Here is a 57,671-nt window from a genome sequence, read left to right as displayed (position 1 = left end):
CCGGCCGCAAGCCGCACCGGCCGGCCTCGGGCGGCCAGGACCATCGCCTGGGCGAGTTCCTCGGCCACGAAACCGACGTTCCAGACCGTGAGTGGAAGTGCGCGCATCCGCGCTGTGGTGAGGGTGGGGCCCTCACCCACGACGCGCCGGCTCCGTGACGCCGAGCAAACCCCGGTCACGCAGCCAGGCGCCGGTCCGGCGCATCCCCTCATCGAGGTCGACCCGGGGCTCCCAGCCGACGAGCTCGGCGATGCGGCGCCCGGACACCGTTCCGGTCCTGGTCAGATCCTGGATGGTCAGCGGGCCCAGATCCACCCGCACCCGCGGATCCACGTTCACGACGAGCTTGGCGCCAAGCCCGCGAAGCAGCCCGGGGCGGCGGCCTGACGCCGACCGAGACCGGCCGGGCAGCCGATCAACCGCGTCAACGACCTCGCACAGCCGTGCGGGGACCGATCTCGGCGGCCTGACCTCCGCCAGCGCCGCATAGCGGCCGAAGAAGTCGGCGCCGGTCGTCGCCTCGGGACCGGTCACATGGAGCACCCGGCCGGCGACCACATCGACGGGAGCGGCGGCCACCGCCGTCACCGCCGCGACCACATCGTCGACATGGACGGGGCTGAGCCGGCCTCCGCCGCCGTCGACGAGCACGAACCGCCCGGCGCGCATCAGCAGCACCGGCCACAGCGTCCAACGCCCGGCACGGGGGCCGTAGGCGTCCGCGATCCGCAGCACGGTGACGGGCGCTCCGTGCGCCGCGGCGGCGTTCGCCGTCTGCTCGGCCGCGGCGATCGCGTCCGCACGTGGCTCGCCGGTGAGACCTACCGGCGCGGACTCGTCGGCGAGCATCGGCGTGTCGCCACCCAGCGCGCTCACGCAGGACAGGTGGATCACCCGGCCCACACCGGCTCGCTGGGCGGCGTCCAGCACCGTCGCGGTGCCGCCGAGCAGCACCTTGCGCATCTGCGCGGTGGTGACACGGCTCGGCGGTGTCACCCGGCCCGCCCGCACCGGCGTGAGCTCGCCGACCCCGCCCATGCCCACCGCGGCGGCGTGGACGAGCAGGTCCGCACCGTCGAGCGCCTTCTCCCAGTCGCCAGCGGTCGTCACATCGGCCTGCGTGATACCGGGCCCACGCCGAACGTCGAGCGCGACCACCTCGTCGCCCCGCTGGCGGAGCTCCTGCGCCACAGCGCCACCGAGGAATCCGGCCGCGCCGGTGACCACCGACCGAGCCAATCGCCCTCCCACCCGCTGCCCGATCCGCTCGGCTGGTCCGCGCTCCGCGCGTGCCGACGGACGGAATCCGACACACCGGTCCGTTTTGGACCAGAGAATACGTGATCTACTGGTGCCGACCTCGCCGGACGAGATCCGCCCGACCTTGGGTCGGTGGCGAGAGATCGTACCCGGTACGTCCGACAGCTCGCCGCCGGACAGATGGGACGTCCACAAAGGTGGCGGGTGCGAGCGGACTTGCCGCCCCGGCCGGGCTGCCGCTGCCGCCGCCGCCGCTGCCGCTGCTGCCGCCGCCGCCAGGATCTGAGGGGTTCGTGGTCGCCGGAGCCGGAGAGCCCGTGGCAGAGTCCTGGGGCGCGGCGGATGCCGGGCCACCAGCATGGGCTTTGCGGAGCCATGCCCATGGGATGCGAACCCCACCCGCACATCCACCCATCGATGATCCCGCACCGCCACGCAGCACCGATAGTTCCTCAAAAGGGGCAAAATGGGCGCGACGCCGCCTGGCCACCCGCAAGAAAGAAGGATTTTGGTCGTTGCACCGACCAAAATCGTTCACTCTTGCGACTCGCCAAACCGGGCCGCCAGGCTAGCGGACACTCGGAGGCGGAGGTCCGGCAGCGTTCGTGGAGTGCGAACCTCCCCGCCCACCGACCAGCGCTCTTGATCGGCGCCATCTGCGACAGACTCCCGAACGAGCAGAATCGCCAGATCTTCAGAGGGACTTGGCGGGTCGCCGGCGCCGGCCGGTCAGATTCGCGGTGCCTCACCGAGAAGCGAGGCAGCGTGTGCCGCATGTGTGATGCTGCCCAGCAGCTCTCATGCACCGGTGCCGAAGTTCTCGACCCAGTAGGTGCCGTAGTCACCACCGGTCGCGTACCCGACCCCGATCTGGGTGAGCTCACAGTCCACGATGTTCGCCCGGTGCTCCGGGCTGGCCATCCAGTCGGCGACCACGGCTGCCGGGGCCCGCTGACCGGCCGCGATGTTCTCTGCCGCGACCGAGAAGTCGTAGCCGGCGGCCGTGATCCGGTCGAACGGTGACTTCCCGTCCAACCCGGTGTGGCTGAAGTAGTTGTGGCTCGCCATGTCGTCGCTGTGGGCCTGCGCCGAGGCACTGAGGCGGGAGTCGATCGCCAGCGGCAGGCATCCGACCGCGGCGCGCTGATCGTTGGTGAGCGCGATGACCTGCGCGATGAGCGCGGCACTGTTGTCAGCGGCAGCGCCGGAGGCGGTAGCCACGGCGGCGGGCTCGACGCCCGCAGCGGTAGCCGTGCCGGCGGCAGGCGTGGTGCCGGTGGCCGCGCCGGTGCCTGAGCCGACGGCTGCGTCTGGGCCGACGGCTGCTGTGCCTGAGTCGGCCGCTGTGCCGGTGGCGGGCTCGGCGCCCGTCGCGGGCTCGGCGCCGGTGGCGGATGCGGAAGGCTGCTGAGCCGGCGCTGGTTCCGGCCGGGAAGCGACCGTAACGCTGTCCGGACCGGACTGCGCGGGGCCTGCGGGTCCCGCGCTGGCGGCCGGCTCCGGCCCAGCGACCGCTACCGGGCCGTTGACCGTTGCCGGGCCGTTGACCGTCGTTGGGACACCGGGCAGCTCCGGCCCACCTGCGGCGGCCTGACCGGCGGCAACCGGTCGCCTACCGACCTGCCCGGGCTGCCCGGACTGCCCGGACTGCCCGGACTCGACGTCGCCCGATCCGTCCGCGTCGGTGCCGGTCGCACCGGACGCAGTGCGACCGGGCTGGCCACCGTTCGGCCGGGTGCCACCGGGTTGTGGCGAACTGCCAGGTTGCGCTGAACTGCCACCGGGCCCGGAGATCCCCCTGGCGTCATCGTCCGTGCCCTCATGGATCTCGCCGTCACCACGGCTGACGACCACAGGGTGCGCGAGCGCCCGCGCCGACGGCGCAGTCGCCGCCCGCCTCGCAGTCGGTGGGTCCGCCGTGCGGCGTGCGTCCACCGGACGCGGAGCCGCCCTGGGGATCACCACGGCGGGCAGGCGGCTCCTCGACGCACCCGCGGGCGCGGTGTCCACACCGGCCGCGACACGCGCGTGATCGGCGGAAAGCTGACCGCCACGATCCGACATCGCGGCGCTGGCCGCCTCGGCGCTCGAAGCCGGCAACGCCACCGAAGCAACGCCGATGCTCGGCACACCCACACCGGAGACCGCCGCCAGACCCAGCAGGACCACGAACACGATCAAAGGCCGGCAGGAAGGCCTCCGTACCCGTCCGCCGCGGGATCGGGGTCCACCAACCGGGCGCGACCGGCCCGGCCGGCCGGAATCCGACCGGCCCGTACCCGCGCGTTCAGGAGGTTCCGCGCGCATTCCAGCCGCGGCGTGATCGGCACTTCGGTGTGATCGGCACTTCGGTGTGATCGCTCATACGACCACACGTTTGCCCGACGAAGCCCACGATCAGTAACCGTACGGACCTGATCACGACAGAACGAGCAACGGACACCCAATGCGGCAGCGCGCTTGGGACGACGCGGGGTACGGGAGCGGATCAGCCCGCACTCGTACCCGCGGGGTCCTCCACGCTCCGTGAGCGGGCCACCCGCCTGCGCATGAGCTCGCCCCCCGCCCCGGCGAGCACGGACACCACGATCACCACAACCCCGATCCAGACCGCGGCATCGCGCAGGCCGGGAACGGCTGAGGCCGCATAGCCGAGCAGGACCAGGCCGGTTCCCCAGATGACAGCCCCGGCGATCACTGCCGCGCCGAACCGGTGCCTGGGCATCGACACCGCGCCGGCCAGGACCGGGGCGAACGTCCGCGCCCAGGGCACGAACCGAGCCGCGATCAGTGTGGCCGCGCCGAAGCGCTGGTAGAAGTCCTCCGTTCGAACCAGCGCTCCCGCATGGCGGCGTTCGAGGTAGGGGCGGCCGAGATGACGGCCGGTCGCATACCCGACAACGGCGCCGAGGCTCGCCGCCACCGGCACACCGAGCGCGAGTACGAGGATCGAGACGTCGGCTGACGGGTCGGCTGCGACCAGACCCGCACCGAACAGCACGGTGTCGCCGGGGAGCCAGAAGCCGACCAGGACCCCACTCTCCACGAAAATCACCGCGAAGAGGATGGCGTAGAGGGTCATCCCAGAGAGGTCTTCGATGTCCACGAGGCCAGTCTGCCGCCGGAGCGCGATCAGGATGAGACATCCGACCAGCTTCCGGCGATGTCACGTGGAACCACACCCGTCCGAGCCGGGTGACGTCATACCCTTCGGCCAACACCTGCCGTCGGCACGCGTCGGGCGCAACCGCGCCCCGGGATCTCCGGGGGGTGGTGGCGGGTTCGGCGGCGCGTCCGGCGCCACGGCCCGCGGTGGCTTGGTGCCACCGGGCGGTCGGGCGCCCCTAGACCTTTCGAGGAGCTCCACCGATGCCCATCGCCAGCCCAGACGTCTACGCCGAGATGCTCAGCCAGGCGAAGTCGAACGCCTACGCCTACCCCGCCATCAACGTGACCTCGTCGCAGACCCTCAACGCGGCGCTGCGGGGCTTCGCGGAGGCCGGCAGTGACGGAATCGTCCAGGTCTCAACCGGCGGCGCCGAGTTCCTTTCAGGCACGACCATCAAGAACATGGTGCTCGGGGCCGAGGCACTCGCAGAGTACGCGCACCACGTCGCCAAAGCATATCCGGTAAACATCGCGCTGCACACGGATCACTGCCCGGCCGACAAGCTCGACACCTACATTCGCCCACTTATCGCGATCTCTCGTGAGCGAGTTTCGCAGGGGCGGGATCCGCTTTTCCAGTCCCATATGTGGGACGGCTCCGCGGTAGAGCTCGAGGAAAACCTCAAGATTGCGGACGAGCTGCTCGCCGACTGTCGGGCCGCACGTATCGTGCTGGAGGTCGAAATCGGCGTCGTGGGCGGCGAGGAGGACGGCGTCGTCGGCGCGATCGATGAGAAGCTCTACACCACTCCCGGCGATATGTTCCGCACCGCCGAGGTGCTCGGAACCGGGGAGAAGGGGGCTTACATGCTGGCCGCGACGTTCGGCAACGTTCACGGCGTGTACAAGCCCGGCAATGTCCAGCTACGGCCTGCGATCCTTCGCGAGGGCCAGCAGCATGTGGCCGAGAAGCTCGGCCTCGGTGCCGACGCCAAGCCGTTCAACCTCGTCTTCCACGGCGGCAGCGGCTCGGACCTCTCCGAGATCCGCGAAACGCTCGACTACGGTGTCATCAAGATGAACGTCGACACCGACACCCAGTACGCCTTCACCCGCCCCATCGTGGACCACGTGTTCCGGAACTACGACGGGGTCCTGAAGGTGGACGGCGAGGTCGGGGTCAAGAAGGCCTACGACCCGCGCACCTACGGGAAGGCCGCGGAGACCTCGATGGCGGCACGAGTCGCCCAGGCCTGTTCTGACCTGCGGTCCGCGGGCCGTTCGATCGGCGTCTGACCGACGTCATCCGGGCTCTGCCCGGTCCGTTGCCCGACATCTGAGCCGGGCCACGCTGGTCCGGCAGGGACCTCAGTAGTCCGTTCATGCTCCCGGGGGCGCCCACGTTCCCGGGAGCACTCCGCTCGCCTGATGCCGCTCGCCTGATGCCGCCCGGTGCATCGTCCGCGTGCGCGCCGACCGAGCCTTTTCCATCGTCGGCTCTGGCCTGTGGGCCACAGCGCCCGACAACGTGAGATCGAGAAGGCTCACCGATCGCGGCCGCGCCCATGCCTGGCTCCGGCTCCTGGCCTCTCCGCTCCCCGCGGCTCCTGGCGCACCGCTCCCCCGCGGCCCGTCGCCCGCTCCCTGTCTCCATCTCCTCCATCTCCTCCTTCTCCTCCTTGTCTCCCATCTCCCTCTCCTTATCTCCTTCTCCCGCTGCTCCCGGCATCTCCTTTCCCACTGCTCCGGCTCCCTGTCGCCGCGGGCAGTACGACGGCCCGCCCCGGCCGCCCAGCACCCCCGCCACGCCCGCACGTGATCTCAACCGCCAACGCCCGGCCGCTGACGTTCACCCGTCCGGACGACCGGCCGGCAGCAGTGTGTGATCTATTTCACTCACAGGTCTCCAGCGGGTGACCAGCCCGCGCCCGGCCGCGATCCGGGACGTCAAGCACCCGGAAGAACCCCACGAAGATCGTGCGGCCTGGCGACGGCACATCGCCCGCCATACCGAGCCAGGACACCCTCAGGGCCACAGTGGTCCGATCCCGCGCGGAAGTAGACGCGGCCCGACGACCTGCTCAGACCACACCTCGATGCCAAGGCCGCCCACGCCTGGGCAAAGCCTCGCGTGGGCTGCCATGTGGCCTCTTCGGCCGATTCGGCCACCCACGGGCTCGCACGGCAGTGAGGGATCAGCGCCAAGCAGCGAATCGGTGGACGGAACGCACCACCGCGGCAGCGGGCCCGCCATCCGGAATCTCCGGCCTCGTCCAGACAGACCGGGAAACGTCCGGCTCGCTGCAGGCTCTCCCGACCCGTCCCGCACCGAAGCGCGGGGACATAGTTCGCGCCGCCGTCCACAGCGGGCTGGCCGGACCGGTCGCCACGGGCCCGGCCATTCGCCACATTGCCACCGATGTGACCATCGGCTACCAGAGAGACACCGAGAGGCACCATGGGTGCCACAGCGACGATGACGCCCGAGTCTGCACGCACCCCCACAAGATCACTCCAGGCCTCGGCGGTGCGGCGCTCCGAGCCCTCGATCCGACCCCCCGACAGGCTCGTCGGCGACGAAAGATACACTTACGTTAACTCATAGTTACGATTGCGTATCTCACATGACGCGACGCCCGAACCCCCATCGGTACAAGAATATAAATTTTTACCCTCGTTAGTGACGAGATCCGCAGTGAGCGGTAGCCTTGGCTCCGATTCCGGCGAATAGCTCGCACCGCAGGCAATACCGGTGATCTTTCGCGAGCGTGATCAGTCGGCCCGAACCCTCCACCACGAAACGCCCACCAAGTTAATGAGCGCGCGTGCGCGCGCGATACCAGGGCCCACAGCCAATCTCAAGAAGGCGCGCGGGAGTGTGCTCTTCTTCACGTCGACCATTCAATCCTTGTCGCCTCGCCCGACGTTGTGGTTATGGTCTTCGCCGTGCCCGGAGACAGGCCGGGCACCCGACGGGTGCACGCCGAATCCCTGCCCCCATCCGCCGGAAACAAAAACCCGATGGCAGGAGCGGGGGAACCAATACCCGGCCACCGAACCTGGTGGCCTTGGGGTGAAGCCGCAGGGCCGTTGACAGCAATGAGGAACCGTCTTCCTTGCTGTCGAAGGCACAGGATTTGGGAGTTCCTGACATGCGGCCGGGCTTGTTCCCTGCCCGAACCCGACAGCTCACCTCGCAGGCGTGGGGAAGGAAAACTCACGCATGTCCGACGCACGTACCAGTGGCCGACAACGCCGCAGCAGTACCCGCAGCCGGGCCCGCACCCTCGTCCCCGTATCCGTCCTTGTCGCGACGGTCGGAGGCACAATCGCCATCAGCCAACCGGCGAATGCCGCAACGACCTGGGAAGGTCTGCGGCAATGCGAGTCCGGCGGCAACTACACGACGAACACCGGTAACGGCTACTATGGCGCTTACCAGTTCTCCGCCGGGACCTGGCAGAGTCTGGGGTACTCTGGCCTTCCACACACCGCTCCACCCGCCCTGCAGGACGAGGCGGCGCTGAAGCTCGCGCTCCGCTCCGGATTCGGCCAGTGGCCGGTGTGCGGGAGCGGAATGGGCGGCGACCAGCTCTCACCCGGCGCGTCGTCGTCGGGGTCAGGCAGCCAGGCCTCCCGTACGGCCGAGCGCACCAGTCTGGTCGCGCAGCCCGTCGCCACCACGGGTGTGCCCCCTCTGACGCGCAACTACTTCGCGTCGGTACACAACCAGGTCACTGACGAAATCAAGACCTGGCAGGAAAAGATGAACTCCCTCGGCTACTCCCTCGCCGTCGACGGCTGCTACGGGCCGAAGTCCGCAGCCGCGGCCAGGGACTTCCAGACGGCGCGCGGCCTCATCGTCGATGGCGTCCTCGGCCCGCAGACCTGGGCGGCCACCTTCGGCTGACGCCTGCCCGCCCCGGCGGAGCACTCGGTCGCCTGCCTGCCCGCCCGCTCATTCGCGGGCCCCAGCGCGCGGCACCGACAGCCAGCACCCCGTGAGGGCAACCTGCCTTCCACAGCCGAACCCTCCCGGCTGCACGGGGAAAGCCCCCGCCCGGACCGGATCGACGAGCCTTCCCATCTCATGGTGCACGACCGGAGATACCGCAGGTCGGAGCCGACGATGGAAAAGGCTCAACGCTGACAGGGACCCCGCCGCGAACCGGGAGTCGGTCGAGGGCGTGCATGCCGTCCTCGCCTGACAACGGTCGGCCCACCGACTGCGTTCCCGCTCCGGCGAGAGCGGGCCTTCACGGCCGTCCGACCGGATCCTCGTCCCTCCCTCCTCCCAGCCCCGAAAGCGCGGACGCGCGCCGGGGAGGCTCACCGCACCCGCCCGCTCCGTCCCGGTCGGGCGCGGTGATGCCAGGAGCCCCAGGAACCACCCGACCGTGGCTGCACCGTCCCAGCGCGGTTGTCCACACCTGATCCACATCTGAGTTGTCCACATCCGAGTTGTCGAGCACCTCGCCCGACGGGACGTTCCTCCCGGTCCGTCAAGCCCGGAAGGCGTCTCATCCAGTCGCCGTGACGTGCGACGGCCCGCCCGCCCGGCGCTGACCCAGCCGTGGCGCGCGGGACGCAACGCGGAGCGCCCCAACGGTCCGCGTGTCGCAGGACCCGGACAGCCCCACCGCCGGAGCGGTACCGGCCTCGGGGCAGGTGTCCGGGCGTCGCGGCCTTCCCGCCGATCATCTCGATCACCCGCGGGATGCGTTCGGCGCGCATTCCCTCCACGGCCGCGCCGAACGACCTCCCTCGACGACGCCACCTCACCGCACCGGTCATGGCCAGATCGGTACCCGCCCCACACCGGCGATCCCGGTAGGCGGGCGTGGCGTCGGCGCTCTCCAGCTGCCGGTGGCCGGCGCCGTCGCCGGCCCCCCACCGCCCGCCGCCGACCCTCCCTGGCGCCGCCCCGTGTCCCCGGGCGCCCAGGCCTGGGCCGCCGAGCGGGCATCGCCGGTCATGGACCTTCCTCGGGTCATGGACCGTCCCGGCCTGAAGCCGGCAGGGGCGCCAGCCGCATGACGGACCCCCGGTGCGTCCGAGATGTCGAGGGGACGGTAATGTGGCGCGGTTCGGGTGTGATGACCATCTCCTCCACCCATCCGTCAATTGGCCCGTTCGGGTGACTCCGATATGGTCCTTTCCGATCCCGCCCTGGCCAGCGGGATTTGCGTCATGTAGGTAGATCTCGCTACAGTTCCGCCCACTCGCCTCCCCCCGGGGCGAGGTCGTGTGGACGGACGCCGAATCCTGCCCCCGTCCACTCGGCCGGTACTGGAGCGGACGACACAGGGCAGGAGTGGGGGACCCACCATCCGGGCGCATTCGTTGCGTCCTAGGGGTTAAGCCGGCGTACCGATACAGCCGGGACACACCGGTCCGCGAGGACGGGCCGGGTCCTGGTACGCCGACCGGGCAGCTTCCAGCCCGAACCCGACAGCTCACCCCGCAGGCGACGGGAAGGACACCTGATGCGGTCGCATGATCGTGATCCCGTCCGTTCGACCGGTCGTGGTGGCAGGCACCGCGCGGCGCAGCCGCCGTCCACCGCCACCCGTGTCCTGCGGACCACCGGGGCCGTCACGGCCCTGGTCGGAACGGGGCTCGCCGTCACCGCGGCCCCTGCCGGCGCCGCGACGGCGGATGATTTCGCCCGGCTACGCCAGTGCGAGTCCGGCGGCAACTACGCCATCAACACGGGCAACGGCTTCTACGGCGCCTACCAGTTCGACCAGCGCACCTGGACAGGCCTCGGCTACCCCGGTCGACCCGACCAGGCTCCGCCGGCGATGCAGGACGATGCCGCCTACAAGCTGTATGACTCGCGTGGCTGGTCACCGTGGCCGGCCTGCAGCAACAAGCTCGGCCTGACGCGCAACGGCCCGGCCCCGGAATCCTCGGGCACCATCGGCGATGCCGTCGAGCAGGCCCTCACCCCGGCCGAGCCCCCCATGACCCTCGAACGCGCACGCAGCCAGGTCGGCACCAACTTCGGCGGTGAAGCGCTGAACGTCGGCATGGGCGACGAGGTACGCGCCGACGCGTTCGTGTGGCAGGCCGAGATGCGCGAGCGCAAGTTCGTGCTGACGGTCGACGGCAAGTTCGGCCAGGAGTCCCAGGGCGTCGCCGCGCTCTACTCATACCTGACGCGGATCAGCGACGGGCAGCCCGGCGTGGTCGGGCAGAACCTGTGGAGCGCCACCGTCACCAGCTGACCTGGCTCCGGGTGCCTCATGCCAGTTTGGCAGGTCGTCGTATGCCTGGTTGGCATGTGGGCCGCGGCGGGACCAGCAGTCAGCCGGTGGGCCCGCCCGGCGCCGGGCGTGACGCCGGTCAGGCAGGATGTGCCCATGACGACACCGCCCGCGAACCAGAACCTGCTGTCGGGTCCGCCGCCGACGCTGCTTCCATCCGACGCCGCTGTGGTGGAGGCGATGACCTCGGGTGCGGGCGCGGAGTCCGTCGCGGCCCGTTTCCCCGCTGCCTGCCTCGGCTGGGCGATCCTCGCGGAGGAGGCGCTCGGCGCGGGTCAGCCGGTGGCGGCCTACGCCTACGCGCGTACCGGCTATCACCGGGGCCTCGATCAGCTCCGGCGGTCCGGATGGAAGGGCCACGGGCCCATTCCGTGGTCTCATGAGCCGAACCGCGGCTTCCTGCGCGCGCTGGCCGCACTGTCGCGGGCTGCGGCGGAGATCGGCGAGGACGCGGAGGCGACCAGGTGCCGCGAGTTTCTCGCCGACAGCGATCCGGTCGCACTCCGTGAACTCGACCTCGCATAGTAGTCATGAGATGGCATAACGCAGCGAGCTTTTCCCTGTCGAGGCCGATCGGGTCCCGACAGGGCGATATCCCTAGTAACCTCGCCCGGTGCCTGCTCTAGTCCTCATCGGCGCCCAGTGGGGCGACGAAGGAAAAGGAAAGGCGACCGACCTCCTGGGCGGCGCCGTCGACTACGTCGTTCGGTACCAGGGAGGTAACAACGCCGGCCACACGGTGGTGATCGGTGCGGAGAGCTACGCTCTGCACCTGATCCCCTCCGGAGTTCTGCGAGCCGACTGCGTCCCGGTCATCGGGAACGGTGTCGTCATCGACCCGGGCGTGCTGCTGTCCGAGATGGACGGGCTGCAGGCTCGGGGGGTCGACGTCTCCCGGCTGCTGATCAGCGCGGACGCACATCTGATCATGCCGCACCACCGGGCGCTCGACCGCGTCACCGAGCGATACCTCGGCAAGGCGCGGATCGGTACGACCGGCCGCGGCATCGGCCCCGCCTACGGGGACAAGGTCGCCCGCACCGGCATCCGTGTCCAGGACCTGCTCGACCCGGGCATCTTCCGGCAGAAGCTGGAGCTGGCGCTGCGGGAGAAGAACCAGGTCCTGACGAAGGTCTACAACCGGCGCCGGATCGATGTCGACGAGGTGGTCGAGGAGTACGCGGCCTACGCGCGGCGGCTGACGCCGCACATCGCCGACACCGGTCTCCTGCTGGACACGGCGCTGCGCGACGGCAAGGTCGTGCTTCTCGAGGGATCGCAGGGCACGCTGCTCGACGTCGACCACGGCACGTATCCGTTTGTGACCTCCTCCAACCCGACGGCCGGCTACGCGGCGACCGGGGCGGGGATCGGTCCGACCAGGATCAGCCGGGTCGTCGGGATCATCAAGGCGTACACCACCCGGGTGGGTTCGGGGCCCTTCCCCACCGAGCTCGACGACAAGGTCGGTGAGGAGCTCCGCCGGATCGGTGGCGAGTTCGGCGTGACGACCGGCCGGGCGCGGCGCACCGGCTGGTTCGACGCGGTGATCGCCCGCTACGCCGTACGGGTCAACGGGCTCACCGATCTGTTCCTGACAAAGCTCGACGTGCTTTCGGGCTTCGACACCGTGCCGGTCTGCGTCGGCTACGAGATCAACGGCAGGCGGACCGACGAGATGCCGATGACGCAGACGGACTTCCACCACGCGAAGCCGATCTACGAAGAGCTCCCCGGCTGGCATGAGGACATCTCCGGTGTGACGGACTTCGCCGACCTCCCGGACGCCGCCCGGGCGTACGTGGCGACGATCGAGGAGATGTCCGGAGCCCCGGTGTCGGCTGTGGGTGTCGGTCCCGGCCGGGCACAGACCCTGGTGATCAACGAACTGCTCTGATCACGCTGTCGCGCCACACTGGCGCACGACGCCCCGATTCGGCGCGGTGATCCCCCACGCGCCGACAACGGCCTCGGGTTGCGCTACACAGAGTTACGGCCCAGGCTGACGTCGTCACAGTTGGCGACGACCGGGGGTGATGACGATGGCGGGGCTACCGCCGCACCCCTCCTGGGACGACGACCGCGCCGACGCGCGCGACAGCGGGCCGACCCAGCCGGTGCCGACGCCCGCGTCGACATCGGCGTCGGCGTCGGCGTCGGCGTCGGCGTCGACCGAGCTCGACACGACGAGGGCGACCGCGCCGCGTCAGCCCAGCCCGGCCCGCTGGTCGCCGACGGTCCGGCCGGATCATCCGCTTGGACGCGGAATCGACCCGGCGACCTGGCCGGTCGGCTTCTCCCCGACCGGGGAGGCGCTCCCGGAGACCCTGACCGATGTCCTGCTGCGCGGAAGCCACGCGATCCGCAGCTCGAAACGCGCCGAGGCGCTGCGTCTGGAACGGGCGGCGGCCATCGCCGAACACGTCCAGGCGCAGATCACGGAGTTCCTCTCCTTCTGCGCGGCGGAGAATCTGACGCCCCCGGTGACGGTGCGCGCGAACGGGCGGCGGGCGGACCGCGGCTGGGACGCCGGCGTCAGCGGCGCCGGCTCGGGCCGGCCGGGATCGATCCGGACCCCCGGGGCCGGGGCCGGCTTCGACGAGGGCCACGGCGATCGCCGCGTTCGCGGCGGGCGTCGCGGTCGTCACGATGAGGACGATCACGGTGAGGACGCCGTGGAGGCCGAGGATGGTCCGTCCGCGGACCGGCGGGGCGTGCGGGGCGCGGGTGGCCCGCACGATCACCGGCGGCCGCTGCTGCGTCGCGAGCGGCTGCACGCCTGGCCGCTGCTCTACTGGCGGTGTGAGAGCTTCCCTGCCCCCGGCCGGTCGCTACACCTGTTCGTCGAGCCCGGCGGACGCACCTTCGAGGGCCGGGACGACCCGGCACCGCTGACCGTGCTCGGCCGCGAGCCCCACGTGTGGCCCGTCGACGCTCCGGCCATCGTCCAGACCATGGCCGAGGTCGATGCCCGGCGCTGCGCGCTGCACCTCGTGCACGGCATGGCCCACCTGCTCTGGCAGGCCGGGGTCGGCCTCTGAGACCACGGTAAAAAGGCTCAACGATCAAGGCGCGCGCTAACCTGGACCCCGTGACTTCCGCGGCTGCGTCCTTCGCCCCCTCCAAGCGATGAAGGTTCTTGTTGTCGGGTCCGGTGGGCGTGAGCATGCTCTTTGCCGCGCGCTCTCCCGGGATCCGGCGGTCGGCGGGCTCGTGTGCGCCCCTGGAAACGCTGGTACAGCGGAGCTTGCCGAGCCACGCCCGCTTCGGGTCGAGGATCCGGACGCGGTCGCCAGCCTGGCCGAGACCGTCCACGCCGACCTGACCATCGTCGGCCCGGAGGTCCCGCTGGTGGCGGGTGCGGGCGACGAGCTTCGGGCCCGCGGGCTCCCGGTGTTCGGGCCGTCCGCCGCCGCGGCACGGCTGGAGGGCAGCAAGGCCTTCGCGAAGGAGATCATGCGCGCGGCCGGCGTGCCGACGGCCGACTCACGAGATCACACCGAGATCTCCTCGGCGCTGGCCGACCTCGACACGTTCGGCCCGCCCTACGTGGTGAAGTACGACGGCTTGGCGGCCGGCAAGGGCGTCACGGTCACCACTGACCGGGACGTGGCGGTCGAGGCCGTGCGTGCCAGCCTGCGTGACACCGACGACCGGGTGGTTCTGGAGGAGTACCTCGACGGGCCCGAGGTCTCGCTGTTCGCGATCGTGACCGAGTCCGGCGCGATCGTGCCGCTTTCGCCCGCTCAGGACCACAAGCGGGTCGGCGACGGTGACACCGGCCCCAACACCGGCGGCATGGGCGCGTACACCCCGCTGCCCTGGGCGCCCGCGGGTCTGGTCGACGAGGTGGTCCGTACCGTGATCCGACCCACGGTGGACGAGATGGCACGGCGCGGCACCCCGTTCACAGGCCTGCTCTACGCCGGGCTGGCGCTGACGTCCCGTGGCCTTCGTGTGGTCGAATTCAACGTTCGCTTCGGTGACCCCGAGGTTCAGGCGATCCTGGCCCTGCTGAACTCGCCGCTGACCGCGGTGCTGTCCGGCCGCGTGCGCCCGACGTGGCGTTCCGGGGCAGCGATCACCGTCGTCGTCGCGGCGCCCGGCTACCCCACGGCGCCTCGGCTCGGTGGCCCGATCCGTGGTCTCACCGCCGCGGGGGCGCTGACCGGTGTCGATGTGCTACATGCCGGGACTCGCCGCGACGAGAGCGGGCAGGTCGTCGCATCGGGTGGCAGGGTGCTCTCGGTCACGGCCATCGGCTCCAACCTCGAGTCCGCGCGAGGATCGGCGTACGAAGCGGTCAGCCGCATCTCGCTCGACGGGGCGCACTACCGCACTGACATCGGGGACCCGTCCCGGATGCCCCACGCGGGAACCAGCAGAAACCGGTAGGAAGCAGAGGAGTGAGCGTGTCTCAGGGCAAGTCGTCGCAGAGCAACGGATCGGGTGGCAGCTCGGCTGGGCCGCGGGTGGCGATCGTCTACGGCTCTCCGTCGGACACCCAGACCATGAGTAAGGCCGGTGCAACGCTGGAGCGTTTCGGCGTCACCTACGAGGAGGTCTCGCTCTCCGCGCACCGTGCGCCGCGCACCCTGGCCGAGTGGGTCGGGCAGCTGCGCGAGCGGGGGATCTCCATCGTGATCGCGGGCGCCGGGCTCGCCGCGGCGCTGCCCGGAGCGGTCGCCTCGATGACGACACTGCCCGTGATCGGCGTCCCGATCTCCGGCGGCGCGCTGGACGGGATGGACTCGATGCTGGCCATCGCGCAGATGCCGCCCGGCGTGCCGGTGGCGACGGTGGGGCTCAACAACTCGACGAACGCGGCGATCCTGGCGATCCAGATCCTCGCGCTCGGCGACCCTGACCTGGGGCTGAAGCTGGCGACGTTCAAGGACGAGTTCGAGCAGGCGGCGGCCGACTCCCTCGCCGACGTCGCGGCGGCGCGCGCATGATCGGTCGTTACACACTGCCCGACATGGGCCGGGTGTGGTCCGAGGCCAACAAGTACGAGTTGTGGTGCAAGGTCGAGGTCCTCGTCATGGAGGCCCACGCGGCCGCCGGGCGCATCCCCGCCGACTCGGTGGACCCGGTGCGCGCCGCGCCCGCGCCGACACCCGAGGCCGTCGCGGAGGTCGAGGCGGTCACCCAGCACGACGTGATCGCCTTCCTCACCGCCTGGGCGGACAACACCGAGCCACGTTCCGCCGCGGCCTACGTGCACTTCGGGATGACCTCGTCGGACCTGCTCGACACCGCGCTCGCCTGCCAGCTCGTCGAGGCCACCGACCTGCTGCTGGCGCGGGCCGACCGGCTCGTCGCCGCCCTGCGCGACCTTGGTCTGGCGCACCGGGAGACGCTGCGGGTCGGGCGTACCCACGGCATCCACGGCGAGCCCACCGTGTTCGGGCACCGGGTCGCCGACCTGGCGTTCGGTATGGCGCGGTGCCGTGACCGGCTGCGCGCGGCGCGGGCGGACGTCGGCGTCGCGAAGATCTCCGGCGCGGTCGGCACCTACTCCAACATCGACACCGATGTGGAGAGCTACGTCGCGGACAAGCTGGGGCTGACCCCGGCGCCGGTCGCGACGCAGGTCGTCCTGCGGGACGGGATCGCGTCCTGGGTGGCCGCGCTCGCCGGCCTCGCGACGGTGTGCGAGGCGGTCGCGCTGGAGGTGCGGCACGGCCAGCGCACGGAGGTCCGTGAGCTGTCGGAGCCGTTCGGGTCGGGCCAGAAGGGCTCGTCCGCGATGCCGCACAAGAAGAACCCGATCATGTCCGAGCGCATCGCCGGGCTCGCCCGGATCGTGCGGGCCCAGTACGTGCCCGTGCTGGAGGGTGTCCCGCTGTGGCATGAGCGGGACATCTCACACTCGTCGACCGAGCGCATCGCCCTGCCAGACGCCGCCTGCGGCGTGGACTACCTGCTGCACCTGACCACCCGGCTCGTCGACGGCCTCGTCGTCGACCGGGCCCGGATGCGGGCGAACCTCGACGCCACCGGCGGCCTCGTCTACACCTCGGCGGTGCTGCTGGAACTCGTCGAGACAGGGCTGTCACGCGAGGACTCCTACGCCATCACCCAGGCCGCCGCCATGGAGACCTGGCAGACGGGCGTGCCGTTCCGCGAGACGCTGCGCAAGCACGCGGCCGACCGCGGGCTGCCCCTCGACGAGGCCCGCCTCGACCAGGTCAGCCGGCCGGAACGCTACGTCGAACGGCTCGGCCCCGTCTTCGACCGGCTCGCCGCGCTGGTCTGAGCCACCAGCACGGCCGCCCGGCCCGCGGCCGGACGGTACGGTCAGACCATGCCGCTGACACATGAGGAGTTCGCCGGGCTCACGCACCTGGGCTCAGGAAAGGTACGCGAGCTGTTCGCCGTCGGGGACGACGCGGTACTGCTCGTCGCGAGCGATCGCATCTCGGCTTTCGACGTCGTGCTGCCCACCGAGATCCCCGACAAGGGGGCGGTTCTCACCGGGCTTTCGCTGTGGTGGTTCGACCAGCTGCGTGACCTGGTGCCCAGTCATGTGATCAGCTCCAGCGTGGACGAGTACCCCGCGGAGCTCGCTCCATACTCCGAGCAGCTCCGCGGCCGTTCGATGCTGTGCCGGCGGCTGGACATGGTCCAGATCGAATGCGTCGCCCGCGGCTACCTGACCGGCAGCGGGCTGAAGGACTATCGCCGCACCGGCGCGGTCAGCGGTCACCCGCTCCCGCCCGGGCTGGAGGACGGCAGCAAGCTGCCCACGACGATCTACACCCCGTCGACGAAGGCGCCCATCGGCGAGCACGACGAGAACATCAGCCGAGACGACGCCGCCGGCCGGGTCGGCAAGGAGCTGGCCGCCGAGCTGGAGCATCTCACCCTCCAGATCTTCGGCCGGGCCAGTGACCTCGCCGCCGAGCGCGGGATCCTGCTCGCCGACACCAAGTTCGAGTTCGGCCACGACACCGACGGCGTGCTGCGGCTCGCCGACGAGGTGCTCACCCCCGACTCGTCCCGGTTCTGGCCCGCCGACGCCTGGACGCCTGGCGGGGCGCAGCCGTCCTACGACAAGCAGTTCATCCGCAACTACCTGGTCGACACCGGGTGGGACCGTAACCCGCCGGCGCCGGAGCTCCCGGCCGACATCGTCGAGTCGACCCGGGCGCGCTACGTCGAGGCGTACGAGCGACTGACGGGAATCTCCTTCCAGGACTACCTGTCCACCGCCTGAGCCGGCGAAGCGCCGACCGCGAGGGCTGAGCGGGAGCGCCGACCGGCAGCGGGAGCGCTGACCGGGAGCGCTGACCGGGAGCGCTGACCGGGAGCGCTGACCGGGAGCGGGAGCGCTGCCGAGGCACCGACCGGGGGACAGCCCTACCCTGTCCCCGCCAGCGCTCCGCACCCCGGATTCGGCGGTCCGCCGCAGTGACCGAAGGCTCGCGCAGCGAGATCGTTCTCGCATGCGCACGAGACCTCCGATCACATCGACGTCGCACCATTCGACCCGTTCCACGCCTGCCACCCACCTGGCCGCCCGGGCGGCCAGGTGGAGCGTGCGGCACCGGCGGCTGGCCATCGGGGGATGGTTCCTCGGCGTTGTCCTTCTGACGGTGCTGGGCTCCCTGGTCGGCACTCACACGCTGACCGACAGCGACTACGGCGTCGGCGAGGACGCGCGCGCCCGGCGCACCCTCGCCGACCACGGCTTCACGACTCCCGCCAGCGAGAACGTGCTGATCCAACGGCCGGACGCGGCGAGCAGCCCCCAGACGCTCCTCGCCGACCAGCAGCTCCGCGGGGCGATCGGGGACGTCGCCGAGCGGGTCCTCGCCACCGGCGCGGTGACGAACCTGCGGGCGCCGGTCACGCTGCCGCAGGCCGACACCGAGGCCGACCTCGGCCTCGTCTCCCCCGATCGGCGCTCGGTTCTGGTGACGTTCGAGATCCTCGGCGACGCCGACACCGCCACCGACCGGATCGAGCCGGTGCTCGCCGCGGTTGACGCCGCTGCCCGGGAGCATCCAGGCCTGCGTGTCGAGGAGGTCGGCGAGGCCAGTGCCGAAAAGGCACTCGGAGACACCGTCGGCAAGGACTTCAAGCGGGCCGAGCTGCTCGCGATTCCGTTGACTCTGGGCATTCTGCTCGCGGTCTTCGGTGCCGTGGTCGCCGCGCTGATCCCGGTCGTGCTCGCGCTGACCGCCTTTGCCGCGGCGCTGGGCGTGGTCGCGTTCAGCAGCAGGCTGCTGCCGACAGACGAGACCGCGACGTCGGTCATGCTGCTCATCGGCCTGGCCGTGGGGGTCGACTACGCGCTGTTCTACATCCGGCGCGAGCGGGCCGAGCGGGCCGCCGGGCACAGCCCGCGGCAGGCGCTGGAGATCGCCGCGGACACATCGGGGCACGCGGTCCTGGTCTCCGGGCTGACCGTCGCCGTGTCCATGGCGGGCCTGCTGATCACAGGCCTGGACGTCTTCAGCGGGGTCGCCGGCGGCACGGTGATCGTGGTCCTGATCGCGGTCCTCGGCTCGCTGACCGTCCTGCCCGCGGTGCTGTCCTGGCTGGGTGACCGAGTCGAGCTGCTGCGGCTGCCGGGGCGCCGCCGGGTCACCGACCGCACCCCGGCTCACTCCGCCGCCAACAACAACACCGGGACCGGCCCCGCGCGACTCGGGATCATGGGGCGCCTGCTGCGCCATCCCGGCCCGGTCGCCGTCGTCACCGGTGGGCTGCTGGTCCTGCTCGCCCTGCCGGCGTTCGGGCTGCGGACCAGCGAGCCCGGCATCGACGACCTCCCCGACGACCTGCCGATCATCCAGTCCTACGACCGGGTCGAGGCGGCCTTCCCCGGCGAGCAGAGTGCCGCGGTGGTGGTCGTCTCCGCCGACGACGTGCGCTCGGCCGAGGTGGCCGCGGCCATCACCGGGCTCAGGCGCGAGGCCGTCGCCACCGGGGTGATGTACGAGCCGATCACGACCGAGATCAGTGGCGACGGCCGGGTGGCGAAGATCGCCATCCCGATCGCCGGAAGCGGTACCGACGACGTGTCCCAGCGGGCGCTGGCCAGGCTGCGTGACACGGTGATCCCGGCGACCGTCGGCGCCGTCCACGGGACATCCGCCGACGTCACCGGCCGGACCGCGGGTTCGGTCGACTTCAACCGGCAGCTCAACGGGCGGACCCCGCTGGTGATCGGCTTCGTCCTCGTCCTGGCGTTTCTGCTGCTGCTGGCGGCCTTCCGCAGCGCGCTCGTGGCCGCGGCGGCCGTGGCGCTGAACCTGCTCTCGGTCGCCTCGGCATATGGCCTGCTCGTGGTCGTGTTCCAGCACCACTGGGCGGATGACCTGCTCGGCTACACCTCCACCGGCACCATCACGAACTGGCTGCCCCTGATGCTGTTCGTGATCCTGTTCGGGCTGTCGATGGACTACCAGGTCTTCGTGCTCAGCCGGGTCCGGGAGGCATACAGCGCCGGGCTTCCGATGCGCGAGGCGGTGCTGGCCGGCGTCCGGAGCAGTGCCGGTGTGGTCACCAGCGCCGCCGTGATCATGGTCGCCGTGTTCAGCGTGTTCGCGACGCTTTCACAGGTGAGCATGAAGCAGCTCGGGGTCGGTCTGGGCGCCGCGATCCTGCTCGACGCGACGGTGATCCGGGTGATCCTGATGCCCGCTGTCCTCACCCTGATCGGCGAACGTGCCTGGCGCCGCCCGGCGGTCACCGCGGCCGGGGTGTCCGTGCCGAGGCCGTCGACGAGCCCGGACGCCACCCTCGTCTCTCCGGCGCGAGGCGCCGTGACCGGCGAGTAGGCCCTTCAGGCCAGGCAGGCCCATCCAGCCGGGCAGCGCAGCAGGGCAGCAGGGCCGGCCGGCGGGCAGGACGGACACAGCGGACGAGCTTCAGGGACTTTTCGAGTCCGCAAGATCTGAGGGTTTTCGTCGTTCCCACGACCAGGATCCTCGGATTTTGCCTGGAGGCAGTCGGACGGCCCGGGGGTCGCCTGCCCGCCGCGATCTCGGCCACACCCGCCCACTCGCCGATCATGGACACCGAGCCGCCGCCCGAGATCTCCCCGGGCGGCAGCTGTCCGTTACTGCCCCCTAATCGGGCGATACGGAAAGACAGCCAGGTCACAGAGGGGTTCAGGGGACGTTGCGGGCGAGCTACAGTGTCCGCGACGTCCGGTACCCCACCCGAGGACTGGAACGAATCCGAATGCCTGTACTCATGCCTGCTCAGATGCCCATCACCCCGCGCCCGGCACCAGCCGGCACCGCGAGCCCGGCACCGGCCGCATCACGTGGCACCGCCCGGCCCATCGTCGTCCGCACCCGCGCCGAGCTCGCCGCGGCACTGGCCCGGCCGGTCGTCCGCAGGGAGCAGACCGCCGTGGCATCCGCGGACCAGACACCCCCCGACCACACCCCCACGGACCCGGCCCCGGCGGGCCAGGCCCCCGCAGCCTCCACTCCCCAGTCGGGGGAGGCGCGGGAGGCGGCACCCGCCCAAGGTGTCCGCGGTGTCGTCATGACCATGGGTGCGCTGCACCGCGGTCACGCCGCCCTGATCAGGGAGGCCCGGCGGCGCACCGACCAGGTCGTGGTCACGATCTTCGTCAATCCGTTGCAGTTCGGGTCCGGCGAGGACCTCGACCGCTACCCCCGCACCTTCGCCGCCGACCTGGACGTCTGCGCCAGCGAGGGGGCCGACATCGTCTACGCGCCGAGCGTGGTGCACGACCCGGCTCCGCTGGTCACCCTGAGTGCCGGGCCACTGGGCGACGTCCTGGAGGGAGCGTCCCGGCCGGGCCACTTCGACGGGATGCTTACCCTGGTGGGGACCATGTTCCACCTTGTCCGGCCGGATGTGGCGTTCTTCGGCCGCAAGGACGCCCAGCAGCTGGTCTGCATCCGCCGCATGGTCGACGACCTGGCGTTTCCGCTGGAGATCGTCGGCGTGCCGACGGTGCGTGACACCGACGGGCTCGCTCTTTCGAGCCGCAACGCCTACCTCGACGCCGACCAGCGGCGCAGCGCGCTGGCTCTCTCCCGAGCACTGGCGGCCGGCGCCGCCCGGGCCACCGAAGGCGCCGATGCCGTGCTCACCGCGGCCTGGGCGGAGCTCGCCTGCGAGCCCGGTGTGGACGTCGACTACCTGACCCTTGCCAGCCGGTCCGACCTCGGGCCGGTCTCCACCGGACCTGCACTGCTGCTGGTCGCGGCCCGGGTCGGGACCACCCGGCTCATCGACAACATCGACCTCGTGCTGGCCGACCCGGCGGCACAATCCGCACAATTCGCACAATCCGCGCGACAGTCCGCCGGCCGGCAGCCGGCCGCGGCCCACGCACCCGACGGCAACGGTTACCAGGGGGTCTGACCGGTGTTTCGAACCATGCTCACCTCCAAGATCCACCGGGCGACGGTGACGCAGGCCGACCTGCACTACGTCGGCTCCGTCACGATCGACGCCGACCTGATGGAAGCCGCCGACCTGCTTCCCGGCGAGCAGGTGACGATCGTCGACATCAACAACGGCGCACGCCTGGAGACCTACGCGATCACCGGCCCGGCGGGCAGCGGTGTGATCGGGATCAACGGGGCGGCGGCCCGCCTGGTGCATCCCGGCGATCTCGTCATCATCATCTCGTACGGGATCATGGACGACGCCGAGGCGCGGCGACACACCCCCAAGGTCCTCTTCCTCGACGCGCAGAACCGCATCATCGGCCGCGGCGGCGACCCGGCGGAGGCCCTCCCCGGCGACCCGTCCAGCCTGCGCGGCGATGTCCTGGCCGCCGGCGACGTTCTGGCCGCCGGTGGCGTCCTGGGCTCCGGCGCCGTCCTGGGCTCCGGTGACATCGTGGGCGCCGGGCAGGGGAGGGCGTAGCCCGGTGCCAGTTCTCCCACACCGACTCGGCGCACCGCGTCCGGGCTGGAGCCGGGACGCGGACGTCGTGGTCATCGGATCCGGGATCGCGGGTCTCACCACGGTCCTGCGCACCCGGGCAGCCAGCCCGGACCGCCGGGTCCTCCTCGTCACCAAGGCCCTGCTGGACGCCGGTTCGACCCGCTGGGCACAGGGCGGGATCGCCGCGGCCCTGAGCGCCGAGGACTCCCCTGCCGAGCACCTGCGCGACACCCTCGTCGCCGGCGTCGGCCTGTGCGACCCGGCGGCGGTCGAGGTCCTGGTCTCCGAAGGCCCGGCCCGGGTACGCGAGCTCGCGGCCCTCGGTGCCCGGTTCGACCGGGACGCCGGCGGCGACTTCTCGCTCACCCGCGAAGGCGGGCACCTGCGCGACCGGATCGCACATGCCGGCGGCGACGCCACCGGGCTGGAGGTCGAGCGGGCACTGATCGCCGCGGTGCGCGCCGACCCGGCCGTCGAGGTGCTGGAGAACGCCCTCGTCCTGGACCTGCTGATGGATCAGGCGGGCCGGGCGGTCGGTGCGACTCTGCACGTCCTCGGGGCGGGCAGCCAGGATGGCGTCGGCGCCGTGACAGCCCGGGCGATCGTGCTGGCCACCGGCGGAATGGGGCAGATCTTCGCGTCGACGACCAACCCGGCGGTCTCGACCGGTGACGGCGTCGCGCTCGCCCTGCGGGCCGGCGCGGTCGTGACGGACCTGGAGTTCGTCCAGTTCCATCCGACCGCGCTGTGGCTGCCCTCCCCCGAGGCCGGTCAGCAGCCGCTGGTCAGCGAGGCGCTGCGCGGCGAGGGCGCGCTGCTGGTGGACGCCGCCGGCCGGCGGGTGATGCGCGACGTCCATCCGCTGGCCGACCTCGCGCCCCGGGACGTCGTCGCGAAGCAGATGTCGCGGGTGATGGCGGAGCAGGGGGTGGACCACCTCTACCTGGACGCCCGCCACCTGGGCGCCCAGACCCTGCTGCGCCGGTTCCCGACGATCACCGCGCGCTGCCGGGAGGCCGGGGTCGACCCGGTGACCGCACCGATTCCGGTCGCTCCGACGGCGCATTTCGCCAGCGGCGGGGTCCGCACCGACCTGTGGGGGCGGACCAGCGTTCCCGGGCTGTACGCCTGCGGGGAGGTCGCCTGCACCGGGGTGCACGGCGCCAACCGGCTGGCGTCGAACAGCCTGCTGGAGGGCCTGGTCTTCGCGGCGCGCATCGCCCAGCACATCTCCGAACAGGACACATCGAGCTGGGACGGATCCCAGGATCCGGCCGCTTCACCGCTCGACGGTGCCGCCGCGGTGATCGGTGTCCCGGCGGGCGCTCGTGGCCGCGGTCTGACGGACCCGACCGAACGCGGCGACCTGACCCGGGCCATGTCGGATGGCGCGGGCGTGTTGCGCAGCGCCGAGAGCCTGCGGGCGACCGGAAAGATGCTGGCCGGCCTCGGCGATCTTCGGGTCAGCGGGGCCACGGTCACCGCCGGCCCGGCGGCCTGGGAGATGACCAACCTGCGGATGGTGGCGACCGCGCTGGTCGCCGCGGCCCAGATGCGCACCGAGACCCGGGGCTGCCACTGGCGGGAGGATTTCGCCGACCGCGATGACGAGCACTGGAGCGGACACGTGCTGACCAGGCTGGACCCGGAAGGGGAGCTGATCTTGACGTACGAGGCACCGCCGCGGCCGGCCGAAGCCGGCTCGGCCACGTCTGTCTCACCGTGGGCCCGGCAGGACCGACCGACATCGGACTCCGCCGCTGCTTCCGCTTCGTCCCGGCTCCGGTCGGCATGAGCCCCACCCGCGTCGGGCCGGCGGAGCCGTCGACGACGGCCAGGAACACAGCCGAGACGACGGCCGAGGCGACAGCGGAGACGATGCCCGCCCAGATCTCGGTGCCGGTCCTGGCTGCTCTGAGATCCACCGGGCTGGCCGAGTCGGTGGTCTTCGACGTGATCCGTCGAGCGCTGAACGAGGACCTTCCGGGGCCCGACGGCGAGGACGCCACCTCGGCCGCGACCGTGGACGCGGCGCTGACGAGCCATGGCTCGGTAGTGTCCCGCGCCCACGGTGTGGTCGCGGGGGTGCCGGTCGCCGCCGCGGTGTTCGAGTTCCTTCTCGGTCCCGCCGTCACCGTGACACCGGTGATCGCCGACGGTGACCGGGTGGCCCCGGGCACGGCGGTGCTGCGGGTCAGTGGGCCGGTGCGTGGTCTGCTCACCGCCGAGCGAACGGCGCTGAACCTGCTCTGCCATCTCTCCGGCGTGGCCACGGCGACCCGGCGATGGGTGGACGCGGTCGCCGGCACGGGCGCGGTCGTGCGGGACACCCGCAAGACGCTCCCGGGCCTGCGGGCGTTGGAGAAGTACGCGGTGCGCTGCGGCGGCGGCAGCAACCACCGGATGTCGCTGACCGACGCCGCGCTGGTCAAGGACAACCATGTGATCGCGGCGGGCGGGGTGGCGGCGGCCTTCGCGGCCGTGCGCGCCCGCTTCCCGCACCTGGCCGTCGAGGTGGAGTGCGACACCGTGGAGCAGGTGGCCGAGGCGGTGGGCGCCGGGGCCGACCTGATCCTCTGCGACAACATGTCACTGGACGATCTTCGTGCGTCGGTGGCCATCGCCCGGCCCGCGGGCGTCCTGCTGGAGGCGAGTGGCGGGCTGACCCTGGACGTCGCCGCCGCGGTCGCCTCGACCGGCGTCAACTACCTGGCCGTCGGTGGTCTCACCCACTCGGCGCCCGCTCTCGACCTTGGCTTCGACCTTGCGGTGGCCGGCTGATGCTGCTGACGATCGACGTTGGTAACACCAACACCGTCCTGGGCGTGTTCGACGGCGCCCAGCTCGCCAACTCGTGGCGGATCCGCACCGATCCCCACGCCACCGCGGACGAGATGGGGCTCCTCTATACCGGTCTGCTCGGCAGCCACCAGATCGACGGTGTCTCCGTGTGCTCGACCGTCCCGGCGGCGCTACGCGAGATCCGCCGGATGGTGAGCCGCACCTACCGGGGCATCCCGACCGTCGTGGTCGAGCCGGGCACCCGCACCGGGGTGCCGATCCTCATCGACAACCCGAAGGAGGCGGGGGCCGACCGGATCATGAACACACTGGCCGCGCACCACCTCTACGGCGGACCGGCGATCGTGGTCGACTTCGGGACGTCCACCAACCTCGACGTCGTCTCGGAACGCGGCGAGTTCCTGGGTGGCGCGCTCGCGCCCGGCATCGAGATCGCCCTGGACTCACTCGCCTCGCGGGCCGCCCAGCTCCGCAAGGTCGAGCTCACGACGCCCCGCTCGGTGATCGGTAAGAGCACGGTCGAGGCACTCCAGTCGGGCATGATCTACGGGGCGGCCGGGCAGGTCGACGCGCTGGTCCGGCGCATCCGCGCCGAGCTGGGCGCCCCGGCCACCGCGATCGCCACCGGTGGGCTCGCCTCGCTGGTGCTCAAGGAGAGCGAAACTCTCGACAACCATGAGCCGCATCTGACCCTGATCGGCCTAAGGCTTGTCTTCGAGAAGAATGCGGAGACACGCTGACGCCGTACCGTCTCACCGCGCGGTCCGGTGACCGGAGATCCGAGCGGTTCACGCTTTCACCGCGGCGTGCTTATGCATCGCCGAGGGCAGTGTCGGTCGGTTCTCCGGCGTGTCGGGCGCCCAGCGGGTCGGAATTCCTCCGCCGGTCACGGACGCGGGTTAGCCTCTCTCCATGCGGCACAGAACGTGGGCGGTCTCACGAATCCCTGGTCCACGCAGGCAACGTGCGTCCGGGTCGTCCCGATCTCTCCCGACCGGCCCGTTCCTCCGGCGTTCGCCGTTCACCTGGGCCGCATTCCTCGCGTCAAGCACACTGATTTTCCTCACGGCGGCGCCGGCTGCGACGGCCGGCGCGCAGCCCACCGCGACGGGCGGGCTCACGATCGCCGCGCTCGGCGATTCCTACTCCTCCGGCGAGGGCTCGCCGCCGTTCCTGGCCGACGCGGGCAGCTGCCGCCGTAGCACCGGCGCGTGGCCGCGGCTGCTCGCCACCCTCGATCCGCCGATCACCACCGTGCTGCATGCCGCCTGCGGTGGTGCGACGACGAAGGAACTCACCACGTCCCAACGGGGCAACCCCTCGCAGCTCGACCAGTTGCGGGCGCTGCCGAAGGCCCCGGACGTGGTGACGATCACGATCGGCGGCAATGACGCCGGATTCGGCCGGGTCATCATGAGCTGTGTGCTCTGGAAGTGCTTCTGGGACGGTAACGACCGGCGGCGGCGGGACTACCTGCAGGACGAGCTCCCGGGAATTCTCGTCACCACCTACAAGGAAGTGAAGGCAGCGGCGCCGAACTCGCGGATCGTCGTCGTCGGATATCCCGACATCTTCCCTCGATCCCAGCGAAACAACACCTGCCGTTGGCTCGACAGCAGCGAGCGCAGGCAGCTTGTCAGCCTGAACAACACCCTCAATCGGACGATTCGTCGGGCTGCCAAGGATGCCGGCGTCGAGTTCGTCGCCACCAGCAGATCCCTGCGCGACCACGAGATGTGCACCAAGGATTCGTGGGTCAACCGGGTGGGCCTTCTCAGCGCGGACCGAGACCTGAGCGCTCACCCCACCCAGGCGGGCCAGGAAGCGATGGCCCGGACGATCCACGACGCCCTGGTCGACAAACGCTGACCGATCAGTCGGCCGATCGGACCGCGGCTTGATCGGACCACCGCTGACTGCCCAACTGCTGGCCGGACCGCCGCTGACTGCCCAGCCGCTGGCCGGGCAGCAGCTGACAGACCAGTGGCGACGTCAACGCACCAGGTGCGGGTGTCGTTCGAGCTCCTGCAGCGCCCGCTGGCTGTCCGCGCCATCCCAGCCGCCCGAGACCCGGTCAGCGTCCTGCGGCGTCCAGCGGTCCAGCATCCGCACACCGGCGGAACGCAGCGTCTGGCAGGACGTCGCATAGGCGGGGTGGGCCGCCTGCGCGGCGGTGAGGCACGGCGCGACGACGGCTGGCAGGCCGAGCCCCAGAGCTTCGGTCAGCAGACCCAGGACGAGCGTGTCCGCGATACCCGCCGCCCACTTGTTGATCGTGTTGAAGGTCGCCGGGACGACGGCGAAGGCGGTCGGTGGTGGAAGCACGTCCGGCTGCCCCGGGAGCTTGTAGTCGGTCCGGACGGGATGCCCGCTGACCGCGGCCAGCGCCGGCAGGTCGAGCCATGCCGCGGCACGCGACGTCGTCACGACGCACACGTCCCAGCCGCCCTGCTGGGCCTGCGCCACGAAGTCGGCGGCGGCGAGCGCGGGCGGTGCCGCGCAGACGACGTGGTAGAGCACACGCTGCGGTGACGTCATGGCTCCTAGTCTGGACTGTGCGTGACCGGGACAGGGTCGGGATCCGCGGCCGATCCGCCCCTAACTTGTTGATCTCGATCGGCGCGATCCCGAGGCGTGCTCACGGGGCGACGCGGTTCCTCCGCTCCTGGAGCCGCGGCCTCGGACCGCGCCGCCACCACGGCTGGTGTTGCTACCGGACAAGATCATGGGATTTTGGTCGCCAGAACGACCAAAATCCCATGATCTTCCCACCCGCAAACCCCTCCGACTTCTCACGGTCGCCAGGCAACAGCGGGTAGTGTCCGCCTCCCGCCAAAATCCCCAGCTCAGGGGCGCGCGGGCGCGATTCGCACCACCAGCGCCACTGAACCCAGGATCCCCACCGGAAAGTCCGAAGATCCGAGGATCCTGGTCACCCCCGAGCGGGTCGACGATCGATCTTGACTGTCGCCGGCCTGCTACCCGCGACGCTCCGAGAGCGACCGGAATCCCCCACTTCTCCGCCGCGTCGGATACCTCGGATACCGGAGTGGGCCGGACCGCGACGCCCGCGCGACAGCAGGTCCCGCCGACGCCAGCCAGAACTCCACAACCTGGACCGCGACGACTCCCTCACCGGAAGAAGTTTCGCTCCCGCGAGTGTCACGGATCGGCTGCGCGGCACCACGGGCCGTCCCAAGATAAGGTTAGCCTCACTTCTTGATCTCAGGATGAGGAGTCGACGCCGGGACACTCGGTTCCCGGAGTCGGCGCTCGCATCGACCGCCTGTCGCCAGGCGTCGGGCAACCGACTCCACCGGGGGGCCAAGGCCACGAGCCGGACCCCCTGGGCAGGTTGTGACCATTTTCAACAAATGGGCCCGCGACCGGCGAATCCACAGGTCAGCGGGCCGCCGGCGACCAGGGCGCCTGGAGCGACCGCGACAGGTGGGCGACTCCGAGTTGACTGTCGAGTTGAAGTTAGGCTTACCTAACGCCATGTCTCACGCGCCGCCCCGTCACCCGCAGCACCTGCCCACGGGTACCTCCGGCCTGCCGGTCGACCTGGCGGTCCGTGCCACCAGCCTGCCCGGCCTCGAAACCACCCTGCGCACGGTGCGGGCGGCGCTGGACCACCGCCGGGCGATCGCCGGTCCGCCACCGTCGCCGGACGGCTGGATCCGGGCCGACCAGCTGCTCGATCCCGCAACGCTCGACGAGGCCCTCGCCGTCGTCCGCGATCACAACCAGGCCACGGCGGAGGTCGCCGTCAGCTACTTCACCGCGTGGTACGCCGCCACCATCGTCGGCCCGGCCATCGCGATGTTCGTCCTGACCCGGCGGGTGCCGGACCTTGACCCCGCCGGGATCTCGGTGCACTGCCACGAGGGCGGATGGTTCGACAGCACGGCGTTCCACCGCCCGCGGCTGGCACTGCTGCGCTCCGATCCGGCGCTTGCCGATCACCTCGACCTGCTCGACGCGAAGGTGAGCGTCGAGCTCGGCGGCACCGACCCGATCGAGGTGACGAGGGTCGCGGCGGACGTCGACGCCCTGCGGGCGCAGCTCGTCGGCCAGATCATCGGCCACCTGGAACCGGTGATCAACAGCCTCCGGTCACGGGCGCGGCTCGGACACGCGGCCCTGTGGGGAGCGGTGGCGTCCCAGTGCGGGCGGGCGTTTCTGCTCACCGAACGGGTGAGTGGCGATCCGCATATCGGGCGCCTGGAGGCGGACGCCTTCTTCGCCGACGCGGCGCCGACCCTGCGGGCCCGGCCGACGTGGCAGCAGTTCGTCCACCACGGCCGGACCTACACGGGTATGCGCCGCGGATCATGCTGCCTGGCGCATCGGCTGACCGAGGAGTTCTGCACCGCCTGCCCGTTCGTGGCCACGGACGAGCGTGAGCACCGGCTACGGGAGTGGATCGACGCCCAGGGACCCGGCGGTCTGGCCGTCTGAGACGCCCGCCGCAGGGCAGGGGAACAGTGAGCAGCAGCAAACCCAGTTATGAGGTGACGGCGATGAGCTGAGGCCAGCCGTGACAGGACGTCGACGAGGACCCCAAGCCCCCCGCCTGCCTACGGGGCGTGCACGACCGGCGTGGGCAACGGTCGGCGATGTCACAGAAGATGTCACGAGAATCAACGCCGGAAGGGAACCTGGCGACCACATTCGGCCAAATGTGATCCGTATCACACCCTCGACCCAGGCGTATACGTTACCGTCGGTAGTGCCGGCTTGGGCCGGTGACGGTTGGTCGCGGTCCGAACCGCTCCCACCGCCAGCACGGAGCATCGCGGCTCCGAGCGCGAATCTGATCATCATCGCCCGCCCCGTCGAGCCACACACCGAGGTTGTCGGGGTCGACATGTCGTTCCGCTCTTGGCGGAACCACGTGACGGAATCATGCCTGGTCGGCCACGGTTGCCTTGAACGTCTCCGCTGGTAGGCCGGCGATCCGGCCGCAGCGCCGTCCCCGACGAAGAGGGCGGTTCCGGCGGGTAGGTTTCTGTTCGATGCGTGAGGACATGCCTCGGCGGAGCTAGCATGCGGATACCGGCTGTCGTGTGGTCGGTCGCAGCTCGAAGGAGCGCACATGTTCGAGAGGTTCACCGACCGGGCACGTCGGGTCGTCGTCCTGGCTCAGGAAGAAGCCAGGATGCTCAACCACAACTACATCGGGACCGAGCACATCCTGCTCGGCCTGATCCACGAGGGCGAGGGCGTCGCTGCTAAGGCCCTCGAGTCGCTCGGGATCTCGCTCGAGGGTGTGCGGTCGCAGGTCGAAGAGATCATCGGTCAGGGTCAGCAGGCGCCGAGCGGGCACATCCCGTTCACGCCCCGGGCCAAGAAGGTCCTTGAGCTGTCCCTGCGTGAAGCTCTGCAACTCGGCCACAACTACATCGGCACCGAGCACATCCTGCTCGGCCTCATCCGTGAGGGCGAGGGCGTCGCCGCCCAGGTGCTGGTCAAGCTCGGCGCGGACCTCAACCGGGTCCGCCAGCAGGTCATCCAGCTCCTGTCCGGCTACCAGGGCAAGGGCGACCCGGCCACCGCCGGCGCCCCGGCCGAGGGCACGCCGTCGACCTCGCTGGTCCTCGACCAGTTCGGCCGCAACCTCACCGCGGCCGCTCGTGAGTCCAAGCTCGACCCGGTCATCGGGCGCGAGAAGGAGATCGAGCGCGTCATGCAGGTGCTGTCGCGCCGGACGAAGAACAACCCGGTCCTCATCGGCGAGCCCGGCGTCGGCAAGACCGCCGTCGTCGAGGGGCTCGCGCAGGCGATCGTCAAGGGCGAGGTGCCCGAGACCCTGAAGGACAAGCAGCTCTACACCCTCGACCTCGGCGCTCTCGTCGCCGGGTCCCGCTACCGCGGTGACTTCGAGGAGCGGCTGAAGAAGGTCCTCAAGGAGATCCGCACCCGCGGCGACATCATCCTGTTCATCGACGAGCTCCACACGCTCGTCGGCGCGGGTGCCGCCGAGGGCGCGATCGACGCCGCCTCCATCCTCAAGCCGATGCTGGCGCGCGGCGAGCTGCAGACGATCGGCGCGACCACCCTGGACGAGTACCGCAAGCACCTGGAGAAGGACGCCGCCCTGGAGCGGCGCTTCCAGCCCATCCAGGTCGCGGAGCCGTCGGTGGCGCACACCATCGAGATCCTCAAGGGCCTGCGCGACCGGTACGAGGCGCACCACCGCGTCTCGATCACCGACGCCGCCCTCGTGGCCGCGGCCTCCCTGGCCGACCGCTACATCTCCGACCGGTTCCTGCCGGACAAGGCGATCGACCTGATCGACGAGGCCGGGTCCCGGATGCGCATCCGCCGGATGACCGCTCCGCCGGACCTGCGCGAGTTCGACGAGCGCATCGCGAACGTCCGCCGGGACAAGGAGTCCGCGATCGACGCGCAGGACTTCGAGAAGGCCGCGTCGCTGCGCGACAAGGAGAAGACCCTGCTGGCCGAGAAGGCCAAGCGGGAGAAGGAGTGGAAGGCCGGGGACATGGACGTCGTCGCCGAGGTCGGCGACGAGGAGATCGCGGAGGTCCTCGCGATCTGGACCGGCATCCCCGTCTTCAAGCTCACCGAGGAGGAGACCGCCCGCCTCCTGCGCATGGAGGACGAGCTGCACAAGCGCGTCATCGGCCAGGAGCAGGCGATCAAGGCCGTCTCGCAGGCGATCCGGCGTACCCGCGCCGGGCTGAAGGACCCGAAGCGCCCCGGTGGCTCGTTCATCTTCGCCGGCCCGTCCGGTGTCGGTAAGACCGAGCTGTCGAAGACGCTGGCGGAGTTCCTCTTCGGCGACGAGGACGCGCTGATCCAGCTCGACATGTCCGAGTACATGGAGAAGCACACCGTCTCGCGGCTGGTGGGCTCCCCGCCCGGCTACGTCGGGTATGAGGAGGGTGGCCAGCTCACCGAGCGGGTCCGGCGCAAGCCCTTCTCCGTGGTCCTGTTCGACGAGGTCGAGAAGGCCCACCCGGACGTCTTCAACACGCTCCTGCAGATCCTGGAGGACGGTCGCCTGACCGACTCCCAGGGCCGGCTGGTCGACTTCAAGAACACCGTCCTGATCATGACGTCGAACCTGGGCACTCGGGACATCTCCAAGGGCCCCGGCATCGGCTTCGCGACCGGTCAGGGTGCGATCGACTACGAGCGGATGAAGGCGAAGGTCCAGGACGAGCTCAAGCAGCACTTCCGGCCTGAGTTCCTGAACCGGATCGACGACATCATCGTCTTCCACCAGCTCTCCGAGGTTGAGATCATCCAGATCGTCGACCTCATGCTGGCCCGCGTCGACTCGCAGCTGAAGAACAAGGACATGGCGCTGGAGCTCACTCCCGCCGCCAAGGCCCTGCTCGCCAAGCGCGGTTACGACCCGGTGCTGGGCGCCCGGCCGCTGCGCCGGACGATCCAGCGGGAGATCGAGGACGTCCTGTCCGAGAAGATCCTCTACGGGACGCTGCGTCCCGGCGAGATCGTCGTCGGCGACGTCGAGGGCGAAGGCGAGGAGGCGAAGTTCGTCTTCCGCGGCGAGACGAAGCCGAACTCGGTGCCGGACGCCCCGCCGATCGACCTGGCCAAGTCCAGCGAGTAGCACTGTGTCGGTAGTGTGACCGACGGTTCCGGCTGTCGGTCACACCGACCGGCGCACACCACCGCCAGACCTGTTCGAAGGGCGGTTGCGCGTCACGCGTAACCGCCCTTCGGCATGTTCACCGCACACCGCACCGGCTCGCCATCGACCCGCATCGGAAGTCATGCCTCGCCGCCACCAGGACGAAGACCAGTCCGCAGCGCCGCGCCGACAGTCCGACGGGCTGGCCAGGCACGGCGTACACCTCACCTTCGGTCCCGATCCGGCCAGCTCGATGATCGTCTCCTGGATCACCAGGTCGCCCGTGCTGCGACCCGAGGTCCGCCTGCGGCCGGCGCCCATCGACGACACCGCCACCGCGACGGACGCCGCCACCGCCACTGCGACCGACACTGCCGCCGGCACCGGCACCGGCATCAAGGTCGACGCTGTCACCCGCTCGTACACCGACGCGGTGACCCGCCAGGAGATCTTCGCCCATCACGCGCTGCTCGAAGGCCTGGAACCCGACACCGAGTACCGCTACGAGATCTCGATGCGGGTACCGGGCAACGCCCCGTTCCGGCACCGCGGCTCCGGTCGGCTGCTCGAGCTGGGCGGTTCCACCTTTCGTACCGCCCCCAGCGGCCGGACGGCGTTCTCCTTCACCTGTTTCGGAGACCACGGCACGGATCACCCCGAGGACCCGTTCGGTACCGCGGCCTCGGCGACGCTGGTGGCCGGGATCGAGCGCGTGGCGCCACTGTTCACCCTGGTCAACGGCGACCTGGCCTACGCGAACGTCAACGCCGTCCCACCGGTCGCCTGGTCGGGCTGGTTCGAGATGATCAGCGCCTCCGCCCACCGCCGCCCCTGGATGCCGAGCGCCGGCAACCACGAGATCGAGCGCGGCAACGGTGCGCTCGGCCTGGCCGCCTACCAGACGTACTTCCAGCTACCGAGCAACGACGACGAGCCCTACCTCGACGGCCTCTGGTACGCGTTCACCGTCGGCGGCGTCCGATTCGTCGTGCTCAGCGGCGACGACGTCTGCTACCAGGACGCCGGCCGGGTCTACCTGCACGGGTACAGCTCCGGCCGGCAGACCGCGTGGCTGGAGCGGGAGCTGAAACAGGCCCGGGCCGACCGGGACGTCGACTGGATCGTCGCCGTCGCGCACCAGCCGGCGATCTCCACCGCCGCCCACCACAACGGCGCCGACCTGGGGCTGCGTGAGGAGTGGCTGCCCCTGTTCGACCAGTACGGCGTCGATCTGGTGCTGTCCGGGCACGAGCATCACTACGAACGCACCCACCCGCTGCGAGGCGTCATCGAGGGGACACCGACCCGGACACCCCGCCCCGTACCGGCTGCCGCCACCACCGAGAACGGCGCCCTCACGATCGACACCTCGGCCGGGGCCGTGCACCTGCTCGTCGGTACGGGCGGCTCGTCGACGCCGTCCGCCCACGAGCTGTTCGATCCACCGGCCTGCCAGGTGGTCGTCGGCGTGCGCGACCCCGCACCCGGCCAACGGCATCACCCGGCGATCCGGGAGATGGAGTCCGCACCGTGGCTCGCCGCACGCTTCCCGGACCACCCCTACGCCTTCGCCGGCTTCGAGGTTGATCCGGGCACTCCGGGCGGGACGACCCGGATCGTGGTGACGGTCTACGACTCGTCCACGGCCGAGCCCGTCCCCTTCGACACGTTCACCCTGGTCCGCCCCCGCGGCGATGCCGACGGACCGTGGTCGCCCGCGCTGGACGGCGTCTAGGGCCGGACGGCGCCACCCGTACCCGCCACGCCACGCCACCACAGCCTTGGCCGACAGCAGCGGCAGCCCGAGCCCGAGCCCGAGCCCTGATGATTTTCGTCGTCCCCGCGACCACAATCCTCAGATCTTGTCCGGCAGCAGCGACCACTCGAAGTCCGAGCTCGAGAATCCGAGGATTTTGGCCGTTGTAGCCAAAATCCTCATCTCTTCACCTTTCGCCCCTTCAGATTCCGGAAAAAGGCAGGACAGAGGCGGGAGCGGGGAGAAAAGCGAGGTCGGGGGCAGGAGGCCGAGGCGCCGCGCTCAGGTCCGGCGGACGGCCATCCGCACCGACTCCCATCCCGGCCAGCCGACGAACCAGACCACCAGGACGACGGTGAGCCGGACGATCCAGGCCCCAAGCTCGGCGGTGTCACCGCTGCCGGCACCGGCGCCGCCCACCAGCACCATCATCAACGCGAGCAGCCCGCAGGCCACGGCCCAGGCCACGGCGGCCTTGCCGAACTCACGCCACTCGTACCGGAGCCGTTCCCGGGTGCCGCGTGGAGCGGGCTTCGGTACCGGCGGGCCCGCTCCGAGGCGGTGCGCCACCCGCCTGTCCGCCCAGCGGACCATGCTGTGCCCGAAGGCGACCGAGAAGCCGAGATAACCCGCTGAGAGCCCGTGGACGAACGTGGCGTCGGCCCCGCCCCGCAGGTCCGTGACGGTCGCACCGAGCAGCACGACGTCCACCAGCGGCACGCTGAGGAGCAGTGCGGCCGACAGCCGTTGCCGGCGCAGGACGTACCTGGCCAACAGACCGCTCGCCAGCAGAAGCCAGAATCCGATCTCGCAGCCGACCAGTACCGCGACAAGCATGTGCACCACACCTCCTCGGCGAGAACCCTCCCTCCGTTGTAACACGGACGTCCGAAATAAATCCCTGGGTAGACTCGGACTGTGCCTCGGGCCATAGATCACGAGCAGCGGCGGGCCGAGATCGGCGCCGCCGTGCTCCGTCTTGTGGCCCGTGAGGGGATCGACGCGGTCACGGTGCGCCGGGTAGCCGCCGAGTCAGGCTGGTCGACGGGTGTGCTCGCCCACTACTTCGGCTCCAAGGACGAGATCCTCGCCGTGGCCTTCCAGGCCAGTTCCGACGCCTACCGGCGCCGGTTCGCGGACATCGCCGCCGACGCCCGGCCACGCACCGTCCTGCGGGCTGCACTGACCGGGCTGCTTCCGCTCGACGAGGCCCGCCGTGACGAGCTGCTGGTCTGGTACGGCTTCGTCAGTCGGGTGCTGGCGAGCGAGATGCTGCGCGCGTTCCCCAGGGACGCCTATCACGAGCTGCGGACCATCCTCGCCGAGGTGATCACGGCCGGCCAGCACGCCGGTGAGATCCGCGCCGATCTGCGGCCGGGCGACGAGGCGCGCGCCCTGCTGGCGTTCTGCGACGGGCTGGCGCTGCAGCACCTGTTCGACCCGGCGGAGCTGGACCGCGGCGAGCTCGTGCGGCTGCTGGAGCGCCGGCTGGCCGCACTGGAACCCGCCCCCGACGTCCGTCCCGGCGCCCCTGTCGTCTGACCGCATGACCGTATGACCTTCGGGCGCCCCGGACAGCTACCCGACACCCGAATCACCCCGGCCAGACCCCGCTATCACGTCCACCTGCTCGCGCGAACGGTGCCGAGCGGGCCTGAACGGACTTTTGTCGGAGTCATGACACAGGCCCCATCGTCTACGAGTAGACGCCTTTGGTTATGTATGGGGACTGCTACCGACACGTCCTATAGCGTGATCGGGTTGGCGTGGCGGGGACGGAGGCCATGGGTAGCTCACTGGTACCGATCATGCTCATTGTGGTGCTTCTTGTGGGCGCCGTTGTCTTTGTCGTGCTCTCCAGCCGGGCCCCGCGCACCGGGGCCGACGCCGGGCGCCGGCGGACGCTGGAGACACGCCGGTCACGGCCGGGGGCCATCCCGTTGCGGGAGCAACCGAGCCCGGAGCCGCCGGGCGAGCCGAGCGGCCCGGATGCCACGGATGACCCGGACGGCATGGTTCCGGGATTCTCCGCTCCGGCCGCCGCAGCCGTGCCGGTCGCGGGCGGGCCGGTGGCGGGCGGGCCGGTCGCGGGCGGGCCGGCCACACCGAGCTACAACGCGGCCGAGACGACCGGCGGCGAGGACGCGGCTGACTCGGGCGAGGCCACCCGCTCGGCGTGGGATGACGCTACCGGATGGAACGAGTGGGTCGACACGGACGCCACCCGGGTCAGCAGCCTGAACGAGCCCGACCTGGGCGATGAAACCGACACGGCCACGACCACGGCGGATGACCGCCAGGACGCGGGTCACAATATCGGTGGCGTGTACCCACCGCACGCCACGGGCGGATTCGACTCAGGCAGCAGGGACACCTACATGAACGACAGCCGGGACCCGGACGCCACCGGGTGGACCCCGCCTCCCAGCGGTCGCCCGCACCATAGCGACGTCGACGACTCCGCCTACCGGCTGTCGACGGCGCAGGAGGGCCGGGGGCCGGCCACCGGAGGCTTCCCGATCCCCGAGCCACCCACGCACGCGGGGTACTCCGATGCGGGGTACTCCGATGCGGGGCATCCGGGGAGCTCAGGCCCGGGGTACCCCGGGCCGGCGTCCTACCCCGATCCCGCGGCCGCCCAGACCAGGCGGGTCCCCGTAAGCCCGGAGCATGCGCCGAGCTGGGGCTCGAGCCACGCACCGGTACCGCCGGCCCCACCCCTGCTGCCTCCGCTGCAGGCCCAGGCGCAGGCGGAGGGAACCTCGCCCGAATCAGGCGAGGCTGGCATCGTCGCGGCCGAACCGGCCCAGACCACGACGCCGGCGCTGCGCCTCGCCGCGGCCGGGCGTTCCAGGCGCGGCAAACGTGGCGGCCCGAACGAGGACGCCTGGGTCGTCTCGGACGGCCTGCTGGCGGTGGCGGACGGCGTCGGCGGCGAGGCCGCGGGCCAGATCGCGTCCACGCTCGCGGTCACCACCGTCGCGGGCTTCCGCCCCCAGTACGCCCGGGACCCGGTCGACGGCCTGCGTCAGGCCATCGCGCGGGCCAACCAGGTCGTCCGGGAGAAGCCGCGGGAGGAGCCGGCCTGGCGGGGCATGGCCTGCACGCTCGACGTCGTCATCCTCGGGCGGCAGCAGTCGACCGGCGAGACCCTGTTCATCGCCCACGTCGGTGACAGCTCGGTCTGGCTGCAGCCACAGAAGGGGCGCCCACACCAGATCACGACGCCGCACGCGATCAAGAACGGCCCGCTGCTCAACGCGATCGGCCTCGCCGACCAGATCGAGGCGGATCTTCTGCACGAGCCGGTGCGCGCGGGCGACCGGGTGATTCTCGCCAGCGACGGCATCACGAAGGTGATGACCCCGGAGCAGCTGCTCGGGCTCATGACCGAGCTCGGCGCCGAGCCACCGGAGAAGGCCGCGGACGCCCTCGTCGAGGCCGCGCTGATCGCCGGAGCTCGCGACGACACCACGATCGTCGTCGCCGACCTCGTGTCGGAGCCGTCGTCACGGTGACGACCCGCCGCGGGTGACGCGGGGTATGAGGCTCGACCCCGCGTTCCTGTTCGGGCCCGTGAGCCGGATCGGCCGGATGCTGCGGTGGCTGCGCCGCCATCTGCTCAGCATGTTCGTGGTGCTGGGGCTCATCGCGCTGGCGCTGAGCCTCATCGGCACGTACCAGCACTTCGCGGCCACGCCGGAAAGTTTCACGTGGACCAACGTGGTCTTCTTCGCGTCAACCCTGTTCCTCGCGGACGGGACGATGTTCGAGGGCGGCGGGCAGTTCCCTCCCGCGCTGGAGGTTGCCCGCTTCCTGGCGCCGCTGGCCACCGCGGTGGGCGTCGCCGATGCGGCCAGCACCCTTTTCGCGCACCGGTTCGAGCAGTTCCGGGCCCGGCACGCCCGCCGGCACGTCGTCGTCTGCGGCAGCGGCCCGACGGCGTCGGCGCTGGTGGACAAGCTGGTGGGGTCCAGGCGGGTGGTGCTCGTCGCAGAGGACGCCGAACGCGAGTACCCGGACGCCGAGCGCCCCCCGAACCTGCTCCGCATCAACGGGGATCCGGCCGAGCTGCTCGTGCTTCAGGGGGCCGGGGTCGCGCGTGCCGATGTCATCTACAGCTGCCTCGCCGACACCGCCTCCAACCTGGCCGTCACCCTCACCGCCCGGGCGGTCCTGCGGGCCGGGCGCACCCGCGCCCGGTTCCGCCGGTTCGCCGACGCCCGGGCGGACAACCCACTGCGCTGCCTCGCCCAGGTCGGAGACCTGTCGTTGCTCCCGCACCTGCGCGCGCGGTGGATCGGGCTGGAGGGCGACCCGGGCTTCCGGCTCGACTTCTTCGCGGTCGAGGTCCTCGGTGCGCATTCCCTGCTCAACAGCAACGCTCCGGCCTGGTCCCGGCCGGGGCACGACGACACCGCACCGCACCAACCGCCGCACCTGGTCGTCCTGGGCACCTCGGGCCTCGGGCAGGCCGTCGTCATGGAGCTCGCGCGGCGGTGGCGGGACAACAGCCCGGCCGGCGGCCCGTTGCTGTGCATCGTGCTGTGCGCACCGGACGCGTCCGTCAAGGCTGCCGCGATGCGCTCACGTGAGCCCGCGCTCGGCCGGGTCACGCTGCTGTGTCACGACAGCGCCTCCGGTGACGTCCCACCCGAACTCGTCCTGATCAGCCGCGCGCCGGGCGAGCCACCGACACCACCCGAGTTCGTGTACGTCTGCCATCGGGAGGAGGAGGAAGCCCTGCTGCGCGGTCTCGAGGTGGTCCGCGCGGTCGGTGCCGGCAGCCTCGGCGTCAACCGCACCAGGATCGTCGTGCGGACGGGGCGCCAACGCAGCTTCGAGGACGTGTTCGGCCCGCGTGAGCCACCCACCGACGAGACTGACCCGGCCGGAGATGGTGGGCTGCTCGACAACGTCGGCGGTGGGCTGCGGTTCTTCGCCGTGAACGACGAGGCACTGCCGCTCGACCCCGGAGCCAACGATCTCATCGAGAACTTCGCTCAGATCATCCATGAGAAGTACCTCACGAAGGAGCTCGCCGCGGGCGCGCAGATCGGCTCACGGCGCGGTCTGCGCCCGTGGGCGGAGCTGGCACCTGATCTGCAGGCCTCGAACCGGGCACAGGCGATCGGCTACAGCGAGGTCCTGCGCCGGCGGAACTGGATGCTGGTGCCCCTGGGGGAGCATGATCCGGAGTTCGTCTTCACCGAGGAGGAGGTGGAACAGCTGGCTCCCGAGGAGCACCTGAGGTGGCGGCGCGAACGGGAGAGCCGCGGGATGCGGTTCGGGCCCACCGAACAGGACGGCTCCCACCCGTCACTCATCGAGTGGGAGAGCCTCTCCGCGGAAGACCAGGACCGCAGCCGAGCCGTCGTGCTCAACATGCCGGTGGTGCTCGCCGCGGCGGATCTCGGCATCGTGCGGATGATGCCCCGGCCGCCGGACCCGCCCGCCTGACCCGAACGTCTGACCCGACCCGAACGTCTGGCCCGGAAGCTGGTTCAGTGCAGGCGTTCGTCGGCCGGGCAGTCCAGGGCGCTGGCACGCGTCAGACCGTCCACCGACAGGCGCGCCGACAGACGGACGGCCCCACTGGACTGGGTGAGGATGCCGGTCCAGCCCCCCGCCGCGCGGAACACGCAGGCGTCACCTTCGGTGAGCTGCCAGTACGGGGTGTAGTGCACCAGGACCGTGGCGAAGCCCGGGTTCGCGAACGACACCGCGATCGAGCTGACGCCCAGCTCGGTGAGGGTGGCCGGCCCGTGGACCAGACCCGCGGAGTCCCGGACCAGCCAGATCTTCCAGTCCGCGTTCTGCCACGCGAGCTCCAGGTACGGCAGCCCGGAACGGAGCAGTTCGGCCTCGGCCACCGCGGACGGGTCGAGATCGACGTTCGGCAGCGCGACATAGGTGACGCCCCGGGCGAGCAGCCAGTCGTGATACGTCTCGGCCGTCAGCGTCCCGTCGTAGAACAGCGCGTTGTACTTGCTGTCGGCCTGGCGCAGCCAGCCCCGGCTCATCGGGATCCGCGGGGGCACATAACGTGCCTCCCAGTGCGACCGGGTGAAGGGAATCTCGACCCGGCCGACCGGCACGGGGCTGTCGTTGTCCAGGTAGTCCAGCATCTCGGTGTAGTAGCCAGGCGACGCGGACGGATCACCATGTGTGACCAGGGCTCCGTGGACCGGGCCGATCTGCCAGCCGATCAGCGGAATCGCCACCACGGCCAGCGCCCGCGGGCGGCCGGCCAGGAACACCGCGGCGGCCGGCCCGGCGAGCATCGTCGCCGGGCGGGCAATGTTGCCGCCGATCTGGGTGGGCACGAAGAAGAAGAAGATCGCCGCCGCCGCCCACAGCAGCAGACCGTTGCGGACCGCCCGCCGCTCCTTCGGCACCAGCAGCAGCCCGCACCCGATCAGGGCCAGCAAGGAGATGAACGTGACAGCCGGGAACGGCTGGTAGCCCTCGTCGGGGAAGGCCAGCGCGACGATGATCCCCGCGGTCGCGCCCAGGAACCCGGCGAGCACCCGGCGCGGCAGCGACCCGAGCAGAGCCAGGCCGACCATCAGCACGAAGCCGGCGGCAAGCGGCGACGCCAGCGACGACAACACCGCGCCGAGCCACACCAGCCAGACCCTGCGCTCCCTCGCGCCGACCAGCGCGAGGGCACCGAAGGCCATGCCGAGCGCGAACGGCATCCGGCCGACGACCAGGTTGGCCACGGTCGCGACCGCGAACCACACCAGCGCCAGATCATGCCCGCGGCGGCCCCCCGGCCCACGCAGCAGCCTCGTCACGATCGCGGTCGAGGCGACACACGCCAGCACCCCGATGGTCTGGACCCCAAGCAGGGCACCCAGCGGGGGAAAGAGCACACTGTAACCGAGTATGGGATGGCCGCCGTACCAACCGTCGTCCCACAGAAGCGCTCCGCCGTGCTCGAACAGCCAGACCCGATACTCCTGAGCGGGAGTGTCCGGGCCGGTCACGTCGAAGCACACCGAGATCAGACAGAGCACGGCGGTCAGCAGCCAGGGCCTGCGCACCACCGCGGTGCCCAGCGCCGCTGCCGCCTCGGCCAGCCGGCTACGGCGACGAGGGCCCACGGCGAGGCAGGAGGTCTGCGGGAGTGAGTCGTGGCGACGACCGGTCCCACTGTGGCGCGCCAGCTCGGGCGATTCCGGGATTTCGCCGGTGGTGGTCCCGAGCGGCGGATCAGGCGTCGCCAGCAGGCCCACCCGCCACCTCCCAGGCTCACACGGCCGGCCCCACCGGCACCCTGATCAACACGCACGGACACAGCGTCGACATCTTCGCCGCTGACACCGCCAGCGCCACCGACGCCACCGGCACCACAGCCAGCGCCACCGGCACAGGCACCGCCGACGCAGCCGGCGCTACCGGCACCGCCGGCGCCACCGGCACCGCCGATGCCACCGCTGCCGACACTGCGGGTGCCCCGGCCGGCCGCAGAGCAGGCACGCCGCCAGGGCGGCGACTGATCGTGGCGGGCACGATCGCCGCGATCATCGCCATGGTCGGCGAGGCCCGGCTCGGCCCCAGGGACCCACAGGCCAGCGACCCGTCGTCCTGGTGGGGAATTCTCCCATCCGCGCCCCCCTCGGACACGGTCAGGGGCGTGCTTGCGGCCACAGCGGTGCTGGCCGTGATCGCCCTCTGCCTGACCTGGGTCATCCTGCTGCGGCACGCGCTGCGTCACGCGCTCCCGACCCGGACGGCCGCCGTCGCCGCCCTCGCGTGGGCAACCCCGTTCGCGGTTGGCCCTCCGTTGTTCAGCCGGGACGTCTACGCCTACGCGGCCCAGGGCGAGCTCGCCCGGTACGGGCTGGATCCGGCGACCCACGGGATCGGCGATCTGCTCTCACCGGAGGCGGCCGGAACGGCGGGCGCGGCGTTCGTCGCCGCCGTCGACCCCCGGTGGCGCGAGACACATGCTCCCTACGGCGGGCTCGCCGTGGGTGTGGAACGGTTCGCGGCGGCGGTCGGGAACGCTCTCGGGTCCGGCCCAGCCACCGTGACGGTCGTGCTGCGGATCATCGCCGTGGTCTCCACTGTTGCCCTCGTCCTGCTGATGCTGCGCCTGTGGCGCAGGCCGGGCCCACTCACCGCCGGGACGGGTTCGCTCACCGCGGCGAGCTCACCCGCCGGCACGGGCACGGAACCCGGCCCCGCGGACTCCTACGCCTCGATCGTGCTCGTCCTGCTCGCGGCCAATCCGTTCGTGATCATCCATCTGATCGGTGGAGCGCACCTGGACGCACTCGCCGCGGCACTGCTCGCGGCCGCACTGGTCGTCGACCGGATGCGCATCCGCGAGCGGCCCTCCCCCGGGCACCACGACCTGTTGCTCGGCGCGGCGGCCGTGGCTCTGGCCTGCCTCGCCGGGAGCGTCAAGGCCACCGCCTTCCTCGGGGTCGCCTGGCTCGTGGTCGCCCATGCCCGGGACGGATGGCGACGATCCCTGGGAGCGGACGTCGCCGCCGGGACGATCGCGGTGGTCGCCGCCAGTGCCGCGGGCGGCTTCGGGCCGACCTGGCTCGGCGCGCTGGCGACGTCCGGCAAGCTCGAGACGGGTGTGGCTCCGGCGTCGATCCTCGCGACCGCGGCCGGTGCGCTGGGCCACCTGGTCGGGCTGGATGTCACGGACGACAGCCTGCTGCGGGCCACCCGCGTCCTGACCCTGCTCACGGCTGGTCTCATCGTCGGCTGGCTCCTGTTGCGGGCCTGGTCAAGGCCGCCCGCGAGCGGACACCGGGATGATCTGGCCGTCGTGGGCTACGGCGGGATGGCCGTGGCTCTCGGTTCCCCGGTGCTCTACCCGTGGTATCTCGCGCTCAGCGTGCCGTTCCTGGCAGCGCTCGTCGCGCTCGCCGCGCTCGACCGACGGACCAGGGCGGTGCTCGCGCTGGTCGTGGTCACGTCGGTGTGGCTGTGTGCCGCGACGTTGTCCCCGCTCGCCGCAACCTGGCGGCTGCTCGGCCGAGCCGGGGCACCTGGCGCGGTAGCCGCGGCGGCCCTGGTTCTGCTCGCGCTGGCGGCGGCGGCACCGCGGGTCCAGCGGCGCGCGGCCCGCCGGCGGTAGCCCGCAGCGCGTACCACGCGGCTACTACAAGCAGCAGGTTCCGCGCGATCAGCAGCAGCCCACCGACGACCCGGCCCTGCACGACATCGTTGTACCGCCAGGGGTAGACGATCTGCGTCAGCACGCAGGCGGCCACGAGCAGCACCGTCAGGTCCCGCCGGCCGGCCCACAGCCCACCCCGCCGCCAGCATTGCCACCACCGTTGCCGCCAGCCTCGCCGTCCGGGCAGTCGGCCGAGAGGGTGCCCGTCCGGCTGGCTGCCCGAACCGCCCGGCTGCCCGGGGCCGTCCGGCGCCGGGCCGGTGCAGGCGAGCTGGGCCGCGGCCAGCGCAAGCAGCCAGACCAGATACTGCGGGCTCAGCACCCGTGACGTGATCATGATGATGAGTACCGCCGCCAAGGCGCGGCCCGCGGTCCCGGCCGCGGTTGCAGCCGCGGGTCGCGCCTCTTTCTCCCGCGGCCGGCGTCCCCACCACCACACCGCCGCCACACCGATCAGAGCCATCTCGACGAGAGAACACGCGGAGGCGACACCCCGGGCGGCCGGGCTGTCGAACTGGAGCGACCCGTAGGAGTACGTCGGGCCGGAGCCGGCCCCGAACATCGCGGCCACCACGAAGGGTGTGGCCGGTACCGCCTCGACCTGCAGGCCCCGGGCCCGCTGTGCGTCCAGGAAGCCGAGCGCGCCGTGCCACCAGCCGGCGGTCAGGAGCACCGCGGACAGCCCGGCGACCACGGCCGCGGCACCGGCCGCGATCCACCCGCACCGCGCCGGGGCCGCGTGCCGACGGCCGAGGGCGACGAGCAGCAGCCCCGGCCACACCTTCACCGCGGCGCCGAAGGCCACCCATCCACCGAAGCGACCGAACCGGTCGCGGTCGCCGCCGGGGCCGGGGCCCGAGCTGGGACCAGAGCCACTGCCACCGCGGCCCAGCGCGAGCACGGCCGCGAGCGCACCGGCGGCGGGCACCAGGTCGAAACGGGCCACGGTGACCGGGCCCAGCGCGAGGGTGCCCAGTAGCCACCAGTCCGCCGCGCGGCGCGAACGCCGGGCCAGCGCCCAGGTCACGACCGCGTCGAGCCCGAGGATCAGCAGGTAGAACGAGACCTCGTACGGGACACCCAGCAGTTCCCTCGGCACGGCCGGCAGTGCCAGCACCATCGCGGCGCCCGGCGGGTACTGCCACTTCTCGTCACCGGGAACCTGCCCCTGCGCGACGAGCGTGTGCCCCCAGTCCCGGTAGAGATCCACATCGCCGAGAACGCTCTGCTGCGCGCCGAACACCTGCCCGGCCAGCGCCAGCACGAGGAGCACCGCACGGCTCAGTACCCAGCGGACGAGCAGCGGGCGGCCGAACAGCGACCGGCCGAACGGACTCACCCAGGCACGTCGCATCTGCCGAAAAGTACCTGCCGCGCCGGCACGGCAGGTACCGGCGTGAGAAAGTCATCGCCATGCGAGTACGCTTCGCTACCTAGCGTTACATCACCGGCTCGGCGTCCCGATGGCCAAGCGTCACCCGCCCTGGACGCTGCCCGACAGCAGAAGTCACGGAGGTGCTCTGTGATCCTCGGGACCGGCTCCGCCTGGGACACGGCGTGCGTGCAGCTTGCCGACGCCGTCCGCCACCTGGGCCTGGACGACGGCATGCACGACCTGCTGCGCACCCCGCGCCGATCGATCTCCGTCTCGGTGCCGCTGCTGCGCGACGACGGGCAGCTGCTCGTCCTGTCCGGCTACCGGGTCCAGCACAACCTGGCGCGCGGGCCCGCCAAGGGCGGCCTGCGCTACCACCCATCCTGCGATCTTGACGAGGTCAAGGCCCTCGCCATGTGGATGACCTGGAAATGCGCGCTGATGGGGATCCCCTACGGCGGGGCGAAGGGCGGGATCGCCGTCGAGCCAGGCCTGCTCTCACGGCAGGAACGTGAGCGGATGACCCGGCGGTACGCGGCCGAGCTGGTGCCGCTGATCGGGCCGGACAAGGACATCCCGGCCCCGGACGTCGGCACCGACGAGCAGACCATGGCCTGGATCATGGATACCTACTCCACGCACACCGGCCACACCGCCGCGGGCGTGGTCACCGGCAAGCCGCTGTCGATCGGCGGGTCCGCCGGGCGGGCCGGGGCCACCAGCCGTGGCGTCCAGCTGGCGGCGTTCGCCGCGCTGCGCGAGCTCGACAAGGAGCCCAGGGAGACCACGGTCGCCGTGCAGGGCTTCGGCAAGGTCGGTGCGCTCGCCGCCCAGTACCTGCACGACGCCGGCTGCCGCCTGGTCGCGGTGTCCGACGTCAAGGGCGGTGTCCACAACAGCGCGGGGCTCAACCCGACCGCGCTGATCCGGCACGTGGCCCGCGGCGGCGACACGGTCGTCGGCTACCCCGGCACCGACACGATCACCAACGACGAGCTGCTCGAGCTCGACGTCGACATGCTGGTCCCCGCGGCGCTCGAAGGTGTGATCAACGTCGGGAACGCCGACCGGGTCAAGGCGCCACTGATCGTCGAGGGCGCGAACGGACCGGTGACGGCGGAGGCCGACCGGATCCTCACCGGGAACGGCACGGTGATCGTGCCGGACATCCTCGCCAACGGCGGCGGCGTCGCTGTCTCCTACTTCGAATGGGTGCAGGACATCCAGGCGTACTTCTGGTCGGAGGACCAGGTGAACGACCGCCTGCGCGAGCTGATGCTGCGCGCCTACCGGGAGGTCTCCGCGCTGGCCCGCGAGCGGCGGGTGAGCCTGCGCACCGCGGCCCACATCATCGGCGTCGCCCGCGTCGCCGAGGCGCACCGGACCCGGGGCCTGTACCCCTGACCTGCTGGCCCCCGCGCTGCGGGCCGGCGGGCTCCGGCCCGTGCCGACCGACCTCCTCCGCGACCATCCTGGCCAGCGCGAACAGGGCGGCCTCGGCGTCCGCCGGCGCGGTCCGGTTGCGGCGCCGATGGCCGCAGTCCACACAGTGATGGGTCAGGATGCTGTCCCTGGCCCGCATCTCCACCGCGACCGGGCGCATCAGCCCCCGGCACGCCGCCGCGCGGTCGCCGGGGTGGACGTCCACATGCCGCGACCACAGGCAGGCCGGACAGTGGTTCGTGTAGCCGTCACCCCGGACCGCCGCCCCGCACACCAGGCACTCGAAGTCCTCCGGCGTGCGGGCGAACCGGCGGGACTCACCCCCGGCCCCCTCTTCGGGGCCTGCCGTCTCCTCATGCGGTAGCACCGCTCAACGGTATGAGTCGCCCCGCCTGCGCGGTATGGGCCAGCGGCACTGGGCCGATGCCGTCGACGCCACAGGCCGTCGACGCTGGGGGCCGTCGACGCTGGGGGCCGTCGACGCTGGGGGCCGTCGACGCTGGGGGCCGTCGACGCTATGGGCCACTGAGGGCCGACGCGCCCGGTGTGTCCGGAGGAACGAACCGGGATGTGGGACCCACGGGATGAAATAGTGGGCGGCGTCCCTGCCTCCCCAGCGAGGCTGCCGCCCCGCAAGGAGGTTCGCCGTGCCCCCCGCCCCCGGATCGGACGCTGCCGATTCCGGCCCGGCGATGGGCGGCGGCAGCCTGAGCGAGCGGGATGCCCGGATGCTGGCGTTCGAGAAGAAGTGGCCGGTGCACACCGGCCCCAAGGATGCCGCCATCCAGGCCGAGTTCGGTCTGTCGTCGACCCGCTATTACCAGAAGCTGCATGTACTGATCAAGTCACCAGCCGCGCTGGCCGCCGAGCCGATGCTCGTCAACCGGCTGCAGCGGCTGCTTGACGAACGCCGGCGCGCCCGCGCCGGCGCCCTGGACGACGCCGGCGCGCCCGGCGGCGACGGTCCCGACGACGCCTGAGGAGAGCCCCGTGCCCAGTGGCTCCCGCCCCTACCGAACCCGCGGTAGTGACCGCCTGCGCATGGCAGCCGCCATCGCCGTGTCCGTGCTGGCCGTGCTCGCCGGCATCCTGCTGGTGAACCTGTTCAACCCCCAGTCCGACAGCGATGACGACGTCACCGCCGCGGGGGCGAGCCCCATCCGGACCGAGTCCGCCGAGCGGACGAGCCCGCCCGAGCCGGCCGAGTCCGCCGCCTCCACCGCTCCCGCCCCGTCCACCAGGCCGGCGGAGCCCACCGATGAGGCCACGACCCGGCCACCGGCACCGACCACTGCCGCGGCGACACCGAAACCCGGGTCCGATCCGGCGGGGCCGCACGCGTTCGCGCCCGTCATCGTGCTGAACAACTCCCGGATCGCCAAACTCGCCGACCGCGCGGCCGACAAGGTGGAGGCCGCCGGCTTCAAGGTCGAACGGACCGGCAACTACGTGGGCCAGTACAACGTCCCGGTCACGACCGTCTTCTACGACCCCGAGGACGCCGAGGCCGCTCGCACCCTGCTGGAGACCGTCCCCGGGATTGATCGCATGGTCCCCCGCGCCGAGACGCGAATCATCGAGACGGACACCCTCATCCTGGTCATCACCAGGGACTTTCCTGCCGGCGACCAGCCCTGACGGCAGCCGGCCCGCCACCACCCACCGCATGCGACCGGGAGCGATCGTGACCGAATCCTCGACCTCGCCGCCCACCGGCCGGGCCGCGCCCGCCACCGTGGAATCCCCGCCGACCCCGCGCACCCCGGCCGGCGGCGCCGGTCTGGCCGCCCTGTTGACCGCGCCGGAGAACGCCCTGGTCGCGCTCGACTACGACGGCACCCTGTCACCGATCGTGTCCCGGCCCGGGGACGCCGTGCCCGCCCCGGGCGCCATGGCGGCGCTGAGCCGGATCGCCCGCCGGGTCGGCACCGTGGCGATCATCACCGGCCGGCCGGTGGACGCCGTCCTGCAGCTCACCGAGGCGGCGCGGTTCGCCGACCTCGGCCGGCTGCTCGTCCTCGGCCAGTACGGGCTGCAGCGCTGGGACGCCGAGACCGGGCAGACCACCAGCCCGGAGCCGCTGCCCGGGGTGGGCACCCTGCGCGGTGCCCTCACCGAGGCACTCCAGGATGCCCCGGCCGGGACGTCCGTCGAGGACAAGCAGCACGCCCTGGTCGTGCACGTCCGGCGGACCGCCGACCCGGACGCCACGCTCGCCGCGCTGACGCCGGCCCTGAGCCGGCTGGCCCAGGACCACGGTCTGGAGGCCGCGCCCGGTAAGCGGGTGCTGGAGCTGCGCCCACCCGGTCATGACAAGGGCCGGGCGCTGCGGGCACTGGTTGCCGAGCGCGGGGCCCGGTCGGTGCTGGTCGCCGGTGACGACCTGGGCGACCTGCCCGCGTTCGAGGCGGTCGACGAGCTGCGGGCCAGCGGCGTGGGTGGCGTCACCGTGTGCAGTGACAGCCCCGAGGTGCCGGACGCACTGCGCCTGCGGGCGGATCTGGTCGTCGACGGCCCGGCCGGCATGGTCACGCTGCTGGAGGTCCTGGCCGACCGGCTGATGCCCTGATCCTGGCCCTGACCTGCCTGCTGCCCTCACCTACCGGGCCCGGCACCCTCACCTACCGGGCCCGGCGGCGGAGTCGAGGAGCTAGCCGCGCTGGTCGGCGATCTCGTCGAGCTGCGCACGGAACCACGCGCGCGGCGGCAGCTGCGCGGCGATCGCGGCGAGCCGCCCGGTCCGGGCGCACCGTTGCGCCGGGTCCATGGTCAGCGCGGTGTGCATCGCCTCCGCGGTGGCGGTGACGTCGAACGGGTTCACCACCAGGGCGTCGGCGGACATCTGCGAACAGGCGCCGGCCTCCCGGGAGAGGATGAGAACGGCGTTCTCCGTCGAGACCACCATCCCCTCCTTCGCGACGAGGTTCATCCCGTCCCGGATGGGGTTGACCACCAGGACGTCCGCCAGGCTCATCGCGGCCAGCGAGCGCGGGAAGTCGTCGCTGATCTCCAGGTGCACGGGCAGCCAGCTCTCGGTGCCGAACTCGGCCTCGATCTCCGCCGCGATGCGCTGCACGGCCGCGGTGTACTCGCGGTACTCGGGCAGATCGTGTCGCGACGGGTACGCGCAGACCAGATGCATCACCCGCCCGTGCCATTCCGGATGTGTGCGCAGCAGCTCGCGATAGGCGTCCAGCCCGCGGACGATGTTCTTCGACAGCTCGGTGCGGTCGACCCGCACCACCAGCCGGCAGCCACCGGCCAGCTCACGCAGCTCGGCCACCCGCTCCTGCACATCCGGCCGGGTGGCGCGGTCCCGCAGCTCGGCGGCGTCCACACCGAGCGGGTAGAGACTCGTCCGGACCGTGCGCCCGCCGGCCGTGACCGCATCGCCCTCGACTGTCGCGCCCAGGATCTCCGCGCAGCACTCCCGGAAGGCCTCCGCCCAGGCGGGGGCGAGGAAACCGAGCCGGTCGGCCCCGAGCATGCCCCGCAGGATGGCCGCCGCCACCGAGTCGGGCAGCATCCGGAAGTACTGCGGCGGCGACCAGGGTGTGTGGCTGAAGTGGGCGATGCGCACATCCGGCCGGATCGCGCGCAGCAGCGCCGGCACCAGCGTCAGGTGATAGTCCTGGACGAGGACGCACGCCCCCGGCGCGGCCTGCTCGGCGAGCGCCTCGGCGAAGGCGGCGTTGTAGTCCTCGTAGGCTGCCCAGTCCTGCCGGAACGACGCACCGAAGCTCGGTTCCGTCGACGGCGAGTGCAGCAGGTGCAGGACGAACCAGAGCGTCCGGTTGGCGACCGCGTTGTAGGCGCGGTCGAACAGCACCCGGTCCAGGTCGAGCATGCGGACCGAGGCACCGCCGGTGTCGTAGCCGGCCTGGTCGATGCGGCCGCCCGGCGCCGAGCGGGCCGCCCGGCGATCGGCCTCGCTGAGCGCGGTACAGACCCACAGCAGCTCGCCGCCGTCCTCGGGTGCGTCCTGCACGACCTGGGCGAGGCCGCTGACCAGCCCGCCGCCACCGCGCCGAGGGATCAGCAGGCCGTCATCCCCGACCGCGAAGGAGACCGGACCCCGGTTCGACGCGACCAGCAGGTCGGCCTGGAACGAGCCGGCACCGGCCTGCGCCGCGAGCTCCCCGATGCCCGGCATGTGACGCACACAGCGGAGCGTAGGACATCGAGCGCCCTGTCGGGGTGTCATCCCCGCACGGCGGGGCTACCGGGCTGCCCCGACACCCCCGCACGGGGGTGTCGGGTTCATCACCAGTCGTTACCGACTATTACCAGTTGTTACCGGCCGTCGATGGCGCTGCGGACGGCGCTTGCCCAGCCCAGCCCAACCGCGTCCGACTCGACCACCACGTTGTCGTGCTTGGTGAGCAGTTCGGCGATGTCGGGATGGCGCACCGCGTTGGCCACCAGATGCATCCGGCCCACCGAACGAGCCATCTCCAGATCACTGGCCGAGTCGCCGATGGCGATGGCGTCGGCCGGGTCGATCCCGCGCCGCTTGAGGTCGTAGGCCACCGCCTCGCCCTTGCTGACACCGTCCGGCACCAGGTGATATACGTGAGGTATCTCACCGAGGTCGGGCATGTTCGCCGGCGAGACCAGCCCGTTGTCACGCATGCTCAGCCAGCCGAAACCGGTTTCGGCGAGCCATTCGTCCACCTCGGCGACATTGATCTTGCCGCGCAGCATGACGTCGATCTCTCGGCCCGCGTGCCAGGGCGAATGCAGCTCGAGGCGACCGGGGTGAAGCCGGATCAGCTCGTCGAGCAGGCTCTCCGGCACCTGCGCGTAGGAATCCGGCATGGCCCCGCGCAGGATCTCGCTGTCGAGCCAGGTTCCGCTGGTCCACCCGACGATGGCGCCCAGCTCCCCGATGAACCCGTCCGCGCCGAAGATCCCGGCGGCCTCCACGAGCTGCGGCCGCGTCCGCCCCGAGACCAGGACCAGCGCGACACCGGCCTCATGCAGATCCACCAGCGCGCGGGCCGGTTCCAGGGTGCTGGCCCCGCCCTCGGAGCGGAAGAAGCATCCACGCGGGCCGACCATCGTTCCGTCAAGATCGGTATAGACGATCCGTACAGGCACGCTTACGTCTCCCTCAGTTCGTGACGCCCGTCCGACCCCACAAACTACGGTGCACACCCGCCCACACGCGGACTACAGTACGGACAGACAACTTCATCTGGCTCATCCAGAGGGGCAGAGGGAACGGCCCAGCGAAGCCCCGGCAACCACCGACGCGACCCTGCGCGGCAGGTGCTAATTCCGACCCGGGACGCAGCCGGCGCCCGGGAAAGATGAGGAGTTCACGCATGACTCTCGCGCCCGAGCGCGCCACTCTCCCGAGCCCGGATACCGCGAACCCCGCTGTTTCGCTGTCCTGTCGCCACTGCGGAGCCACCTATCCGCTGTCGCCGACGCACGTCTGTGTGGAGTGTTTTGCGCCACTCGAAATCGCCTACGACGAGGACCGGCTGCGCCGGGTCACCCGCGAGTCGATCGAGGCCGGCCCGCAGAACCTGTGGCGCTACGTGGGGCTGCTGCCCGCCGGGCACGTCGCCGAGCGGCGGGTCTCGCTGGGTGCCGGCTGGACGCCGCTGCGCCCCGCGCCGCGGCTGGCCGCCGAGCTGGGCATGCGCACCCTGTGGGTGAAGGACGACAGCGCCAACCCGACGCACTCGTTCAAGGACCGGGTCGTCTCGGTGGCCCTCACCGCCGCCCGTGACCTCGGTTTCACCACCGTGGCCTGCGCGTCCACCGGCAACCTCGCCCAGTCGGTGGCCGCCCACGCGGCGTCCGCCGGGCTGCGCTCGATCGTGCTCGTCCCACACGACCTGGAAGCCGGCAAGACCGTGTCGACTGCGGTCTACGGCGGCACGCTCGTCGCCATCCAGGGCAACTACGACGACGTGAACCGGCTGTGCAGCGAGCTCGCCGGCGAGTACGAGTGGGCGTTCGTCAACGTCAACGTGCGGCCGTTCTACGCCGAGGGCTCGAAGACGCTCGGGTACGAGGTCGCCGAGCAGCTCGGCTGGCGGCTCCCCGGCCAGGTCGTCGTCCCGATCGCGTCCGGGTCGCTGCTCACCAAGGTCGACAAGGCCTTCGGTGAGCTGGGCAAGCTCGGCCTGGTCGAGCCCACCCCGTACAAGGTCTTCGGCGCCCAGGCCGCCGGTTGCAACCCGGTCGCCTCCGCGTTCGCCCGCGGCGTCGACACGGTGTCCCCGGTGAAGCCGTCCACCATCGCCAAGTCACTGTCGATCGGCAACCCGGCGGACGGCCCGTACGCCCTCGACGTCGCCCGCCGCACCGGCGGCGCGATCACGGACGTCACCGACGAGCAGATCGTCGACGGCATCCGCCTGCTCGCCCGCACCGAGGGCATCTTCGGCGAGACCGCCGGCGGCGTCACCGTCGCCTGCCTGCGCCGCCTGCTGGACGAAGGCCGCCTCGACCCGGACGTCGAGACCGTCATCTACAACACCGGTGACGGCCTCAAGACGCTCGACCCGCTGGTGCCCACCGGTGGCCCGACCGCGACGATCCGGCCGTCGCTGTCCGCCTTCGAGGCCGCCGGCCTCGGCGACGACTGATCCACCGCACGCTGATACCACGGCTTGGACCACGGCGGCCAGGCGGACACACGGTCAAGGATTTACTAAACTCCGGATGTGGGTGAGTGGGAGATCCGCGTCACGCGTGAGTGCCTGAGCTGGATCGACGGGCTTGATCCGAGGTCCAGGGCCCTCGTCGCCGACGCGATCGACCGGCTTGCTGACGCGGGGCCGAGCCTTGGCCGCCCGCTTGTCGACCGCCTGGCCGGCTCCGAGATCCACAATCTGAAGGAGCTCAGACCGCCTTCCGCCGGCACGTCCGAGATCAGGATCATCTTCGTATTCGACCCTTGGCGCTCGGCGATCCTGCTGGTCGGCGGGGACAAGTCGGGCGACTGGTCTGGCTGGTACCGCAGGGCGATTCCGCTGGCGGAAGAGCTGTACGTCGAGTACGCGAAGGAACGGGAAGTCGAGGAGGGCCGGTCATGACAAAGTTTCCCAAGTGGAGCGACGTCCGCGCTGAGCTGATCTCCAATGCCGGCGGCGCGGAGGCACTGGCCGAGGCCCGTCGACGCAATCAGGCCTACATCGACGGGTATCGCCTCGCGGAGCGTCGCAGGCACCTTGGTATCACCCAGACCGAGGTCGCCGAACGCATGGGCATCAGCAAAAGCCGGGTCTCGCAGATCGAGTCCGGCGAGGTGTCGACCATCGACGTCATCGCCCGGTACGTCGACGCGCTCGGTGGCGAGATCCAGATCACCGCGGTCTTCGGTGACGACCTGTACATCCTGCGCGGTACCGACACCCCGGCCGCGTAGACCACGCCGTCTCTGTCCGCCTTCGAAGCCGCCCCTCGAAGGCGGACAGCGCGTTTTCGGGCGCCTTCCCAGTCAGCGATTCCCCCGGGCGGTGCTTGTCTCACGCCGGGGCGCCTCACGCCGGGGCGCCTCACCGCGGGACCGCCCCGGGCCGCCGCGGGAGGCGCCGCCGGGTTGAGGCCCGGCTTCGTCGCCCAGCTGCCATTGCGCCAGCGCCCTGGCTGACAGGCGCGTGTACCGGGCAAGGGAGGCGACCGAAGTGAGCCCCGAGTAGGCCAGCAGTGTCGAGGTGTTCGCCCCGTCCTCGGCGGCGTGGGTGAGCGCCGAGTGGCGAAGCTGGTGCAGCGTCGCTCCGTCGGTCGCGGTGTTGAAGATGTCGGCGGCGCGCCGGTAGGCCAGCCGGGTGCCACGGTCGGTGCGGAACACCGGCCCCGCCTCGCGGCCCATCAGCAGCTGTGGCAGCAGCCGGGCGGTCCCGGCCCGCCAGATGATCACGGCCACGGCGTTGCGTCGGCGATGCACCGGCGCGCACCGGTGCCGCAGATCCAGATCCTCGACGTCGAGGGCCAGGACCTCCGAAGCCCTGGCGGCGGTCTCGTACAACATCCACCACAGCACCCGTTCGCGCAGGTCGACGTTCTCTCGGGTGACGAGTTCCGCGACCGCTGCGCGGGACAGCGTCCGGGTCTGTGCGGGGGCTCGACCGCGGCGGCGCACCTCGGCAGTCGGCTCGGTGACGATCCAGCCCTGGTCACGCCAGTAACCGGCCGCCGAGCGCAGCGTGTCGAGGTTGCGGTTGAACGTCGCCGGTGCGCGCTGCCCCCACCGGCCCGTGAACCAGACCGCCAGCGCACTCGCCGCACCCGGCTCGTCAAGCACCGCAAGCGGCGCCCCGGCGCCGAGATAGTCGCGTAGCTGCCGTAACGTCAGCGCATAGACCCGCCGGGTACCCACATTCCCGGAATGATCAAGGGTACCCAGGAAGAGGGCTATGCCCTCCCCCACCGTCAGCGCCCGGACAATGCCCACGGCTCCTCCTCGGAAAACAATTCAGACACCTTCGCCGAACTCTCTTCGGGGCGACTTGAACTCGGTTCTCGGTACACTTCGGAGATTTCCACCGACGGGTACCGATCCCAGCCGTGGAACGCACGAAAACCGCTCCCAGCCCGTACCGGATAATTCCATCGAGCCGGGCGCGGCAAAAATTCTGATTCCGCCCGCTCCCCCGTTTCCTCGGGGTGTCCTTCATGGAGTCCGTACCGCTCGTGGAGCAGGCGCAGCGGCCGCGGGGCCCACCAGTTGTAGTCGCCCGCCAGTGCCATGAACGCCGGGACCAGGATCGCGCGCACGACGGTCACATCGAGAATGACGGCGACCGCGAGACCCACCCCGACCATCCTGATGATGCTGATCTCCGAGGTCGCCACGCCGATCATGACGACGATCAGGGCGAGTGCCGCACACGTGATCAACGGGCCGGTGGAGCCCAGACCACGTGCGACCGACCGGGCGTTGTTCCCGGTGCGCAGATACTCCTCCCGGATCCGGGAGAGCAGGAAGATCTCGTAGTCCATGCTCAGCCCGAACGCGATGCAGAACATCAGCACCGGGCTGGTCAGCTCCGTCGTTCCCGAGATCTGCAGGCCTTCGGTCAGCACCCCGACGTGCCCCTCCTGGAAGACCAGGACGAGAACACCGAGCACGGCCGCCAGATTGAGCGCGTTGAGGACCAGTGCCTTGATCGGCAGAACGACACTGCCGGTAAAAAGGAACAACAGGACGAAGGTCACCAGCACCACCATGCCGACGGCACGGGGCAGGCTGCGAACCACCTTGTCCCGCGTTTCCAGCAGGTGGGGAGCGATTCCACCGGCGTAGACCGGAAAAGGGGACGGCACCGCGCGTATCCGCCCGATCATCTCCCTCGTCTCGGCGGAGACGGCGTCCGGGTGATCGGGCCACAGAGAAAGCCACGCCCCGCCGTGCACCCCGATGAACGAACCACCGTCCGCCGGTGCCGGCATCACCTGATGCCCGCCGGCGAAGCTTCCGGCTGCCGTGTCGACCCGGGCCACTCCCGGCACCGCCGACACCGCGACGGCATAGCCACTGAGCTGGGCCGCGGCAATCGGATCGCGGGCGTCCACCCCGGGCACGACGAGCGGGATCTGGCACGGCAGACAGATGGCGAAGTCATCTCGCATGGCGTCGTTGACGATGTGCGACTCGGACGTCGCCGGCAGGACGGTGTCATCCGCGAGCGCCACTGTCAGATCCCGCAGCGGTGCCGCCAGGATCAGCATCACCGCGACGGCCGCGCCGCCGAACAGCAGGGGACGTGCCATCACCATCCGCGCGATACCGGCCCAGACAGCCCCGGGCTCGCGCCGCGCCCGGCGACCGGCCCGCCCCCGGCGATCCCGCCTGCCGAGGGTGCCCGCCGTGCTGCCCGAGCGGTGGGCCGGATGTTCCACCCCGGCCCACCGCTGTCGGCGGGCGTCGATCCGATCCCCCAGGACCATGATCGCGGCGGGAAGGAGGAGCAGCGCGGCGACCTCCGAGGTGATCACCACGGCGACGCCCGCGAACGCGTAGGAACGCAGGTACGGCAGCGGGAACAGCAGTGCTCCCGTCAGGGACAGCGCGACGGTCACCCCGGAGAACAGGACGGTGCGTCCGGCGGTCTGCAGGCTGACCCGCAGGGAGTCGGCCCGAGAGCGCCCGTTGCGCTGCTCCTCCCAGAACCGGCGCAGGATGAACAGGCTGTAGTCGACGGCGAGAGCGAAGCCGAGCGCGGTGGTGAGGTTGAGCGAGAACACCGAGATCGGTGTCATCTCGGCCAGTACACGCAACAGCGCGATGCTGGCGATGACCGCGCTGCCGCCCACCAGCACCGGCAGCAGTGCCGCGGTCACACCGCCGAAGGCGTAGAGGAGGACGGCGAAGACGAGTGGCGCGGTGACGAGCTCCGCCCGTTCGAGATCCTCCCGGCCGCGTTCGGTGACGTCGCGCATCGTCGCGGGTGCGCCACCGAAGGTCACCTGTACGCCGGGGCCTCGGTGCGCGTACTTCTCGTACAGCTGGTCGAGCCTTTTCTGGACCTCGTCCTCGGTGCCGGTGAGCCGGAACAGGATCAGGGCGGACCGACCGTCCCGTGACCGGAACAGCTCGCTGCGACCGGCCTGGCCCCAGTAGGAGACGACCGCGGTGACACCGGCTTCCCCGGAGAGCTGGGTGGTGAGGTCCTGGCCCAGCCGGGCCGGGGTGGGACCGTCGATGCCTCCGGCCGCGGTGAGGAGGACAGCCACGTTCGGCGGGGCGCCGGGAAACTCGGAGTCAAGCAGCGCCTCGGCCCGGGCCGCGGGGTCCTCGGGCGCGTAGAACCCGCCCACGGCCAGGTGCCCGAAGATGCCCGCGGCCCATGGCGCCGCCAGTACCAGCAGCAGGCCGGCGATCGTGAGCACTCGCCAGGGACGGGTAGTGGCGGCACCTGCCAGCAGGGCGAACAAGCCACCGCGCTGTGTCCGCGGCTCGTCAGACCGGGTTTCCAGCCGGGAACCGTGCTCATCCGCGCCGGGCCACCGCGGTGCGCCCACCGCCATAC

At 71.2% G+C, this 57,671-nt stretch carries 43 protein-coding genes, 1 pseudogene and 3 riboswitches (1 of these 47 only partly in view); of the genes and pseudogenes, 31 read left to right on the top strand and 13 right to left on the bottom strand.

What is annotated here, in order from left to right:
- The 4 genes from ACG83_RS26615 to ACG83_RS26600 form a co-directional block, all read right to left on the bottom strand.
- On the bottom strand, positions 1–140 hold the start of the coding sequence (locus tag ACG83_RS26615; RefSeq protein WP_054568966.1) for a hypothetical protein. The gene continues 412 nt to the left of window position 1, outside the view; the window shows 140 of its 552 coding nt (coding positions 1–140); its start codon is at positions 138–140; its stop codon lies off the left edge, out of view.
- Complete coding sequence (locus ACG83_RS26610) at positions 133–1,239, bottom strand: NAD(P)-dependent oxidoreductase (protein ID WP_054568965.1); 1,107 nt, start codon at positions 1,237–1,239, stop codon at positions 133–135. Before ACG83_RS26610 ends, ACG83_RS26615 begins: the two co-directional genes overlap by 8 nt.
- Positions 1,240–2,058: 819 nt before the next feature.
- Positions 2,059–3,429 carry a CAP domain-containing protein gene (locus ACG83_RS47005; protein ID WP_235498194.1) on the bottom strand — a complete coding sequence of 457 codons (1,371 nt, stop codon included), beginning with the start codon at positions 3,427–3,429 and terminating at the stop codon, positions 2,059–2,061.
- Between the two features lie 319 nt (positions 3,430–3,748).
- Positions 3,749–4,342, bottom strand: a complete 594-nt coding sequence (locus tag ACG83_RS26600) for a DedA family protein (protein WP_347280133.1) — start codon at positions 4,340–4,342, stop codon at positions 3,749–3,751.
- 287 nt (positions 4,343–4,629) lie between these two features.
- Between ACG83_RS26600 and fbaA the strand changes: the two genes are divergently transcribed.
- The 17 genes from fbaA (at position 4,630) to ACG83_RS26510 (ending at position 27,200) form a co-directional block, all read left to right on the top strand.
- A complete protein-coding gene (fbaA, locus tag ACG83_RS26595) occupies positions 4,630–5,664 on the top strand; it encodes a class II fructose-bisphosphate aldolase (protein WP_054568962.1) in 1,035 nt (344 codons plus the stop codon).
- A gap of 1,675 nt (positions 5,665–7,339) precedes the next feature.
- A riboswitch (cyclic di-AMP (ydaO/yuaA leader) is annotated at positions 7,340–7,585 on the top strand.
- Positions 7,586–7,591: 6 nt separating this feature from the next.
- A complete protein-coding gene (locus ACG83_RS26590) occupies positions 7,592–8,278 on the top strand; it encodes a transglycosylase family protein (RefSeq protein ID WP_054568961.1) in 687 nt (228 codons plus the stop codon).
- A 1,336-nt stretch (positions 8,279–9,614) separates the two neighbouring features.
- A riboswitch (cyclic di-AMP (ydaO/yuaA leader) is annotated at positions 9,615–9,853 on the top strand.
- A 1-nt stretch (position 9,854) separates the two neighbouring features.
- Entirely contained in the window at positions 9,855–10,598 is a 744-nt protein-coding gene (locus ACG83_RS26580) for a transglycosylase family protein (protein WP_054568959.1), read from the top strand.
- Between the two features lie 135 nt (positions 10,599–10,733).
- Positions 10,734–11,162: a DUF3151 domain-containing protein gene (locus ACG83_RS26575; RefSeq protein ID WP_054568958.1), complete on the top strand. Its 429-nt coding sequence runs from the start codon at positions 10,734–10,736 to the stop codon at positions 11,160–11,162.
- Positions 11,163–11,250: 88 nt separating this feature from the next.
- A complete protein-coding gene (locus ACG83_RS26570) occupies positions 11,251–12,534 on the top strand; it encodes an adenylosuccinate synthase (protein WP_054568957.1) in 1,284 nt (427 codons plus the stop codon).
- 145 nt (positions 12,535–12,679) lie between these two features.
- On the top strand, positions 12,680–13,678 hold the full coding sequence (locus ACG83_RS26565; protein ID WP_054569169.1) for a hypothetical protein: 999 nt from the start codon (positions 12,680–12,682) through the stop codon (positions 13,676–13,678).
- A gap of 88 nt (positions 13,679–13,766) precedes the next feature.
- Positions 13,767–15,032, top strand: a complete 1,266-nt coding sequence (gene purD / locus ACG83_RS26560) for a phosphoribosylamine--glycine ligase (RefSeq protein ID WP_054568956.1) — start codon at positions 13,767–13,769, stop codon at positions 15,030–15,032.
- A gap of 11 nt (positions 15,033–15,043) precedes the next feature.
- Complete coding sequence (gene purE, locus ACG83_RS26555) at positions 15,044–15,592, top strand: 5-(carboxyamino)imidazole ribonucleotide mutase (protein WP_054568955.1); 549 nt, start codon at positions 15,044–15,046, stop codon at positions 15,590–15,592.
- Positions 15,589–16,896 carry an adenylosuccinate lyase gene (gene purB, locus ACG83_RS26550; protein ID WP_006542335.1) on the top strand — a complete coding sequence of 436 codons (1,308 nt, stop codon included), beginning with the start codon at positions 15,589–15,591 and terminating at the stop codon, positions 16,894–16,896. Before purE ends, purB begins: the two co-directional genes overlap by 4 nt.
- A 48-nt stretch (positions 16,897–16,944) precedes the next feature.
- A complete protein-coding gene (locus tag ACG83_RS26545; protein ID WP_054568954.1) occupies positions 16,945–17,856 on the top strand; it encodes a phosphoribosylaminoimidazolesuccinocarboxamide synthase in 912 nt (303 codons plus the stop codon).
- A gap of 229 nt (positions 17,857–18,085) precedes the next feature.
- A complete protein-coding gene (locus tag ACG83_RS26540) occupies positions 18,086–20,428 on the top strand; it encodes an MMPL family transporter (protein ID WP_054568953.1) in 2,343 nt (780 codons plus the stop codon).
- Between the two features lie 406 nt (positions 20,429–20,834).
- Positions 20,835–21,998, top strand: a complete 1,164-nt coding sequence (gene panC, locus ACG83_RS26535) for a pantoate--beta-alanine ligase (RefSeq protein ID WP_054568952.1) — start codon at positions 20,835–20,837, stop codon at positions 21,996–21,998.
- A gap of 3 nt (positions 21,999–22,001) precedes the next feature.
- Positions 22,002–22,508 (top strand): aspartate 1-decarboxylase, encoded by a 507-nt coding sequence (gene panD, locus ACG83_RS26530; protein WP_054568951.1) that lies wholly within the window; start codon positions 22,002–22,004, stop codon positions 22,506–22,508.
- A 4-nt stretch (positions 22,509–22,512) separates the two neighbouring features.
- Complete coding sequence (locus tag ACG83_RS26525) at positions 22,513–24,324, top strand: L-aspartate oxidase (RefSeq protein ID WP_054568950.1); 1,812 nt, start codon at positions 22,513–22,515, stop codon at positions 24,322–24,324.
- Positions 24,325–24,407: 83 nt separating this feature from the next.
- A complete protein-coding gene (nadC, locus tag ACG83_RS26520; RefSeq protein ID WP_054569168.1) occupies positions 24,408–25,310 on the top strand; it encodes a carboxylating nicotinate-nucleotide diphosphorylase in 903 nt (300 codons plus the stop codon).
- Entirely contained in the window at positions 25,310–26,071 is a 762-nt protein-coding gene (locus ACG83_RS26515; protein WP_006542342.1) for a type III pantothenate kinase, read from the top strand. The genes nadC and ACG83_RS26515 overlap by 1 nt, the downstream gene beginning before the upstream one ends.
- A 172-nt stretch (positions 26,072–26,243) precedes the next feature.
- A complete protein-coding gene (locus ACG83_RS26510; protein WP_054568949.1) occupies positions 26,244–27,200 on the top strand; it encodes an SGNH/GDSL hydrolase family protein in 957 nt (318 codons plus the stop codon).
- A 123-nt stretch (positions 27,201–27,323) separates the two neighbouring features.
- Here the strand turns inward: ACG83_RS26510 and ACG83_RS26505 are convergent, their stop codons facing one another.
- Positions 27,324–27,869, bottom strand: coding sequence for a flavoprotein (locus ACG83_RS26505; protein ID WP_054568948.1), 546 nt, complete (start codon positions 27,867–27,869; stop codon positions 27,324–27,326).
- Between the two features lie 960 nt (positions 27,870–28,829).
- On the opposite strand from ACG83_RS26505, the gene ACG83_RS26500 reads away from it, so the two are divergent.
- From ACG83_RS26500 to ACG83_RS26490, 3 genes are all read left to right on the top strand, one after another.
- Positions 28,830–29,792, top strand: a complete 963-nt coding sequence (locus tag ACG83_RS26500) for a ferric iron reductase (RefSeq protein ID WP_235498192.1) — start codon at positions 28,830–28,832, stop codon at positions 29,790–29,792.
- Between the two features lie 637 nt (positions 29,793–30,429).
- Entirely contained in the window at positions 30,430–32,934 is a 2,505-nt protein-coding gene (locus ACG83_RS26495; RefSeq protein WP_054568946.1) for an ATP-dependent Clp protease ATP-binding subunit, read from the top strand.
- A 163-nt stretch (positions 32,935–33,097) separates the two neighbouring features.
- On the top strand, positions 33,098–34,690 hold the full coding sequence (locus tag ACG83_RS26490) for a metallophosphoesterase family protein (RefSeq protein WP_083473577.1): 1,593 nt from the start codon (positions 33,098–33,100) through the stop codon (positions 34,688–34,690).
- A 303-nt stretch (positions 34,691–34,993) separates the two neighbouring features.
- Here ACG83_RS26490 and ACG83_RS26485 read toward each other — a convergent pair whose 3' ends face one another.
- On the bottom strand, positions 34,994–35,548 hold the full coding sequence (locus ACG83_RS26485; protein WP_054569166.1) for a hypothetical protein: 555 nt from the start codon (positions 35,546–35,548) through the stop codon (positions 34,994–34,996).
- Positions 35,549–35,629: 81 nt separating this feature from the next.
- Between ACG83_RS26485 and ACG83_RS26480 the strand changes: the two genes are divergently transcribed.
- The 3 genes from ACG83_RS26480 (at position 35,630) to ACG83_RS26470 (ending at position 40,171) form a co-directional block, all read left to right on the top strand.
- On the top strand, positions 35,630–36,253 hold the full coding sequence (locus ACG83_RS26480) for a TetR/AcrR family transcriptional regulator (RefSeq protein WP_054568945.1): 624 nt from the start codon (positions 35,630–35,632) through the stop codon (positions 36,251–36,253).
- A gap of 242 nt (positions 36,254–36,495) precedes the next feature.
- Positions 36,496–38,229, top strand: a complete 1,734-nt coding sequence (locus tag ACG83_RS26475; RefSeq protein ID WP_054568944.1) for a PP2C family serine/threonine-protein phosphatase — start codon at positions 36,496–36,498, stop codon at positions 38,227–38,229.
- 25 nt (positions 38,230–38,254) lie between these two features.
- Positions 38,255–40,171 carry an NAD-binding protein gene (locus tag ACG83_RS26470; protein ID WP_054568943.1) on the top strand — a complete coding sequence of 639 codons (1,917 nt, stop codon included), beginning with the start codon at positions 38,255–38,257 and terminating at the stop codon, positions 40,169–40,171.
- Positions 40,172–40,215: 44 nt separating this feature from the next.
- Here the strand turns inward: ACG83_RS26470 and ACG83_RS26465 are convergent, their stop codons facing one another.
- Complete coding sequence (locus tag ACG83_RS26465; protein ID WP_054568942.1) at positions 40,216–41,952, bottom strand: hypothetical protein; 1,737 nt, start codon at positions 41,950–41,952, stop codon at positions 40,216–40,218.
- On the opposite strand from ACG83_RS26465, the gene mptB reads away from it, so the two are divergent.
- Complete coding sequence (gene mptB / locus ACG83_RS46185; protein WP_369812913.1) at positions 41,844–43,817, top strand: polyprenol phosphomannose-dependent alpha 1,6 mannosyltransferase MptB; 1,974 nt, start codon at positions 41,844–41,846, stop codon at positions 43,815–43,817. The genes ACG83_RS26465 and mptB overlap by 109 nt on opposite strands.
- 430 nt (positions 43,818–44,247) lie before the next feature.
- Here mptB and ACG83_RS47000 read toward each other — a convergent pair.
- Positions 44,248–45,213 (bottom strand): annotated as a pseudogene (locus ACG83_RS47000) (glycosyltransferase 87 family protein); the annotation flags it as partial.
- A gap of 168 nt (positions 45,214–45,381) precedes the next feature.
- Between ACG83_RS47000 and ACG83_RS26455 the strand changes: the two are divergent.
- Complete coding sequence (locus ACG83_RS26455) at positions 45,382–46,638, top strand: Glu/Leu/Phe/Val dehydrogenase (RefSeq protein ID WP_054568941.1); 1,257 nt, start codon at positions 45,382–45,384, stop codon at positions 46,636–46,638.
- On the opposite strand, the gene ACG83_RS26450 is transcribed toward ACG83_RS26455, so the two are convergent.
- Positions 46,583–47,044, bottom strand: a complete 462-nt coding sequence (locus ACG83_RS26450; protein WP_076828907.1) for an RNHCP domain-containing protein — start codon at positions 47,042–47,044, stop codon at positions 46,583–46,585. The two genes, ACG83_RS26455 and ACG83_RS26450, sit on opposite strands and share 56 nt — an antisense overlap.
- Positions 47,045–47,324: 280 nt before the next feature.
- Between ACG83_RS26450 and ACG83_RS26445 the strand changes: the two genes are divergently transcribed.
- From ACG83_RS26445 to otsB, 3 genes are read left to right on the top strand one after another with little or no spacing between them, the layout of a single operon-like run.
- Positions 47,325–47,657: a DUF3263 domain-containing protein gene (locus tag ACG83_RS26445; RefSeq protein ID WP_054568939.1), complete on the top strand. Its 333-nt coding sequence runs from the start codon at positions 47,325–47,327 to the stop codon at positions 47,655–47,657.
- Between the two features lie 10 nt (positions 47,658–47,667).
- Positions 47,668–48,315: a LytR C-terminal domain-containing protein gene (locus tag ACG83_RS26440; protein ID WP_054568938.1), complete on the top strand. Its 648-nt coding sequence runs from the start codon at positions 47,668–47,670 to the stop codon at positions 48,313–48,315.
- Positions 48,316–48,361: 46 nt separating this feature from the next.
- Positions 48,362–49,246 carry a trehalose-phosphatase gene (otsB, locus tag ACG83_RS26435; RefSeq protein ID WP_054569164.1) on the top strand — a complete coding sequence of 295 codons (885 nt, stop codon included), beginning with the start codon at positions 48,362–48,364 and terminating at the stop codon, positions 49,244–49,246.
- A gap of 81 nt (positions 49,247–49,327) precedes the next feature.
- On the opposite strand, the gene ACG83_RS26430 is transcribed toward otsB, so the two are convergent.
- Complete coding sequence (locus tag ACG83_RS26430; RefSeq protein WP_054568937.1) at positions 49,328–50,830, bottom strand: trehalose-6-phosphate synthase; 1,503 nt, start codon at positions 50,828–50,830, stop codon at positions 49,328–49,330.
- A gap of 140 nt (positions 50,831–50,970) precedes the next feature.
- Positions 50,971–51,777, bottom strand: coding sequence for an HAD family hydrolase (locus ACG83_RS26425; protein ID WP_054568936.1), 807 nt, complete (start codon positions 51,775–51,777; stop codon positions 50,971–50,973).
- Positions 51,778–51,876: 99 nt separating this feature from the next.
- A riboswitch (SAM riboswitch) is annotated at positions 51,877–51,996 on the top strand.
- An 8-nt stretch (positions 51,997–52,004) separates the two neighbouring features.
- On the opposite strand from ACG83_RS26425, the gene thrC reads away from it, so the two are divergent.
- The 3 genes from thrC to ACG83_RS26410 all read left to right on the top strand — a co-directional run bounded on the left by thrC (position 52,005) and on the right by ACG83_RS26410 (position 54,064).
- A complete protein-coding gene (gene thrC, locus ACG83_RS26420) occupies positions 52,005–53,282 on the top strand; it encodes a threonine synthase (RefSeq protein ID WP_054568935.1) in 1,278 nt (425 codons plus the stop codon).
- Positions 53,283–53,360: 78 nt separating this feature from the next.
- On the top strand, positions 53,361–53,732 hold the full coding sequence (locus ACG83_RS26415; protein WP_054568934.1) for a type II toxin-antitoxin system RelE/ParE family toxin: 372 nt from the start codon (positions 53,361–53,363) through the stop codon (positions 53,730–53,732).
- Positions 53,729–54,064: a helix-turn-helix domain-containing protein gene (locus ACG83_RS26410; protein ID WP_054568933.1), complete on the top strand. Its 336-nt coding sequence runs from the start codon at positions 53,729–53,731 to the stop codon at positions 54,062–54,064. Before ACG83_RS26415 ends, ACG83_RS26410 begins: the two co-directional genes overlap by 4 nt.
- 72 nt (positions 54,065–54,136) lie before the next feature.
- Here ACG83_RS26410 and ACG83_RS26405 read toward each other — a convergent pair whose 3' ends face one another.
- The gene (locus ACG83_RS26405; protein WP_063793207.1) at positions 54,137–55,093 is read right to left on the bottom strand and encodes a site-specific integrase; all 957 of its coding nucleotides are present in this window, start codon (positions 55,091–55,093) and stop codon (positions 54,137–54,139) included.
- Positions 55,072–57,669: an MMPL family transporter gene (locus ACG83_RS26400; protein WP_054568932.1), complete on the bottom strand. Its 2,598-nt coding sequence runs from the start codon at positions 57,667–57,669 to the stop codon at positions 55,072–55,074. Before ACG83_RS26400 ends, ACG83_RS26405 begins: the two co-directional genes overlap by 22 nt.
- Between the last annotated feature and the right edge of the window lie 2 nt (positions 57,670–57,671).

Origin of the sequence: Frankia sp. R43, from assembly GCF_001306465.1 — a bacterium.
In the GTDB taxonomy this organism is placed as follows: domain Bacteria; phylum Actinomycetota; class Actinomycetes; order Frankiales; family Frankiaceae; genus Parafrankia; species Parafrankia irregularis.
The sequence above is the reverse complement of the archived record's forward strand: the minus strand, read 5'-3'. Positions and strand labels throughout refer to the sequence as shown.

What these genes read in the sequence shown, in the direction of transcription:
- ACG83_RS26515 (WP_006542342.1), top strand. Translation starts at nt 25,310, where the DNA reads ATGCTGCTGACGATCGACGTTGGTAACACCAACACCGTCCTGGGCGTG.
- ACG83_RS26500 (WP_235498192.1), top strand. Translation starts at nt 28,830, where the DNA reads ATGTCTCACGCGCCGCCCCGTCACCCGCAGCACCTGCCCACGGGTACC.
- ACG83_RS26475 (WP_054568944.1), top strand. Translation starts at nt 36,496, where the DNA reads ATGGGTAGCTCACTGGTACCGATCATGCTCATTGTGGTGCTTCTTGTG.
- ACG83_RS26505 (WP_054568948.1), bottom strand. Translation starts at nt 27,869, where the DNA reads ATGACGTCACCGCAGCGTGTGCTCTACCACGTCGTCTGCGCGGCACCG.
- ACG83_RS26565 (WP_054569169.1), top strand. Translation starts at nt 12,680, where the DNA reads ATGGCGGGGCTACCGCCGCACCCCTCCTGGGACGACGACCGCGCCGAC.
- ACG83_RS26495 (WP_054568946.1), top strand. Translation starts at nt 30,430, where the DNA reads ATGTTCGAGAGGTTCACCGACCGGGCACGTCGGGTCGTCGTCCTGGCT.
- ACG83_RS26590 (WP_054568961.1), top strand. Translation starts at nt 7,592, where the DNA reads ATGTCCGACGCACGTACCAGTGGCCGACAACGCCGCAGCAGTACCCGC.
- ACG83_RS26575 (WP_054568958.1), top strand. Translation starts at nt 10,734, where the DNA reads ATGACGACACCGCCCGCGAACCAGAACCTGCTGTCGGGTCCGCCGCCG.
- purB (WP_006542335.1), top strand. Translation starts at nt 15,589, where the DNA reads ATGATCGGTCGTTACACACTGCCCGACATGGGCCGGGTGTGGTCCGAG.
- panC (WP_054568952.1), top strand. Translation starts at nt 20,835, where the DNA reads ATGCCTGTACTCATGCCTGCTCAGATGCCCATCACCCCGCGCCCGGCA.
- ACG83_RS26410 (WP_054568933.1), top strand. Translation starts at nt 53,729, where the DNA reads ATGACAAAGTTTCCCAAGTGGAGCGACGTCCGCGCTGAGCTGATCTCC.
- nadC (WP_054569168.1), top strand. Translation starts at nt 24,408, where the DNA reads ATGCCCGCCCAGATCTCGGTGCCGGTCCTGGCTGCTCTGAGATCCACC.
- ACG83_RS26545 (WP_054568954.1), top strand. Translation starts at nt 16,945, where the DNA reads ATGCCGCTGACACATGAGGAGTTCGCCGGGCTCACGCACCTGGGCTCA.
- thrC (WP_054568935.1), top strand. Translation starts at nt 52,005, where the DNA reads ATGACTCTCGCGCCCGAGCGCGCCACTCTCCCGAGCCCGGATACCGCG.
- ACG83_RS26400 (WP_054568932.1), bottom strand. Translation starts at nt 57,669, where the DNA reads ATGGCGGTGGGCGCACCGCGGTGGCCCGGCGCGGATGAGCACGGTTCC.
- purD (WP_054568956.1), top strand. Translation starts at nt 13,767, where the DNA reads ATGAAGGTTCTTGTTGTCGGGTCCGGTGGGCGTGAGCATGCTCTTTGC.
- ACG83_RS26600 (WP_347280133.1), bottom strand. Translation starts at nt 4,342, where the DNA reads ATGACCCTCTACGCCATCCTCTTCGCGGTGATTTTCGTGGAGAGTGGG.
- ACG83_RS26470 (WP_054568943.1), top strand. Translation starts at nt 38,255, where the DNA reads ATGAGGCTCGACCCCGCGTTCCTGTTCGGGCCCGTGAGCCGGATCGGC.
- fbaA (WP_054568962.1), top strand. Translation starts at nt 4,630, where the DNA reads ATGCCCATCGCCAGCCCAGACGTCTACGCCGAGATGCTCAGCCAGGCG.
- ACG83_RS26490 (WP_083473577.1), top strand. Translation starts at nt 33,098, where the DNA reads ATGCCTCGCCGCCACCAGGACGAAGACCAGTCCGCAGCGCCGCGCCGA.
- ACG83_RS26485 (WP_054569166.1), bottom strand. Translation starts at nt 35,548, where the DNA reads ATGCTTGTCGCGGTACTGGTCGGCTGCGAGATCGGATTCTGGCTTCTG.
- ACG83_RS26430 (WP_054568937.1), bottom strand. Translation starts at nt 50,830, where the DNA reads ATGCCGGGCATCGGGGAGCTCGCGGCGCAGGCCGGTGCCGGCTCGTTC.
- ACG83_RS26510 (WP_054568949.1), top strand. Translation starts at nt 26,244, where the DNA reads ATGCGGCACAGAACGTGGGCGGTCTCACGAATCCCTGGTCCACGCAGG.
- ACG83_RS26540 (WP_054568953.1), top strand. Translation starts at nt 18,086, where the DNA reads ATGCGCACGAGACCTCCGATCACATCGACGTCGCACCATTCGACCCGT.
- ACG83_RS26580 (WP_054568959.1), top strand. Translation starts at nt 9,855, where the DNA reads ATGCGGTCGCATGATCGTGATCCCGTCCGTTCGACCGGTCGTGGTGGC.